Annotated in this window: 52 protein-coding genes, 1 pseudogene and 2 CRISPR repeat arrays (2 of these 55 running past the window's edge); of the genes and pseudogenes, 24 read left to right on the top strand and 29 right to left on the bottom strand. The window is 69.9% G+C overall.

All coding sequences use genetic code 11. The features are described from left to right. From UA75_RS13795 to UA75_RS13815, 4 genes are all read right to left on the bottom strand, one after another. Window positions 1-26 carry the start of an ABC transporter ATP-binding protein gene (locus UA75_RS13795; protein ID WP_083690692.1) on the bottom strand. Its footprint begins 1,549 nt before the window's first position, so 26 of the gene's 1,575 nt are visible here — the first part of the coding sequence; the start codon lies at window positions 24-26; the stop codon falls past the left edge of the window. A 7-nt stretch (window positions 27-33) separates the two neighbouring features. Further along, on the bottom strand, window positions 34-1,068 hold the full coding sequence (locus UA75_RS13800; protein WP_075740581.1) for a BMP family ABC transporter substrate-binding protein: 1,035 nt from the start codon (window positions 1,066-1,068) through the stop codon (window positions 34-36). A gap of 422 nt (window positions 1,069-1,490) precedes the next feature. Next, window positions 1,491-2,231 carry a hypothetical protein gene (locus UA75_RS13805; protein ID WP_075740582.1) on the bottom strand — a complete coding sequence of 247 codons (741 nt, stop codon included), beginning with the start codon at window positions 2,229-2,231 and terminating at the stop codon, window positions 1,491-1,493. Between the two features lie 647 nt (window positions 2,232-2,878). Then, the gene (locus UA75_RS13815) at window positions 2,879-3,604 is read right to left on the bottom strand and encodes an SDR family oxidoreductase (RefSeq protein ID WP_075740584.1); all 726 of its coding nucleotides are present in this window, start codon (window positions 3,602-3,604) and stop codon (window positions 2,879-2,881) included. A gap of 83 nt (window positions 3,605-3,687) precedes the next feature. Here UA75_RS13815 and UA75_RS13820 point away from each other — a divergent pair, with 83 nt between their 5' ends. Next, a complete protein-coding gene (locus UA75_RS13820) occupies window positions 3,688-4,581 on the top strand; it encodes a LysR family transcriptional regulator (protein WP_075740585.1) in 894 nt (297 codons plus the stop codon). 161 nt (window positions 4,582-4,742) lie between these two features. Here UA75_RS13820 and UA75_RS13825 read toward each other — a convergent pair whose 3' ends face one another. Then, window positions 4,743-5,315 (bottom strand): TetR/AcrR family transcriptional regulator, encoded by a 573-nt coding sequence (locus UA75_RS13825; RefSeq protein ID WP_075740586.1) that lies wholly within the window; start codon window positions 5,313-5,315, stop codon window positions 4,743-4,745. A gap of 155 nt (window positions 5,316-5,470) precedes the next feature. Here UA75_RS13825 and UA75_RS13830 point away from each other — a divergent pair, with 155 nt between their 5' ends. Beyond that, entirely contained in the window at window positions 5,471-7,357 is a 1,887-nt protein-coding gene (locus tag UA75_RS13830; protein WP_083690693.1) for an ABC transporter ATP-binding protein, read from the top strand. Between the two features lie 73 nt (window positions 7,358-7,430). Here UA75_RS13830 and UA75_RS13835 read toward each other — a convergent pair whose 3' ends face one another. From UA75_RS13835 to UA75_RS13855, 5 genes are all read right to left on the bottom strand, one after another. Next, window positions 7,431-8,672 (bottom strand): styrene monooxygenase/indole monooxygenase family protein, encoded by a 1,242-nt coding sequence (locus UA75_RS13835; RefSeq protein ID WP_075740587.1) that lies wholly within the window; start codon window positions 8,670-8,672, stop codon window positions 7,431-7,433. Window positions 8,673-8,851: 179 nt separating this feature from the next. After that, window positions 8,852-9,448 carry a GTP-binding protein gene (locus tag UA75_RS13840; protein ID WP_075740588.1) on the bottom strand — a complete coding sequence of 199 codons (597 nt, stop codon included), beginning with the start codon at window positions 9,446-9,448 and terminating at the stop codon, window positions 8,852-8,854. Next, window positions 9,423-9,779, bottom strand: coding sequence for a DUF742 domain-containing protein (locus UA75_RS13845; RefSeq protein ID WP_075740589.1), 357 nt, complete (start codon window positions 9,777-9,779; stop codon window positions 9,423-9,425). The genes UA75_RS13840 and UA75_RS13845 overlap by 26 nt, the downstream gene beginning before the upstream one ends. 25 nt (window positions 9,780-9,804) lie before the next feature. Beyond that, window positions 9,805-10,245: a roadblock/LC7 domain-containing protein gene (locus tag UA75_RS13850; protein ID WP_075740590.1), complete on the bottom strand. Its 441-nt coding sequence runs from the start codon at window positions 10,243-10,245 to the stop codon at window positions 9,805-9,807. After that, complete coding sequence (locus tag UA75_RS13855) at window positions 10,235-11,527, bottom strand: sensor histidine kinase (RefSeq protein ID WP_075740591.1); 1,293 nt, start codon at window positions 11,525-11,527, stop codon at window positions 10,235-10,237. The genes UA75_RS13850 and UA75_RS13855 overlap by 11 nt, the downstream gene beginning before the upstream one ends. A gap of 359 nt (window positions 11,528-11,886) precedes the next feature. Between UA75_RS13855 and UA75_RS32830 the strand changes: the two genes are divergently transcribed. The 3 genes from UA75_RS32830 (at window position 11,887) to UA75_RS13870 (ending at window position 13,665) form a co-directional block, all read left to right on the top strand. Continuing rightward, complete coding sequence (locus tag UA75_RS32830; protein ID WP_157434164.1) at window positions 11,887-12,408, top strand: hypothetical protein; 522 nt, start codon at window positions 11,887-11,889, stop codon at window positions 12,406-12,408. A gap of 134 nt (window positions 12,409-12,542) precedes the next feature. Continuing rightward, window positions 12,543-13,112 carry an RNA polymerase sigma factor gene (locus UA75_RS13865; protein WP_075740593.1) on the top strand — a complete coding sequence of 190 codons (570 nt, stop codon included), beginning with the start codon at window positions 12,543-12,545 and terminating at the stop codon, window positions 13,110-13,112. After that, window positions 13,105-13,665: a hypothetical protein gene (locus UA75_RS13870; RefSeq protein ID WP_075740594.1), complete on the top strand. Its 561-nt coding sequence runs from the start codon at window positions 13,105-13,107 to the stop codon at window positions 13,663-13,665. The genes UA75_RS13865 and UA75_RS13870 overlap by 8 nt, the downstream gene beginning before the upstream one ends. A 50-nt stretch (window positions 13,666-13,715) precedes the next feature. Here the strand turns inward: UA75_RS13870 and UA75_RS13875 are convergent, their stop codons facing one another. After that, entirely contained in the window at window positions 13,716-14,291 is a 576-nt protein-coding gene (locus UA75_RS13875) for a CGNR zinc finger domain-containing protein (protein ID WP_075740595.1), read from the bottom strand. 25 nt (window positions 14,292-14,316) lie between these two features. Here UA75_RS13875 and UA75_RS13880 point away from each other — a divergent pair, with 25 nt between their 5' ends. After that, on the top strand, window positions 14,317-14,604 hold the full coding sequence (locus UA75_RS13880) for a hypothetical protein (protein ID WP_075740596.1): 288 nt from the start codon (window positions 14,317-14,319) through the stop codon (window positions 14,602-14,604). Window positions 14,605-14,648: 44 nt separating this feature from the next. Continuing rightward, complete coding sequence (locus UA75_RS13885) at window positions 14,649-15,029, top strand: hypothetical protein (protein WP_157434165.1); 381 nt, start codon at window positions 14,649-14,651, stop codon at window positions 15,027-15,029. A gap of 327 nt (window positions 15,030-15,356) precedes the next feature. Here the strand turns inward: UA75_RS13885 and UA75_RS13890 are convergent, their stop codons facing one another. From UA75_RS13890 to UA75_RS13915, 6 genes are all read right to left on the bottom strand, one after another. Further along, window positions 15,357-16,262 carry a MarR family winged helix-turn-helix transcriptional regulator gene (locus UA75_RS13890; RefSeq protein ID WP_075740598.1) on the bottom strand — a complete coding sequence of 302 codons (906 nt, stop codon included), beginning with the start codon at window positions 16,260-16,262 and terminating at the stop codon, window positions 15,357-15,359. Window positions 16,263-16,378: 116 nt separating this feature from the next. Continuing rightward, window positions 16,379-16,774, bottom strand: a complete 396-nt coding sequence (locus tag UA75_RS13895) for a hypothetical protein (RefSeq protein WP_075740599.1) — start codon at window positions 16,772-16,774, stop codon at window positions 16,379-16,381. Beyond that, window positions 16,771-17,010 (bottom strand): hypothetical protein, encoded by a 240-nt coding sequence (locus UA75_RS13900; RefSeq protein ID WP_075740600.1) that lies wholly within the window; start codon window positions 17,008-17,010, stop codon window positions 16,771-16,773. The genes UA75_RS13895 and UA75_RS13900 overlap by 4 nt, the downstream gene beginning before the upstream one ends. Further along, entirely contained in the window at window positions 17,007-17,300 is a 294-nt protein-coding gene (locus tag UA75_RS13905; RefSeq protein ID WP_157434166.1) for a hypothetical protein, read from the bottom strand. The genes UA75_RS13900 and UA75_RS13905 overlap by 4 nt, the downstream gene beginning before the upstream one ends. Then, window positions 17,297-17,632 carry a hypothetical protein gene (locus UA75_RS13910; RefSeq protein ID WP_075740602.1) on the bottom strand — a complete coding sequence of 112 codons (336 nt, stop codon included), beginning with the start codon at window positions 17,630-17,632 and terminating at the stop codon, window positions 17,297-17,299. The genes UA75_RS13905 and UA75_RS13910 overlap by 4 nt, the downstream gene beginning before the upstream one ends. Before the next feature lie 288 nt (window positions 17,633-17,920). After that, on the bottom strand, window positions 17,921-19,144 hold the full coding sequence (locus tag UA75_RS13915) for a helix-turn-helix domain-containing protein (RefSeq protein ID WP_083683192.1): 1,224 nt from the start codon (window positions 19,142-19,144) through the stop codon (window positions 17,921-17,923). Window positions 19,145-19,454: 310 nt separating this feature from the next. Here UA75_RS13915 and UA75_RS13920 point away from each other — a divergent pair, with 310 nt between their 5' ends. Continuing rightward, window positions 19,455-20,081 carry a 2'-5' RNA ligase family protein gene (locus UA75_RS13920; RefSeq protein ID WP_075743794.1) on the top strand — a complete coding sequence of 209 codons (627 nt, stop codon included), beginning with the start codon at window positions 19,455-19,457 and terminating at the stop codon, window positions 20,079-20,081. A 282-nt stretch (window positions 20,082-20,363) separates the two neighbouring features. Further along, a CRISPR array of direct repeats spans window positions 20,364-21,213; the repeat unit is 37 nt; unit sequence GTGGCACCGGCCCTTCGGGGCCGGTGAGGATCGCAAC. Between the two features lie 288 nt (window positions 21,214-21,501). Then, entirely contained in the window at window positions 21,502-21,993 is a 492-nt protein-coding gene (locus tag UA75_RS13925) for an SRPBCC family protein (RefSeq protein WP_075740604.1), read from the top strand. A gap of 433 nt (window positions 21,994-22,426) precedes the next feature. Here UA75_RS13925 and UA75_RS34500 read toward each other — a convergent pair whose 3' ends face one another. After that, window positions 22,427-22,561 (bottom strand): NUDIX domain-containing protein, encoded by a 135-nt coding sequence (locus tag UA75_RS34500; protein ID WP_318533310.1) that lies wholly within the window; start codon window positions 22,559-22,561, stop codon window positions 22,427-22,429. Between the two features lie 429 nt (window positions 22,562-22,990). Between UA75_RS34500 and UA75_RS13935 the strand changes: the two genes are divergently transcribed. The 7 genes from UA75_RS13935 (at window position 22,991) to cas2 (ending at window position 30,545) form a co-directional block, all read left to right on the top strand. Beyond that, a complete protein-coding gene (locus UA75_RS13935; RefSeq protein ID WP_083683193.1) occupies window positions 22,991-25,207 on the top strand; it encodes a CRISPR-associated helicase/endonuclease Cas3 in 2,217 nt (738 codons plus the stop codon). Then, a complete protein-coding gene (gene cas5c, locus UA75_RS13940; protein ID WP_075740606.1) occupies window positions 25,204-25,872 on the top strand; it encodes a type I-C CRISPR-associated protein Cas5c in 669 nt (222 codons plus the stop codon). The genes UA75_RS13935 and cas5c overlap by 4 nt, the downstream gene beginning before the upstream one ends. Further along, window positions 25,869-27,626 (top strand): type I-C CRISPR-associated protein Cas8c/Csd1, encoded by a 1,758-nt coding sequence (gene cas8c / locus UA75_RS13945; RefSeq protein ID WP_232237750.1) that lies wholly within the window; start codon window positions 25,869-25,871, stop codon window positions 27,624-27,626. Before cas5c ends, cas8c begins: the two co-directional genes overlap by 4 nt. A gap of 75 nt (window positions 27,627-27,701) precedes the next feature. Beyond that, window positions 27,702-28,595 (top strand): type I-C CRISPR-associated protein Cas7/Csd2, encoded by an 894-nt coding sequence (cas7c, locus tag UA75_RS13950; RefSeq protein WP_075740608.1) that lies wholly within the window; start codon window positions 27,702-27,704, stop codon window positions 28,593-28,595. A 12-nt stretch (window positions 28,596-28,607) separates the two neighbouring features. After that, window positions 28,608-29,243: a CRISPR-associated protein Cas4 gene (gene cas4, locus UA75_RS13955; protein ID WP_075740609.1), complete on the top strand. Its 636-nt coding sequence runs from the start codon at window positions 28,608-28,610 to the stop codon at window positions 29,241-29,243. After that, a complete protein-coding gene (cas1, locus tag UA75_RS13960; RefSeq protein ID WP_075740610.1) occupies window positions 29,236-30,252 on the top strand; it encodes a CRISPR-associated endonuclease Cas1 in 1,017 nt (338 codons plus the stop codon). The genes cas4 and cas1 overlap by 8 nt, the downstream gene beginning before the upstream one ends. Then, window positions 30,237-30,545 carry a CRISPR-associated endonuclease Cas2 gene (cas2, locus tag UA75_RS13965; RefSeq protein ID WP_075740611.1) on the top strand — a complete coding sequence of 103 codons (309 nt, stop codon included), beginning with the start codon at window positions 30,237-30,239 and terminating at the stop codon, window positions 30,543-30,545. The genes cas1 and cas2 overlap by 16 nt, the downstream gene beginning before the upstream one ends. Before the next feature lie 128 nt (window positions 30,546-30,673). After that, a CRISPR array of direct repeats spans window positions 30,674-31,673; the repeat unit is 37 nt; unit sequence GTGGCACCGGCCCTTCGGGGCCGGTGAGGATCGCAAC. Between the two features lie 164 nt (window positions 31,674-31,837). On the opposite strand, the gene UA75_RS13970 is transcribed toward cas2, so the two are convergent. After that, window positions 31,838-32,593: a MerR family transcriptional regulator gene (locus tag UA75_RS13970; RefSeq protein WP_075740612.1), complete on the bottom strand. Its 756-nt coding sequence runs from the start codon at window positions 32,591-32,593 to the stop codon at window positions 31,838-31,840. Between the two features lie 316 nt (window positions 32,594-32,909). On the opposite strand from UA75_RS13970, the gene UA75_RS13975 reads away from it, so the two are divergent. From UA75_RS13975 to UA75_RS13985, 3 genes are all read left to right on the top strand, one after another. Further along, complete coding sequence (locus tag UA75_RS13975) at window positions 32,910-34,802, top strand: alpha/beta hydrolase family protein (protein WP_075740613.1); 1,893 nt, start codon at window positions 32,910-32,912, stop codon at window positions 34,800-34,802. A 309-nt stretch (window positions 34,803-35,111) separates the two neighbouring features. Then, window positions 35,112-35,963 carry a hypothetical protein gene (locus UA75_RS13980; RefSeq protein WP_157434167.1) on the top strand — a complete coding sequence of 284 codons (852 nt, stop codon included), beginning with the start codon at window positions 35,112-35,114 and terminating at the stop codon, window positions 35,961-35,963. 458 nt (window positions 35,964-36,421) lie between these two features. Next, on the top strand, window positions 36,422-36,949 hold the full coding sequence (locus UA75_RS13985; protein WP_198043019.1) for an avidin/streptavidin family protein: 528 nt from the start codon (window positions 36,422-36,424) through the stop codon (window positions 36,947-36,949). A 629-nt stretch (window positions 36,950-37,578) separates the two neighbouring features. On the opposite strand, the gene UA75_RS13995 is transcribed toward UA75_RS13985, so the two are convergent. Continuing rightward, the gene (locus UA75_RS13995; RefSeq protein ID WP_075743796.1) at window positions 37,579-37,983 is read right to left on the bottom strand and encodes a MerR family transcriptional regulator; all 405 of its coding nucleotides are present in this window, start codon (window positions 37,981-37,983) and stop codon (window positions 37,579-37,581) included. Between the two features lie 73 nt (window positions 37,984-38,056). On the opposite strand from UA75_RS13995, the pseudogene UA75_RS35160 reads away from it, so the two are divergent. Both UA75_RS35160 and UA75_RS33840 read left to right on the top strand, forming a co-directional pair. Then, window positions 38,057-38,956: pseudogene (locus UA75_RS35160) on the top strand (NAD(P)-dependent oxidoreductase); the annotation flags it as partial. A 108-nt stretch (window positions 38,957-39,064) separates the two neighbouring features. Next, complete coding sequence (locus tag UA75_RS33840) at window positions 39,065-39,466, top strand: PPOX class F420-dependent oxidoreductase (protein WP_232251229.1); 402 nt, start codon at window positions 39,065-39,067, stop codon at window positions 39,464-39,466. A 213-nt stretch (window positions 39,467-39,679) separates the two neighbouring features. Here the strand turns inward: UA75_RS33840 and UA75_RS14005 are convergent, their stop codons facing one another. From UA75_RS14005 to UA75_RS14040, 7 genes are all read right to left on the bottom strand, one after another. Continuing rightward, a complete protein-coding gene (locus tag UA75_RS14005; RefSeq protein WP_075740618.1) occupies window positions 39,680-40,546 on the bottom strand; it encodes a sugar phosphate isomerase/epimerase family protein in 867 nt (288 codons plus the stop codon). A 99-nt stretch (window positions 40,547-40,645) separates the two neighbouring features. Next, entirely contained in the window at window positions 40,646-44,128 is a 3,483-nt protein-coding gene (locus UA75_RS14010) for a ThuA domain-containing protein (protein WP_075740619.1), read from the bottom strand. A gap of 793 nt (window positions 44,129-44,921) precedes the next feature. Continuing rightward, window positions 44,922-46,112, bottom strand: coding sequence for a hypothetical protein (locus UA75_RS14020; RefSeq protein WP_157434168.1), 1,191 nt, complete (start codon window positions 46,110-46,112; stop codon window positions 44,922-44,924). A gap of 79 nt (window positions 46,113-46,191) precedes the next feature. After that, window positions 46,192-47,352, bottom strand: a complete 1,161-nt coding sequence (locus tag UA75_RS14025) for a Gfo/Idh/MocA family protein (RefSeq protein WP_075740622.1) — start codon at window positions 47,350-47,352, stop codon at window positions 46,192-46,194. A 567-nt stretch (window positions 47,353-47,919) separates the two neighbouring features. Beyond that, window positions 47,920-48,735 (bottom strand): ABC transporter ATP-binding protein, encoded by an 816-nt coding sequence (locus UA75_RS14030; RefSeq protein WP_075743797.1) that lies wholly within the window; start codon window positions 48,733-48,735, stop codon window positions 47,920-47,922. 28 nt (window positions 48,736-48,763) lie between these two features. Continuing rightward, window positions 48,764-49,786, bottom strand: a complete 1,023-nt coding sequence (locus tag UA75_RS14035; protein WP_075740623.1) for an ABC transporter substrate-binding protein — start codon at window positions 49,784-49,786, stop codon at window positions 48,764-48,766. Window positions 49,787-49,854: 68 nt separating this feature from the next. Then, window positions 49,855-50,733, bottom strand: coding sequence for an ABC transporter permease (locus UA75_RS14040; RefSeq protein ID WP_075740624.1), 879 nt, complete (start codon window positions 50,731-50,733; stop codon window positions 49,855-49,857). Between the two features lie 200 nt (window positions 50,734-50,933). Here UA75_RS14040 and UA75_RS14045 point away from each other — a divergent pair, with 200 nt between their 5' ends. Continuing rightward, window positions 50,934-52,202, top strand: a complete 1,269-nt coding sequence (locus UA75_RS14045; RefSeq protein ID WP_083690694.1) for a mandelate racemase/muconate lactonizing enzyme family protein — start codon at window positions 50,934-50,936, stop codon at window positions 52,200-52,202. Window positions 52,203-52,588: 386 nt separating this feature from the next. Then, on the top strand, window positions 52,589-54,013 hold the full coding sequence (locus UA75_RS14050; protein ID WP_075740625.1) for a helix-turn-helix transcriptional regulator: 1,425 nt from the start codon (window positions 52,589-52,591) through the stop codon (window positions 54,011-54,013). A 137-nt stretch (window positions 54,014-54,150) separates the two neighbouring features. Here the strand turns inward: UA75_RS14050 and UA75_RS14055 are convergent, their stop codons facing one another. Next, window positions 54,151-54,516 (bottom strand): hypothetical protein, encoded by a 366-nt coding sequence (locus UA75_RS14055; protein WP_075740626.1) that lies wholly within the window; start codon window positions 54,514-54,516, stop codon window positions 54,151-54,153. Window positions 54,517-54,929: 413 nt separating this feature from the next. Between UA75_RS14055 and UA75_RS14060 the strand changes: the two genes are divergently transcribed. Beyond that, window positions 54,930-55,286, top strand: coding sequence for a hypothetical protein (locus UA75_RS14060; RefSeq protein WP_075740627.1), 357 nt, complete (start codon window positions 54,930-54,932; stop codon window positions 55,284-55,286). Window positions 55,287-55,329: 43 nt separating this feature from the next. On the opposite strand, the gene UA75_RS14065 is transcribed toward UA75_RS14060, so the two are convergent. Continuing rightward, window positions 55,330-56,692, bottom strand: partial view of an AfsR/SARP family transcriptional regulator gene (locus UA75_RS14065; protein WP_157434169.1) — the end only. The gene runs 1,424 nt beyond the window's last position; 1,363 of the gene's 2,787 nt are visible here — the last part of the coding sequence; the start codon falls outside the window, past its right edge; it ends in the stop codon at window positions 55,330-55,332.

Consider the following 56,692-nt stretch of genomic DNA (forward strand, 5'->3'; position numbering starts at 1 on the left):
GGGTCGTCGGAGGTGCTGTCCGTCATCAGGTGGTCACGAGCCCGCCGGGTCGACGACGGTGATGTCGCCCGCGACGATCCGATCGCGCAGGGCGGCGACCTCCTCGATGACCTCGGGGTGCTCGGCGATGGTGCACTGCGACTCGCTCGCGTCATCGAGCAGCCCGCTCAACGACAGGCCGTCCTCGGCGAGGCCGTAAGAGCGGTCATCGCCGGGCGCACCGCCCAGGATCGCGTCGATGCCGTCGGCGATGACCACGTCGGTGCGCTTGACCACGTTGTCCACCACCTGGCCCGGGCTGGCCGGGCACTGGTTGGAGTCGACGCCGAAGGCGAAGAACCCGCCCTCCTCCGCCGCCTCGAAGACGCCGAGGTTGCCCGCCGCCGAGGCCGCGCCCATCACGTGGTCCACACCGCTGCCTGCCAGCGTGCCCGCCAACTCCTTGGCGCGGGCCGGGTCGTTGAACGGGTTCTGACCGCCGATGAAGAGCTGGGTGAACTCGACGTCCGGGTTGGTCTGTGCGGCGCCCTCGCCGAAGGGGTCGGAGAAGCGGTGGAACTGCGGGGAGTCCAGCACGACCACGGCGCCGACGTGGTCGGTCTCGGTGAGCAGGCCCGCCTGGGCGCCCGCGAGGTAGCTGGCCTCGTGCTCGCGGAAGGTCGCGCAGGTGACGTTCGGGAAGCTCTCCTCGGTGCAGGAGTCGATGAACAGGAACTGCTGTTCGGGGTTGCGCTCGGCCTCCTGGGCGAGGACGTCGGCGAAGTTGAAGCCCACCGCCACGACCACGTCGGGCGCCTCCCGGACGGCCGCGGCCATGTTCTGCTGGATCGAGGCGGGGTCGCTGCTCTCGTAGACGCTGGAGGTCCCGCCGTGCTCCTCGGCGGCGTTCTCGACGCCCTCCACGGAGAGCCGGAGGAAGTCGTTCACGCCGATCGGGTTGGGGGTCACCAGCACGAAGGACGGTCCGTCGGCCCCGTCGCCTCCGGTCTCGTTCGACGAGGCGTTGCAGCTCATGGCGGCCACGGCGGTGAGCGAGAGCACGGCGGCATATCGGAGGGAGCGCGGCATGACGGTCCTTCGAGGCTCGAACACGGTGGGTGACACCAAGGCTGCGCGACGCGGCCTGGCCTCACCCGAACGGTCCAGTGGATGGTATGCGGATAGCCACGATATGAGAACTCGACACCGATCTTCACCGCTGTGATCCCAGTATATGAAACTTCTCCAGCTTCCTCGCGTGGTCGGATGCGCTCCCGAGCGCAGACGATCCGAGGTCACCGCGACCGCTGACCAGCTCCCCGCAGGCCGGGACGACCCTGCGCCCGGTCGTCCCGTCGTGCGGGACCGCCGTGACCGACCGCCTGACCGACAGGCCGCGCCCCAGGCCGCCGCCGCTGCCCCGCCGTGGCCCGGCCGCCCGCTGCCGCCCGCCGCAGGCCACGGCGGGCCGGTTCCGATCGTGGCCCGGCCCGCCGAGGCGACCGTCGCGCTCAGCCTCCTGCGGGCACCGCCTCCGCCACCAGGATGTCCTCGCCCTCGCCCAGGTCGTAGACCGCGATCTGATTCCGCTGTGCGCCGACCCGCAGCGACTCCTCGCGATCGGTGTAGCGCTCGGAGACCCCGATCACCAGCTCCTCGGTGTCCGGGTTGATCCAGCCCCCCAGGTAGGAGCCGGTTCGCTCGGCGAAGAACTCGCGGTTGGTCAGCAGGAACTCGTCGACCTCCGCCTCCAGCGCGTCGGTGTCGGCGAGCAGTGTCCCCGCCAGCGTGAGGCCGGGCGCGTCGTCGAAGGACACCATGTAGCCGTCGGTCGGCACGTCGCCGCGCACGCCGATGCTGAAGCCGGTGTCGCCCGCCGCCGCGTCGAGGGCCGCGCGGCGGGCCTCGTGGTACTCCGGGTCGCAGATCGCGGCGAGGAACTCGTCGGCGGGATCGAGTTCGGCGGTGCAGGACACCTCGGCCGAGTCGGCTTCGTCGTCCGCCGCCGTGTCGGCCTCGACGGTCGTCTCGATCGCTGCGGTGCCGTCGCCCGAGGCACTGTCGGTGTCGTTCTCAGGACCGCCGAGCAGCGGCCAGGCGACGAACCCGATCAGCGCGAGCACCACCAGCACGGCCGCGCCCACGCCCCACCGCCACGCGCCGCCTGCGGCCGCACTGCTCGGCCGGGCGTCGTCCTGCCCGGCTCGCGTGCCGCCCGCGTCGCCGTCCGGGTCTCGGTCCGTCGTACTCATCTGTCGTCCCTTCGGCCGGGGCAGCCCGGCATGCCGTTCGTATCCGGGCAGATCACACCCGGATGGGCGCCCCGGCTGCCACCCGTTCGGGGGTATCGGCCGATTTCTCCCGCAGGGTGGGACATAGCGGGTCGGGTCGGCCTGCCGGGTCCGGCTTGGCGGAACACCGGTGCCGGGTCGCGCGCCGCATCCCGGTCGTCGTCCGCGACCCTGCCTCGACGGGGACGGAGCTGGTCACCAGCGCGCTCGAGCGCGCGCCGCCGCCGTCGGCAGGTCGCAGCGGGTGCCCGACCGCGTCCAGCCGAACACCGCGCCGCAGTACCGCGTCCGCGTGCACCGCGTGATTCCGGCAGACGGCCCGCCGTCGGACGGCCGCCCCGCAGTCGGCCCGCTCGGCAGACCCGAGCGGGCCGGCGACGGCGCCCGGCTTCGGCTGCCCCCGGTGCTGCGCGACCACGCGCGGCTGCCTGGCCGACGCCGACATCCCGCACCGACCTCCGACGCCCGGCGCCGTCGATCAGGCCCGCATGCTGTCGTCAGCGCAACGGCGGCGCCGCGCTCGAGCACGTCGATGCATCACCACTAGGCCGAGCGCCGAGTCTCGTCGTCCCGGTCCGACCGACCAGGTCGACGAGCATCCCACCGCCTCACCAGGGGATGACGCCCTCATCGTCGAAGAAGCCGCCGCGCGGCCCGTCATCGGGCAGGGTGGCGAGTCGGATCGCGATCGCGGCACCCTGCTCCGGCGTCCTCGGCGAGTTGAAACCGGTGAAGTCGGTCGCGACGTAGCCGGGGCAGCAGGCGTTCACGATGACGTTCGTGTCGGCGAGTCGGCGGGCGTACTGCGCTGTGATGCTGTTGAGCATCGACTTCGACGGTGCGTACGCGGCCAGGATCGGGCCGGTCTGCAGCGTCAGCGAGCCCATGTTGCTCGACACGTTGACGATGCGCGGCGAGCCTGCGCGGCGGAGCAGCGGGAGCAGCGCGTTCGTCACCCGGATCACCCCGAGCACGTTCGTGTCGAGAACGGTGCGGACGACGTCGAGGTCGAGCGTCGTCGGGTCCTGCGCGTCGCCGTCGGTCCGGCCTCCGATGCCCGCGTTGTTGACGAGTACGTCGAGCCGTCCCGCCGTCCGCTCGACGGTCGCCGCCGCCGAGGCGACGCTCTCGTCGGAGGTGACGTCGAGGGCGACCCCGAATGCGTCGACGCCTGCGGCCCGCAGCTTCTCCACAGCCTCCTGGCGCCTGACCTCGTCGCGCGCGCCCACCGCGACCGTGAAGCCGATCGCCCCGAGTCCTTGTGCGATGGCGAAGCCGATTCCCTTGTTCGCGCCGGTGACCAGCGCGGTCTTCGTGTCGTTCACGCGATCCATGCTCGCGGAGTCGCCTGCCTGCCGTCCAAGATCGATTCGGTCAGTGCTGATACTCCCCGGGTATCAGCCGGTAGGCTTCGTCGGTGGACGATCTCGAGACCCGCGAACTCCGGTACTTCGTCGCCGTCGCCGAGGAACTGCACTTCGGCCGCGCCGCCGATCGGCTCGGGATCGCCCAGCCGCCGCTCTCGCGCGCGATCCGGCTGCTGGAGCGGCGGCTCGGTGTCCGGCTCCTCGACCGTGACCGGCGTGGCGCGGCGCTCACCGACGCAGGCCGGGTGCTGCTCCGCGAGGCCCGCGAGGCCCTCGACGCGGTCGCGGCCGCGGCGCGTCGGACCCGGCGGGCAGGCGAGCCGTCGCGGCCGCTGGTGCTCGTGACGAAGGCCGGGGCTTCGCACGAGCTGCTGCAACGACTCCTCGACGCGGTGGCGAGCGAACCCGATGCGCCACCGATCGACGTCCTGCTGTGCGAGGTCGGCGAGCAGGCGCGGGCGCTGCGCGACGGGCGCGCCGACGTGGCGCTCATGCACCGGCCGGTCGACGACCTCGTCGGGTTCGACACCGAGGACCTCTGCGTCGAAGGCCAGATCGCGCTCCTGCCCGCGAACCATCCGCTCGCCTCCCGCGATCAGCTCACGCTGGCGGAGGTCAGCGACGTGCCGGACCTGCCGATTGCCCGATGGCCCCGGCTCGACGGGTCCTACCCGGACGGCCCTGGGCCGGAGGTGCGCACCCAGTCACAGCTCGCTCAGCTCGTGGCACTCGGCAGGACACTGCTCGTCATTCCCGCCTCCAGCCGTGCCTGGCAGTGGCCCGATCACGTGGCGGTGCCCGTCGTCGACGCGCCCCACATCACCACGGTGATCGCCTGGCCGTCGAGCCGTCACTCACCGGCGACGGCCTCGCTCGTCCGCGCAGCGGCCGCGCTCCGCAGCACCACGCCGCCTGCGCCCGAAGGCCCTGTGCCCGAGGGCTGAGCGCCTGGTGGTGGGGAGGTACGGGTCAGGATGCCTGCTCGACGGCTGCCGCAGCGGACGGCGCCATGATCCGGCGACACGTTGGCGCTGCTCAAGCGGTGCGAGTCGGAACGCCTCGAGCGAGCCGGTCACCCGGCGCGGCCCGCAGGCGGTTCGCCTGCTCAGGCGTCCCGCCCGAGGACGCCGTGTTCCAAGGTCCGAATGACGGACTCGATGGCGGAGTGTCGTGACATGGCCTTCTCGCCGACGGCGTCCCACGCCGCCGAGAGCAGGTACCACAGCATGCGCCGAACCCAGTCGGTGCTGAGGGCGTCGTCGAAGTCGCCAGCGGCCCGCCCGCGTTCCAACATCCGCTCGACCGGCCCCTCGGTCGCGGCCATCCTGGCGTAGAAGGCCTCATTGCAGTCGACGTGCAGCTCGTTGACGATGAACATGACGCGGGGTCCGATGTCGAAGTAGCCGTGCAGCAGGCGGCGCAGCGCCTCACGAGGCGTGCCGTGATCGAGTTCGGCCTCCGCGACCGCCCGGCCGAGCCGCTCGAGCAGGTCCTCCGACATCGCGACGATCAGCTCGGTGCGATCGGTGAAGTAGCGGTGCAGGGTGCTTCGGCCGACCTCGGCCGCCTCCGCGATCTCACTCATCGATGCATACGGGCGTTCCCCCAGCAGCGTGCCTGCTGCCTCGAGGATCGCCTGCCTCGTCCTGGTGCGGAAGCCTGCCTTCACGGTGGACACGGGGACATGGTCCCACCGTGGGCGGCTATCGTGTCAACATGACGCAGTCGTGTCTCGACGCGGCACAGCGGTGTCCCAAAATCGGGCCTTATGGGTCCATTCTGGTACCTTGAGTATTCATCGGGGAGTCGCCGGATCAATCGAGGAGCACAACCGTGACCGCGTCGGTCGAATCGCCCGCCCTGCGTTGGGCGAATCTGAGAGTCCTGTGGTCGTTCGTCCGGCCACATCGTCGAGTGCTGGTCTTAGGCACCGTGCTCGGCCTGGCGACCACCGGCGCCGGGCTGGCGACGCCGATGGTCACCAAGTGGCTGCTGGACGGCCTCGGCGCGCAGGCGCCCATCGGCCCCGCCGTCGGAGTGCTGGCGATCCTGCTCGTCGTCGGGGCGGTCGTGGGGCTGATCCAGGGGATCCTCCTGGGCACCCTGGCCGAACGGATCGTGTTCGACGCCCGAGGCTCCATGGTGCGTCGCCTGTTCCGGACCCGGATCGGCGAGCTGTCCGGCCGGTCCAGCGGGGAGCTGGTCACGCGGGTCACCTCCGACACGGTCCTGCTGCGGGAGGCCGCCGCCTCCAGCATCATCCAGCTCGTCAACGGCATCGTGGGACTGCTCGGTGCGCTGCTGTTAATGGCGATGCTCGACTGGGTCCTCTTCGCCACCACCATGGGCGCCCTGGCCATGGTCGGGATCGCCGTCGGCCTGCTCATGCCGAAGATCGCCGTCGCACAGCAGCAGGCCCAGGCGGCCGTCGGCAGGCTCGGCGGCGTGCTGGAGGGCGCGTTGCGTGCGTTGCGCACCGTCAAGGCGAGCCGCGCCGAGGGACGAGAGAGCGAGCGGGTCCTGCACGAGGCCCGCGAGGCCCGCCGGGAGAGCATCCGCGCCGTGCGCATCGACGCGATCGCCTGGACCATCGCGGGAGCGGGCATTCAGATCGCGATCATGCTGATCCTCGCGGTCGGCGCCTGGCGGGTCGGCATGGGCGCGCTGGCGGTCTCGAGCCTGGTCGCCTTCCTGCTCTACGCCTTCCAGCTCATGGACCCGGTGTCGACCCTCACCACCACCTTCAGCCAACTCCAGTCCGGCATCGCCGCCGCCGCACGGATTCGGGAGATCCAGGCCCTCGAGGTGGAGGAGCCCGGGGAGACGTCGAACGGCGCCGCCGAGGGGAGTGCCACGGGCACGGTCCCGCCAGCGCACACCGGCTCCTCGGCGGGACGTACCGACGCCGTGCTCTCGCTGCACGACGTCACCGCCCGCTACGCACCGGGCTCCGCCCCCGCACTCACCGGGGTGAGTCTGGACATCGTCCGCACCGGGCACACCGCCGTCGTCGGCCCCTCCGGAGCGGGCAAGACCAGCATGTTCTCGCTGATCTTGAAGTTCCTCCAGCCCGAGAGCGGCGAACTCCGACTGGACGGCGTCCCCTTCGCCGAGCTGTCCGCCGACGAGGTGCGGCGTCGCATCGTCTACGTCGAGCAGGACACCCCGCTGGTACCGGGAACCCTGCGCGAGAACGTGCTGTACACCCATCCCGACGCCGACGACGAGGCGGTCTGGGCCGCGCTGGCCGAGGTTCGTCTGGCGGACCGGGTGCGGGCGCTGCCCGACGGACTGGACACCTCCGTCGCCGACACGACGATCTCCGGGGGCGAGCGACAGCGCATCGCCCTCGCCAGGGCCCTCGTCTCCGACCCGGAGATCCTGCTGTTGGACGAGGCCACCGCCCAGCTCGACGGACTCACCGAGGCCGCCGTGCACGAGGTCATCTCGCGGGTCGCGGCACAAGGCGCGGTGGTCACCATCGCGCACCGACTCTCCACCGTGATCGACGCCGACCGGATCATCGTGGTGGAGGCGGGCCAGGTGCGAGCACAGGGCACCCATGCCGAGCTGCTGGTGGCCGATGAGCTGTACCGCGACCTGGTGGCGGCACTGCGGATCGCCACCACCGTCGGGCCGCTCCTGGCGGCCGGGACGGCGCCGATCGACGACCAGGCCGTGGCGGTCCCGGCCGTCCTCCCCGGCTCCGTCGTCGGCTAGGCCGGGCGGCGGGGTGGACCGGCCGGAGCTCCGGGGGCGGGCGGGAGCGGCAACTCCCGCCCGCCCCCGGCCCTCAGACGGACTGGCTCGCCGTCACCGAGGCCAGATAGCTCCTGGCCGTGTCGGCGTCGAAGAACCACTCCTGGAGGCTGGTCGGATCGGAGAACCCCGCGACGAACCGGGCCGCGACGGCCGGTGCCTGCGCCGCGGCGCCGAGGATCTCCGGGACGTGCTCGGGCGGGTGCAGCATGGTGTTGGTCCACGAGGTGGCGTGCCGGGCCTCGACCCAGTAACGGTCGAAGGTCTGCTGCATCCACTCCTGGTCGAACGGCTGGTCGCCGAGTTCCACGATGCTGTCCAGGTAGGACGCCGCGCACCGGCTCGCGTTGTTCGAGCCCTGCCCGGTGATCGGATCGTTGGCCACCACCACGTCGGCCATGCCCAGCACCCGGGCGCCGCCGGGCAGCTCACCGACCGGTCTGCGGACCACCGGGGTGTAGCCGCCCGCGAGGGTGGCCCGGTCGTCGGTCAGTTCCGCCCCCGCGCACCGTGCGTACTCCCACGGCACGTACTTCCTGATCAACTCGAGCATTCGACTCAGGTGATCCTGCGGCCCCGGCCGGTCCTGCCAGCAGTCCAGCGGCCCGCCCGGAATCCCCTCGAAGAACAGGATGTCGCAGGGCCCGCTGAGAGTGAGACCGGGGATCACGAACAGCTCGCCCACCCCCGGCATCGCGTTGAACCGCACCGCGGTCGTCTCGGGATGCTCCGGTCGAGGACCGAGGCCGTGCACGTAGGCGACCGACAGGGCACGCTGCGGGCTGGTGAACGGGGAGTGCGCGGGGTCGCGGTCGAAGAGCTGCACCAGCTCGCCCTTGCCCGCCGCGATCACCACCAGGTCGTAGAGCCGGGCCAGTGCGTCCAGATCCGAGGTCGTCACGCCGTGGAAGACGACCGTGCCGCCCCGGTCCTCGAACAGCTCCAGCCAGCCCGCCATCTTGAGCCGTTGATCCACCGACTGGGCGATTTCGCCGGTCGGCGCGACCCAGTCCAACACCCGGTCGCCTGCGGGCCCGGCCACCGACAGGCCTAGCCCGGTGATCTTCGGTGCGTCCTCCTCCCACAGGTTCAGCTCGTACTCCCGCTCCTTCTCCAAGGCCGGACCGAACATGCACTGGGTGGACATCACCCGCCCGCTCCGCAGCTCCTCCGGGGTGCGCGCCGACATGATCGTGACCGTGTACCCGTGTGCCAGCAGACTCAGGCCGAGCTGTAAACCGGCCTGGCCCGCCCCGACTATCAACACCTTCCGCATGTGCCACCCTTCGTAGCGCCGTGCTTCGACATGCAACCGGTCGAGTCGCGAGCGTCCGTTCGTCCGTCGTGGAGCCGCCCTCCTGGGGCGGAGCGCGGTCCACTGCGGACGGGCCGGAGACGATGACTCGGCGTCCTGGGATCTCGGCGGACCTCCGCCCGCACCGGCACCTCCCCGGCCTAGGACGGCCCGTAGGAGACGGTGAGGTCCATCGTGTAAGAGACCAGCTCCCGCAGCGCCTCGGCCGTCGAGCCGGGATCGCGCGCGTCACAGGTGGTCAGGGGAGTGTCCGGGGCGAGCGCCAGCGCGTCTCGCACCTCGTCCAGATCGTGGCCCAGCCTGCCGTCGAACTTGTTCACCGCGACGACGAAGGGGATGTCCGAGTCGTTCTCGAAGTAGTTGATCGCTGCGAAGGACTCCTGGATGCGTCGCGTGTCGACCAGCACGATCGCCCCTAACGCGCCGCGGGACAGGTCGTCCCAGAGAAACCAGAATCGGGCCTGGCCCGGCGTGCCGAACAGGTAGAGCACCAGGTCCGGGTGCAGGGTGATCCGGCCGAAGTCCATCGCGACCGTCGTGGTCGTCTTGTCTCCGCTCGGGTCGAGCGTGTCGACGCCCTCGCCCGCCTCCGTCATCCACGCCTCGGTGTTCAGCGGCGGCACCTCCGAGACCGAGGTCACGAAGGTGGTCTTCCCGACGCCGAAGCCACCCGCGATGACGATCTTCGCCGAGATCGTCAACGAGGAGAAGTCAGGCTGGAAGTCTCTTGAGTCCATCGAGAATCCTCTCCAGGATGTGCCGGTCGTACTGATAGGCGTGACCGGTCGGGTGGATGAACACCATCTCCTGGGCGGCAAGGTCGCTGATCAGGACGCGGATCACGCCCAGTGGAGTGGTGAGATGCGTGGAGAGTTCCGCGATCGACATCGTCATCCGCGCTCGTTCGTAGAGCGCTCGTGCCTCCGGCATCAGCGTCTCGCTGAACTCCGGGTCGTAGTGCGGCACCGAGATCAGCGTCTCCACCAGGAGGTGGTGGCGTGGTCTGGTACGTCCGCCGGTGATCGCATAGGGGCGCACCCTGGCGCTGCGCTTCGCGGTCGTGGCCATCCGTCGTCGGTCCTCCTCCGGCGGTTCAGTCGCTGGTGCGGCGGGCGGTGACCACGCGCCGCAGGTCGGAGCGGACCTGCGGGGTCAGCGCATGTCCTGCGTTGTCGACGAACTGCGTCATCTCGTAGGCGACGACCTTCATGTCGCAGCCCGGCGACGTGAGCACGGCGAGCCCGGCGTCCTCGCCGATCCCCATGAAGAGGAAGTACCCGCCGGTCAGTCGGATGATGATCTGCTCGCAGCTGCCCTTGCCGAAGAGCGTGGCGCTGTTGCGCGCGAGGCTGAGCAGTCCGCTGGAGATCGCCGCGAGCTGCTCGGCGTCGTCGCGGTCGACGGAGTCCGACGAGGTCAGCGGGAAGCCGTCCGAGGACATGATCAGGGCGTGCGTCACCCCGTGCACCCGGTCGACGAAGCCGTTGACCAGCCAGGCGAAGTCGCGCGGCCGCGTGTCGTTGTCAGTCGTCATGGACTGTCTCTCCATCTCGCTTCTGCTGGTCCTCCGCGTGCCTGCCCGCCCTGGCCGCCTGCTCGCCGTCGGCGAACGCGCCCAGGTCGGAGACGAGCTGTGCCCGACCTGCCCTCGCCTGCGCCTCGCCTCGGGAGGGCACGGCCGCCGGGGTTCTCGGCGCCGACTCCTCCGGCCGGACATCGGTGCGCAGGCTGCGTGAGATCCGTCGGGGCAGGCCGCTTGACGTGGTCGTCTCCACTTCTCGCAGGGCGGCCGCCGTCGGGGACGCGGCCGAGGAGTCGCCTCGCCTGCCCGCAGGCAGTCGTCGAGGCAGTCCGCTCGCCGTCACCTCGCTCGGCGGCGAATCCGCTGCCCTGGGGGCGGGCATCGAGGCCCGAGGCGTCGTCTTGCCCGGCGGCTCCGCGGGCTTCACCCAGGCGGCGGGCGCGGTCTCTCGAACCAGTTCGGTGCGCAGCAGCACCGAGGCGGTCGTGCCGTGCGGGGCCCGCCTGCCGAGCCACACCTTGATCTCGTGTTTGCGGGCGAGCGAGCGGACGACCGCGAGGCCCATGTGCTCGATCGAGTCGTTGTCCAGCCGAGGCGCGGAGACCAGCCGCTTGTTGAGCACGGCGATGCGTTCGGCCGGGAGTCCGATTCCGGCGTCCTCGACCCGCAGCAGCACACTGCCCTGCTCGGTGATGTGCGCGCTCACCGTGACGGTGGAGTTCGGCGGCGACTGCGCCGCCGCGTTGTCCAGCAGTTCGGCCACCAGCCTGCTCACGTCGTCGGCGGCGAACCCTGCCACCGCGAGTCCCGCCACCCGACCGATCTCGATGCGGGTGTACTGCTCGATGGAGGACATGGCCGCCCGGATCACGTCGATCAGCGAGGTGGTCTCCTCGGTGGTCGAGCCCGCCTCCTGCCCGGCCAGCACCCGCAGGTTCTCCGCGTTCCGCCGCAGCCTCGTGGCCAGGTGATCGAGGCGGTAGAGCCGCTTCAGGGTGTCGGGGTCGTCCTCGTCGACCTCCATCTGCTCCAGCATCGCCAGCAGGGAGTCGACCAGGTTGAGATCGCGGACCGCGATGCCCGCGCACATGCCTGCCAACACGTCGTCGCCCACTCGCGGCGTGACGGGACGGGCCTGCGGCGGGTCCTGGAACGGGGACGGCGGCGCCTTCGCCACGGGCGAGGCAGGCACGGGCGTCAACAGCTGCGCCGCTGCCGTTCGTGCCTGTGCCAGCAATGCCTTGGCACCATGCCGTCGGTACCGGTCGAGCAGGGATCGAGCACGGCTCACCATTCGGACTCGCAATCGTCGGCGCTGCTCCGCACGGCGGCGATCATAAGGGCTTTGAGTACGCGCCCAGGTACTGAGGGTGACGTCCGGCGTGGCTCGGGGTACTTCGACGGCATCGGCGCAGCGTATCCGAACGGTTGCTCTGAGTGGATACGTGCCTGCGTGTGCGGGGTGTCCGACGAGGCGAGCCGCTGTGTGTGCGCGGCCTCTGCCGAGGTGCGGGCGGCGCGGGCCGCTCGGCGCGTTCGTTTCTCGGCGGGGCCGCCGGAAGTGATCGGCGTCACGGCGGCCCCGGCAACCTTGTCGGTCCCCGGTCGCGTGCTTCGAAGTGAAGTGTCGTCGATCTTGTCGACACCGAGCCAATGAGAAGAGGTCACCTCGTGCGCATCAACCGCAAGGCGCTGACGGGTGCGATCGCGGCAGCCGGGCTCGCGCTGATCGTCGTGGCGGCTCCGGCCGTCGGGGAGGTCGTGGCCGGGTCCTCGGACGAGTCCGTTCAGGAGTCGACAACGGCGCAGGCACCGTCGGACGAGACGGGGGACCGGCAAATCGCCGGGCCGCCCGCGCCGCCGGTGGCGGACCCGCCTGCGCCGCCGTCGGGGGAGGTGCCGGTTCCGCCGCCGTCGAACCAGGTGCCGCCCACACCGTCGGAGGCGCCTGCTCCTCCGGTGGCCGAGCCGCCGGTGGCGGTCCCTCCGTCGGTGGAGGCGCCGGTGCCGCCCTCGGAGGAGGTGCCGCCTACGCCGTCGGAGGTACCCGCTCGTCCGGTGGCCGAGCCGCCCGTGGCGGTCCCGCCGCCGTCGGACCAGGCTCCGCCCACGCCGTCTGAGGTACCCGCTCCTCCGGTGGCCGAGTCGCCTGCGCCTCGAGCGTCCGAGTCGTAGGACGCTGAGGAACCACGATCGGTCGACGGACGGTCGGTTCATCATTCATCGCAGGCTGCGAGTCGGCAGGCGGGGGCGCTGTCACGCAGGCGGCGCCCCCGTGGCGGGCCCGTGGAACAGGAGACGACTTCGAAGTGAGTGCTTCGCACACACATTCGTCCCCGGCAGCGACCTCCGACGATGAGGCGTTTCGCCGTTGCTTCGACGAGTACGTCGAGGGTGTGCGGTTCACCGCGCGGCTGTTGTGCGGCGACTGGCACCGGGCCGAGGATCTGACTCAGAGCGCCTTCCTGAAGGTTTATCTCGCGTGGCCTCGGCTGTACCAGCGCGATCGTCTCGGGGGTTACCTTCGCCAGGTGGTGGTGCGGACCTTCGTGTCCGAGCATCGCAGGCTGTGGCGCAGGCGGGAGTGGCTGACGGACTCGACCCCGGAGCGCCCCGCCGAGGCGGCTCCCGACGACGATCGGATCGTGCTGTTGGACGCGCTGGCGACCCTGCCCGCACGACAACGGGCGGTCCTCGTCCTGCGGTACTGGCACGATCTCGGGATCAGCGAGGCTGCCGCGGCACTGGGCTGCACGGCGGGGACTGTCAAGAGCCAGACGTTCAAGGCCCTGGCGACTCTTCGTACACGACTGGGTGATCAGTTCGCCGAACGTGTCGCGGCATCGTCATCGACGGATGGAGTGAGAGGCGATGCCTGAGGAGGATCTCCGGGCGGACTTCGCCCGTCTCGCGCAGCAGGAGCCGCCGCCGACCGGGCTGCATGCCGACAAGATCATCCGACTCGCGCGCCGACGACGTCGAGTGCGGCGGACGGTGGGGATGCTGATCAGCGGCGGGTTGACGGCAGCGGTGATCATCCTGGCCGCGGTCGTACTGCCGGGCGGCCCCGACGACGCGCCGCCCGCGATTCCCGCCGGTCCGACACCCTCGTCACGCGACAGCGCCCCGAGCGTCCACCCGGAGGTCGAGGTGGTCCCGGACGATGAGAGGGCGGGCGAAGCCCCTCCGGAGCCCGACGAACCGGCCTCGCCGACAATGCCGCCTCCGCCAGAGGAACCCGTCCTGCCTGCGAGCCCGCCTCCGCCGGAGCAACGGAACTCTCCGTCGCACGAGAGCGACCTGACTGCCGGGATGGATCCCCCGGACGTGGACGGTCAGCCCGGCGTCGCAGAGCCGGATATGCGCGGACCCGACCTTCCGCCGGAGGAGGAGGCGGGCCTGGCCCCGCCTGCCCCGCAGAACTCCGGGTGAGGACCGTGCCGCTGCGCAGGCGCGGTGCTCGGTGACCCTGGTCGACGAGGTCAGGTGACCTGTTCGGTCGTCCTACCCTCGTGTCGGGTTCCGCCGTCCCGCCCCTCGGCCGCGTGCCGCCTGCGATGGTCGGCGACGTACACGCGGTTGGCGCATCGAGTCGAGCAGAACCGCCGTCGTCCATTGCGTGAGCTGTCCACGTACACGACCTCGCAGCCGTCCCGCGCGCACGAGCCGAGGCGCGTCGCGTCCTGGCAGATCGCCGTCGCCAACCCGGCTGCGGTGTAGGCCCGGAGCCGTTCCTCCAGCGGGCGTTGTTCGTCGGCGAAGTGCAGGTGTGGCGTGCGTCCGTGGTGTTGAGAGACGTAGGGCCGGGCGGCCGACTCGGCGAGCAGTTCGTTGACGCGGTCGACCTGCCGGTCCAGGTCGGTCTCGTCGAACATCGGCCGAAGCCGGGCAGCCCAGTCGAGAAGCCGCCCGGTCTGCTGCGGGGTCGGCCGCTGCCTGGGCAGATAGTCGTGGGTCACGAGGAGTTCGTACAGGTCGTCAGGGGAGGCGTCCGGCCCGAGGTTGACCAGCGCCGCCGCCATCTCGGCAGCCAGCCCGCCGTAAGGGTTGAAATACACTGAACCATGACACCACGCTGGGCGGATGAGTGTCGACCGGCGATCGAAACCGCGCTGCCCCTCCTGCGGTCGGGAGGATCTCGTCGAGGCCTCCCGGCACCGCACGTCGGAGGGCATGCTGAGCTACCTGCGCTGCTCCTGCGGTCGATGGCTGGTCGTGCGGTCGGCGACCCTGCTGGCCACGGCCATGCCGGGCTGGTGGGAGCCTGCCTCCGCTCGCGAGCGCGCGCCCTGGCGCAGGCGGGCCCGGGCGCAGTCCGTGCTCGACGACGGATCGGAGTCGCAGGCGCGGGAGACGCGCGGGCGGCTCTGACCGTCGACCCGTTCGGAGATCACCCGGGCGGGTAACCTGACGCCGTGAGCGAGCCGGCCGGACAGTCGCGAGCAGTCCCGAGCGACTTCTTCCCGCTGGATGCCCGCGTCCTCTCTCGGGATAGCCCGCCGAGATGGGGCGTCGTCGTCGACGACGGGCCGATGCCCGCAGGCCTGGTGCCCGTCCTGTGGGACGGCGACTTCTCCCCGATGACCGAGCACGTCACCGCGCTGCTGCTCGTCCCGCCGCCCGACATCGCGACGACGTCACCGCACCTCGCCATGGCGGGCACGTCCGGCCGCAGATGGCGCCGCTCGCCCGGCGTGGTGTTCCTCGCCCTCGGCGACGGCGGCACCGAGTACGGCAGCACCGAGCATGGCGCCGCAGCGGACGGTGGCCTGGAGTACGGCGACGCGGGCGGCTGAGCCTGCGTGCAGACGGCTGCTACAGGTAGATGTCGCCGCTGGTCACCGTTCCACGCCGAGGCGGCATCCACGGTGGTCGAGAACCGCGGGTTCAGCGCAACCCCCGGCGTGGCGCGAAGGTATCCGGAGTACGTGATCTCCGCGTGTGCCACGAAATGCCGGTTCCCGTCGCCGGATCGGGCCGCCGCATCGACGTTCCGCTCCATGGCAGACACCCGCTGCCGAGCGGCCGCGCTCTCCTGACGTCGCGCGGCGGGCAGGCGAGCCTTCTCCCTGCGGTACCGAGCGTCGACGCCTTCTCGTGCCCCCCTCGTCGGGATCTCCGGCTCACGTCCGCAGCCTGCCCAGCAGCGCGACCAGCACCGCCCGTTCCGTCGGCCGCAGGGCGGTGTCGGTGAGGCCGGCGGTCGTGACCGCGCGCAGCGTCTCCACCACCTCGATCAGGAACTCCGCACCCGAGGGCGTCAGCGCCAGCCGCCGGGCGGCGCGGGTTCCCTGCACCACCAGATATCCGCGTTCCGAGAGGCGGGTGACGCTGTGATCGAGGCTGCGGGGCGGCAGATCCAGCGCCGTGTTCGCGATGGCCTTGCGCATCGGACGCGGGGCCCGTGCGAGCAGCCGCAGCAGGCGATAGTCGTAGACGGTGATCCCGTGCGCGTGCCGGAGGGCCTCGGCGGGCTGCACCGTCCACCGCTGCACGGCGGCCAGCAGCGCCTCCCACACCAGCCAGGGCTCGGCGGTGTCGGCGTTGCCCGCCTGCGGGCCGGGCGTCGTGCCGCCGTTCGCCGCGAGCGGGTAGGGCCGGGTGATCGGAGAGGAGCCTGCCGCTGACCCGGTCGGTGCGGTTGCGGGTGACGGCGACACGGCTGCGGGCAGTCGTGTGGGAACCGACGGGTGAATGCGCGGAATCACCTGAAGCGGCAGCTTCGTCGTGCCGCCGGACTGACCGGTTCGGCCGGCAGGAGCGGCGGCGGCCTGCGATGTCGCGGCCTGCCCGGCGGAGTCGTGCGTGACGTCCGTGTGCCTGCCTGCGGGTCCGACGTCGGTGCCGCCTGCCTGTGCCGAGCAGGCTCCCGCCTCGCGGGCGGCCTGCGGCGGTGTCCGGGAAGTTGTGCCGCTCGGGGCCTGCCCGGCAGTGTCCGGCTTGACGGCGTTCTGTCGAGTGGCGGCCTGTTCGGTGGCGGCCTGTGCGGCGAAGGCCTGCGGCGGCCTGGGCGTCTGTTCGTCGGGCATGGGCCCGGTCTCTCCTTGTCGTCGAAAGAGGTGCCTCGACCTGCCGCGGCTGTCCGATCGCGCAGGCGAAGCGGGGTTCGATGGTTGTTCGAGGGCGATGGGCGGCGGTCGGGGAGTCAGGGCGCGAGACGCGGGGCGGCAGCGGGCAGCGCACGGCGCGTGCTCCCCGCGAGCGGCGGTCGCTCCGGAGCCGACGTTCGAAGACCCGTGCCGTCGCCGCCTGCGGCGCGAGGCGGTGGCGGGGCAGGCCCGGCGGCGCCGAAGTTCTGCGTCGGCCCAGGCACGCCAGTCGCCTGCTCGACGCAGTACCAACACGGCCGAACGCCGATCAGCCGAAGATCGCCGTCCACGTCGCAGGCAGGCGACGGACTCACGATCACCGGGGCCCCGCAGGCGGCGACCACCGCCGTCCCCTCGGCCGGGCGGCGTCCCCACACCAGATGTCGGTCCAGGCACAGCCCGGCCTGCGGCAGGGCGTCCTGAGTGAACCAGCACGCCGAGTCCGCGCTCATCGGACGACCGCCAGAGTCCTCGGCGCGGGAACCCGATCATCGTCGGTATGCGGCAGGCACAGCGGGCATCGCTGCTCGTCGTAGAAGCAGACGGTCAGGGGACGACGATTCATCGCCCGGAACTCGACCTCCGGGGCACACAACGGTCGGACGGGGCCGTAGCCGTTCCACTGCGCCGAGGCCAGATGCGTGTCCCCCGACCGCACCGTCCGCACGAACCACGCCACACTGGTCACGAGTCCACCGCCGGAAAGCACGTCGCGCAGCGCAGCAGCCGCACCCACTCGTCCACCGGCACGAGGACCGCCCCACAGACGGCGACGGTCACCGAGCGGTAGCCGTCGTCCCGCCGATGCTCCAACCGCCGGAACCGGCCTGCCCAACGTTGGTTGTCGGGCGCCTCGACAGTACCGACCGCCCGATCGACGGCGGCGGCATCACAGTCACGAGGCCCGTCGGCGGTCTCGGCCCGTTGTCCCCACTGCCGACGGCGGGGCGGTGTCGGGGCGAGGACCGTCGGCGTCACGTCAGGCTCCCGGAGAAGGCCCGCACCCACCCGTCCGGAGTCGCGGCGGACCGTCGGCGAGCCGCCACCACCGCACCCGCCCGACACTGAGCAGCGACGACGTCGAGCCGTCGGCGCACGGCTGCCCGCCGCTGGATTGCCTGTTCCTCGGCCTCGTCCCGCGCCGCCACCGTGCGCAGGTTCGCGGCGCGCAACCGAGCCCACTCCCGCCGCGACGGGGACCGCCGCACCGGGTGCGCTCGCCGCCACCGCCGCCACGCGAGTTCCACCGAGGGCAGCCCGACACACAGCACGACCAGAACCAGGAACAACGGGTCTTCGGTGAGGGTCATGACGCCACCGACCCCGGTGCCTGCTCCGCGCGCGAACGCCAGCCCGGCTTTGTCTCCGTGTTCTCACGCGGCTTGTCAGCTGGAACGGCAGACGCCACCTGTTCGCAACATCGTGTCATTCGCTGCCAACGCCTGAGCACGTCGCCACGACGCTTCGGGCTCGAACTCAGCCGGGTGAGCCGACTTCGACAACCTGTGCCCACTTCATCACCTCCGGTAATCATCGGTGACGTTAGGCGCGCAAGCAGGGATGAAAGGGGACAGATCGTCCCCCTTGACACCCTGTCCCTAGGCGAGGATGTCGAGCCGCTCGGCGAGTCTGGTCGCTTCGGAGCGAATCGTGGATCGGCCGGTCGTGGCCAGGCTGATGACGACGTCCCGTGCAGAAACACTGAACCGCAACGCCTCGGAGGAGTAGCGCTCCGCTTGGAGCAGCGGGATCAGTGCGCCGCTGTCACGCTGTTGGTGCAGGGCACGGGACACGTTGACCAGGTGCGAGGCCTGCCAACTCCGCGAGGGGATGGCATCGACGTCGACATCGTCGGCGTGCCGCAGTGCCTCAGTGGCGTCGCCGAGAGACTGGGCTATCCAGGTCTTGTGGAGATCGACGTGTTGCCGACTGAACCCATGGTGATGATGTCCATAGTGGGGTGACAGCGTGTCGACGACAGTTGCCGCTCGCTCCCAGTGCACCCACGCGGACGGGTCCTTGAGCTGGCGAGCCGTGGTCGAGGCTCGTGCCAGCTGTACCGCACCCCAGAGGGCACGGGTCTCATCGTCACCGTCGGCAAGTCGGGGATCGAGAGTGCGAGTCGCCGTCTCCAACATCTCCAAGGCCTGTTCAGCACGATCGGTGACACGGAGAGCGAACGACGAGTACAGCAGCGATGCCGCCCGGGCGGCAGGGTCGTCGGCATCTTCACCGGTCTGCTGCCCTCGGTCGACCGACAGCCAGTACCAGTGCCTGCCGTTCTCCTGCCAGGCAAGATATGCCTGACACAAGTGGTAGACATCCGCCAGCGCACCGCGCGCCCGCTTGCGTGCATCCCCTTCGGACTCACGCACCGCAGCCCGGCCGGCTCGGATCAGACCGGGAAGCTCTCCTGCGGCATAGGTCCGCTGGGTAGGGGAGGAGTGCCAGTCACGCCAGGCCCGCGCCACCGCCGCTGTGTAATGGTCGACGGAAGGCGCGGCCTCGGTGTCGGGCAGATACTCCGTCAGCGCGTGTCCGACCATCTCCGCAGCCGGATGAGCGGGACATTCCGCGATCTGCACCGGGGCAGAGAGATCACCGCCGTACAGTGCGGCGAGATCCCGTATTCCCAGTTCACGTGCCACCTGCGCCGCCATGCCCAACGGCAGACCACGCTCACCACGTTCGATCTTCTTCAGCCAGTCTTCGGACTTCCCGACCAAGCCTGCCAACACGGCGCGAGACTTCCCGCTACGTTCCCGGTGTCTGCGCAACCGGCTGCCGACGTCACGACGATGGTCTGCATTGCTCACAGGCATGGGAGATCACGTCCACTCGTCTCGGCGAAGCCGCAGCCTCGCGCTGCCGTTTTGCCTCCATGACGAGTCTAGGCAGAGAGAACGACGATGCGTCGTCGCCTGATAGCTGTCGGTATATTGACGGCAGTGGGACGGCGAACCGGAAGAGGCTATGCCGGATCTGCAGATGTGGTTGGCCGCTGCGCGCTTGTCCGACACTCCCTCCACCTTGTTTGGCGGGGCGGAGCTTTGTGAGACTGATTGACCAGGCTGCGGCGGTCCATAAATGCTTGGAGCTGTGTCTGCGTAGGAGGAGCCCCGCGTGGAATCGATGGCGGATCACTGGTGGTGGCGGCCGGGATGGCGAGTCGGCCGGTCGTTCTGGACCTGGCATGTCACGTTCGCCGCCCAACCGGGCGTGCAAGCCCTCGTCGACGCCTATGCACCCTGCTTCGACGGCCTGGGCGGGCTCGACCCGGTTCCCGTCGAGTGGCTGCACTTGACCATGCAGGGTCTCGGGTTCACGGATGAGGTGGAGCACACCGACGTCGACGCCATCGTGCTCGCCGCGCGCCGTCGCTTCGCGGAGGTAGCACCGTTCGCCGTGACGGTCGGTCCGGCCGGACTCGATCCGGAGACGGTCCACCTGCCCGTGCGCCCGGCCGAGCCGCTGATCGAGACCCGCAGTGTTCTGCGCTCGGCGATCAACGACGTCTGGGATCACGTACCAGAACGCGCCGATGGCTGGCGACCTCACGTCACCCTCGCCTACTCCAACGTGAGCGGCCCCGCCGAACCGATCGCAGACCGTCTCGCCGCGCACGGTGCGCACATCGCGGAAGTCACCGTCTCGGCCCTGAGCCTCATCGAACTAAACCGTGATCACCGACAGTACGAATGGACCGACGTCGCGACCGTGGGTCTCACCGGATCACGCAGCGACATGGCCACTGAGTGACTGATGGGACTGAAAGACCCCGTCCGGTCCACTCTGGAGACTGACGCGACCTGCCGAGCTTGCCCGTTCGATGCTGCCGCTCTCGGTACTGTCCGATGACTTCCTACGTTCGCCAGCAGCGAGGGATGAAGGGCTGCTGATCCACTGGCCTTGTCGCTGGCCGCTTAGGGAGGGCAAGCGTCGGGCGACACGCCGTGTCACTCCGAACCGTCTGCCGGGCGTGTCGGTCAACATCCGATAACCTCACGACGTCTCGAACTGCAATGCCCCTGTACAAGCAGGGTGGCACCGGCCCTTCGGGGCCGGTGAGGATCGCAACATCCGGGTGGCGCCCTCCTCCTGGTCCTCGTCGACGGGGTGGCACCGGCCCTTCGGGGCCGGTGAGGATCGCAACCCCCACAGGTACACCCCCCCCCTGCACGGGTACGGGTGGCACCGGCCCTTCGGGGCCGGTGAGGATCGCAACCACTCCTGGAAGGCGCGGCCGGCCTCTCGCTGGCCCGGTGGCACCGGCCCTTCGGGGCCGGTGAGGATCGCAACTCCTTTCGTCGTGCCCCGGCCGGTCCGGCCGGGGCGGTGGCACCGGCCCTTCGGGGCCGGTGAGGATCGCAACCGCTGCGACCACCAGCGCCGCCGGTGACGCTGGCCGGTGGCACCGGCCCTTCGGGGCCGGTGAGGATCGCAACCAGCGGCTGTGACCGATCACCCCACCGGTGACCACACGTGGCACCGGCCCTTCGGGGCCGGTGAGGATCGCAACCTGGAGCACTGCCGCCACGTGGCTGGCGTAGAACTCGGGGGTGGCACCGGCCCTTCGGGGCCGGTGAGGATCGCAACGAGATCCGCGCCGCCTCATCGAGGAGTAGGCCGACGGGTGGCACCGGCCCTTCGGGGCCGGTGAGGATCGCAACTCGAGGATGCGGGGGTTGTACTCCCCCGGGTAGGGGGTGGCACCGGCCCTTCGGGGCCGGTGAGGATCGCAACCCGACCTCGTGAAGGGCGGTGTCCCCGGAGTCCGTCAGTGGCACCGGCCCTTCGGGGCCGGTGAGGATCGCAACCATCGCGTCCGTGCAGTTGCCGGATCTCGGAGTGCGGGTGGCACCGGCCCTTCGGGGTCGGTGAGGATCGCAACACCTACTTCGACACCGCCACCGAACCCGTGCCCTGGGCCGATCAGAACAAGCCACGCTGTCGGCGTACGAGTCGCAATGCAGCGCCGCGCACGCCACCGAGTACACGACGACCATCGACATCCGTAAGCTCAGCGACGAGCCAGCGGTCGAGTCGGCGTCGGCACATCGAGATGATCGACTACACAGGGTGATGCATGTCAACCCGGCGGCGCCCTGATTTGCCGAGCTCAGCGCGCCCGGCGCTGTTAACGTGCGCTCGCACATCTGAGAATTCGGAGCGCGCCGCCATGAAGTACACCGTCTCGATCGAGATCGCTCTGCCGAGGGAGCGAGTGGTCCAGCTGCTGGCAGACCCGGCGCATCTGCCGGAGTGGCTGCGGGGCTTGGTGCTGCACGAGCCGCTCAGTGGCACACACGGGCAGGTCGGCACCACGTCGCGAGTCGTGATGCAGATGGGCAAGCAGAAGATGGAGTGCACCGAGACCATCACACGTCGGGAACCGGTGGACCTGCACGCGATACCGAGGGACATTGTTGTTCATTTCGACCGCGAGATCGTCGGCGAGGGCATGTGGAGCGCCGTGCGCGACCGGCTGACCGAGGCCGGTCCGCAGTCGACGCTCTGGCAGAGCGAGAACGAGTATCGGTTCAGCGGCTTGCTGATGCGGCTGGTCGGGCTCTTGATGCCCGGCGCCTTCCGCAAGCAGTCGCAACAGCACATGCAGGACTTCAAGGCATTCGCCGAGCAGGGACAAGATGTCCGCGACGCAGAGGGCTGATCAGCGGTCTTCGATAGGTGACTTCTTCTCAACCCTCTCCCCGAAGGACAGCCGGGTGGGTGGGGGCAGTCCCCGCTAAACCGATCGCCGACCGTCTTGCCGCGCACGAACGCGCCCATCGCGATTCGGGAGAGCGGGCCGTCGCAGGCTCAGAGCCACGGTTCCTGCCGCCCAACCGGGGCCATCGCGTCGGGGTGTGCAGCCGCGCCGCCCGGGTGGAGATCGACAGCTGGTAGCCCTCGGCCATTCGCACGCCGCCGACTTCGGCGACCGGTATCAGAGCGATCTCGTTGTGCTCGTGCGAGAGCACCGGGTCGGCCTCGGTGTCGTCGGGATGACAGCCGTAGGTCACGAACAGCACTGTCTTGCGGGCGAGCGCGATGTAGTAGGGCCAGGCATCCAGAATTGGACCCGTCGTGACGGGCCACGAGGATCACTCGACGATTTCCCGCGTCACGCCTTTCTCGGGTGTCTTACCGAGTTTGAGACGGCCGCCGGGCCGCTCCCACTCGTCGCGCTCGTTGCGCAGCAGGAGAACGGCACCGTCGCGGATGACGACGCCGTTGATTGAGACGGGTTACCCGCCGGGGATCGTCATCGGGTCCCCACTGTGCGTAGGCGACAAGCAGAACCTAGCTGCTGACGGCCGCACCGACCAGAAATTCTGAGCAGGTCGACAGACACCGCGACCTTGTCCACCGCTGGCACGTGACGATGGACGTTGCGATCCTCACAGGGGCTGACCTGCGGAGCCGGCGCTGATGTGCGCCGATCGCCGTCGCAGGGACGCGATCAGGCTACCGCCCGGATCTAGAGCCGTCGTCCCTGGTTGCTGCCGCGCGAAGCTTGGCGCTCGATCGCTGGGCGAGCGGCGTGGCCGAGTGCGGTCAACGACGACTATCGCGCCGCCCACCGAAGTCAATCAGTCACCCTGTGTATCGTCTCGCCCGTCGGTGACGGTCGTCGGGACACCCACAGTGTGACAGGAGCGCGGGGGATGTGGGCTCACAGTTCCAATGAGCGGGGGGAGTGGCATGTCCTCTCCGATCATGCCCTGTCCACTGCCGAACTCGCTCAGCGCTTCGCTGCGGAGTTCCGCGCAGGCGATCTCGGCTACGCGCTCGGGCTTTTCCATGATGCAGGCAAGGCCTGTTCGTCCTGGCAGGACGGTCTGCGCAAGGCCGACGTGCACAAGGGTGCGGTCGGGGTCCCGCACAAGCAGCTGGGCGCGCACCTCTTGAGTTCCGTTGCCGGCCCGGCGGCGTTGGCGATTCTTGGGCACCACGGCGGTCTCACCGAACTCGGCGCCTTGCACGACCTCTTGGAGACGCAACCGGATCAGGTGACCGTGCGTGCCTTTCTCGCCGAGGTCGAGGACGCCGAGCGCGTGCTGGATCTTCCACCGGGCTCCCTGCTTCCACAGCACTGGCGACGGTCCGAATCGATCCTCGACTTGGGCATCCGGTTGGCGTTCTCGGCCTTGGTGGACGCAGACCATCTCGACACGGCGGCGCATTTCGCAGGTCGTTCCGCACCCGAGGTCCGACCGGACACCGACCTGGCCGTGTTGCGCGACCGGTTCGAGGCCGGGCGTGCGGCGCACCTGGCGCATCGTGATCAGTCTCCACTGGACGACGTCCGTCGACAGGTGTATCGACGTGCGATCGAACATGCCGCCGAGAAGCCGGGGATCTTTCGCATGCCTGCCCCCACCGGAGTGGGGAAGACGCTGGCCGCAGGCGGATTCGCACTGCATCACGCGGCGGAGCACGGAATGCGGCGGGTGATCGTCGCGGTCCCCTTCATCACGGTGACCGAGCAGAACGCCGGGGTCTACCGATCGCTGCTGGGGCCTGATGCGGTGCTGGAACATCACTCGGCAGTGCGGCCTGCTGAGCATTCGACCGATGCCGGGGCGCAGGAACAGCGGCTTCGGGCCGCGGTGGAGAACTGGGACAGCCCGTTCGTCGTGACCACCACCGTGCAGCTCTTCGACTCGTTGTTCGGCCGTAAGTCGTCGCAGATGCGCAAGCTGCACCGGCTGGCCAACGCGGTGGTCGTCTTGGACGAGGTACAGGCGCTTCCCCTGCGAGTGCTCACGCCGATCCTCGATGCACTGCGAATCCTGTCCGAGGAGTTCGGCACGACGGTGTTGTTGACCTCGGCGACGCAGCCGTCGTTTCAGGCTCTCGACGTCTGGAGCGAACTGCGCGTGCACGACGTGGTGGACGAGCCCCGTGAGCTGTTCCGGCAGATGCGTCGGGTGGTGTACCGCTGGTGGCTGGATCCTAGGCCGACCCTCGTCGAGGTGGCCGAGGCGGCGGTCGAACACGATCAGGTGTTGGTCGTGGTGAACACGATCGCCGACGCCCGCGAGATCTATCAATCCTGGGCGGGCCGGGGCTTCGGCGACGTCTTCCATCTGTCGACTCGGATGTATCCGGGTCACCGCAGGCGGGTGCTGGCGACGGTGCAGCGCCTTCTCTCCGAGAAAGAGCCGGTACGGCTGGTGTCGACGCAGCTCATCGAGGCCGGTGTCGACGTCGACTTTCCGGTGGTGTTCCGGGCGTTCGCCCCGGCGGAGGCGTTGCAGCAGGCGGCGGGCCGCGCGAACCGGGAGGGGCGTGCCGAGACGGGCCTGGTGGTGGTCTTCGACGCGGAGGACATGTCCGCTCCGTCGGGCTATCGGATCGGGACGAAGGTGACCGGGGAGGTGTTCGGCCAGCAGGATGCAGGCGTGGTCGACCCGGACGACCTCGACGCGCTGGACGTCTATTACCGCGCGTTGTATCAGCGGTCGAACGCCGAGAACGGCGCTCGGGCGAGGGCGATCCAGGACAACCGGCGCAGGCTCGACTTTCTCTCGGTCGCCGAGGGGCCGCCGCACGCGGGCGGAACGGGTCAGGTTCGGGATTCGACGCTGGCCTTTCGGATGCTCGACGACGACACCGTCCCGGTCGTGGTGACCGAGGACGACGGGACGACGCCCGCCGCCGAACTGGTGGAGCGGCTCGCGCGACATCCCGAGGAGGCGGGGCGGCTGCTGCGCAGACTCCAGCCCTTCGTGGTGTCGCTGCCTCGTCGAGTCGTAGACGACCCGGCCGTGGTGGCGTTGTGTCGGCCGCTCCTCGGTGATCTCTATGAATGGCGCGGTTCCTACGACCGGGCCTACGGCCTTGACACGACAGGTTCGACTGAGCAGGAGGTCTGGTGAGGGAGGAACTATCGCCGTCGGCGTCGGGGGAGCCGCCGGTGAGTGTGCAGGTCTGGGGGCCGGGCGCGTTGTTCACCCGCCCTGAGCTGAAGGCCGAACGGGTGAGCTATCCGGTGATGACGCCGACGGCGGCGATCGGGGTGCTGGAGGCGATCTTCTGGAAGCCGGAGTTCCGGTGGCGGCCGGTGGCGATCGACGTGCTCAACCCGATTCGGCAGTTCACTCAGCGCCGCAACGAGACCACGGATCTGGTGTCGCCGTCGGATGCCTTGCTGCGCCGCCGGACCGTCGACACCGCAGAGAATCGGACGCAACGTCATGCGGTGTGTCTGCGGGACGTGGCCTATCGCATCCATGCGCATGTTGAACTGGAGCCGCATGCCACGAAGAACGAGGCTGCCTACCGCGACCAGTTCCGCAGGCGCGTCGAGCGCGGCCAGTGCTTCCACCAGCCGTATCTGGGAACTCGGGAGTTCAGCGCCTATTTCGGAAAGATCGACGAGCGGGAGCGGATCACCGGCCACTCCGATCTCGGGGTGATGCTGCACAGCGTGCGGCGCAGGGGAGAGGACGTCGCCTTCTCCTGGTTCACCGCGCGACTGGAGAACGGTCGGATGCACATCCCCCGCACCGGAATCACCGCAGCTCAACCAGTGGGGGCATGATGTTGCTGCAGCGCTTGGTGCAGTACGCCGAGGAGACCACCGACAGCGCGCCGTTCCACCGGGAACGGGAGTTCGTCTGGCGGATCGATCTCTTCAGCGACGGCCGCCCGGCCCGTCTGACCGACATCCGAGAACCCGATGCCAAGGGACGGCTCCGGGGATTTCGGGAGTCGACGCCCGCGATGACGCGCTCGATCCAGGTCGCCGCGCAGTTGGGCGCCGACGACGTCCAGTACGTGCTCGGATGGGGGGACGACACCACCAAGCCGGACCGTGTCGCGCAGTGCCATCAGCAGTTCATCGAGCTGGTCTCGGCGTGGGCCGACACCGCCGGGCACGAGCCCGCCGCCGAGACGGTGCGGGCCTTCTATCGGGACGGCGACTACACCCACTGGGAGCGCCCGGAGGGGTACGGGGCAAAACAGGGCGTGCTACTCGCGGTGGACGGGCAGCTGCTCAGCAAGGCCCACTCGGCGATCCGGTTCTGGACCGACGAGGTCACCCGGCGCAAGAGCGGCAAGGACGCCGCCGCCGGGTTGTGCCTGGTCTGCGGGCGGCACGGTGCGCTGGTCAAGACGATCCCCACCAAGATCGCCGCGCGTCTGGTGCCGGGAGCGGGTAATGACGTCGCGCTGGTCAGCGTCAACGAGAACGTCTTCGGCTACGGCCTGACCACGAGCCTCGCGCACACTCCGATCTGCTTCACCTGCGGCAATGCCTTCAGCACCGGCCTGACCCACCTGCTGGGCTCGGAGCACGCCTATCGGCTGCCCGGCCAGGACAGCGTCATGGCCTGGTGGGTCGTCGGGGCCCCTCCGCGTGACGTCTACGACGTGATGCCCCGCACCGCGGACCCCGGCGCGGTCCGGCGGCTCCTCTCGCGGCTCCGCTCCGGTGATCTGGATCGGGCTGCCGCGCTGGCCGACCAACAGGAGAGTTCGGAGCGCTTCTGCTCGGTCACTCTCGGCGGAAACAACTCTCGGATCATGGTCCGGGACTGGATCGACATGCCGCTGACCTCGGCGCTGCGCAACCTCGCGCTCTGGCACGAGCACTCGCACATGGTCTCCGAATGGGAGGACGAGCCGCAGCGTCACGGACTCGCCATCCTGCTGATGGCGACCGGCCGGTGGGAAGGCAGCCGCTACGCCGACCACAGCTCCCGCTCCGCCCGCCGCCCGGAACACATCCAGCGTGACCTGCTCGCCCGCGCCCTGCGGGGCGTCGCTCTACCGCCGTCGGTGCCGCACCACGTACTGCGCCGCATCGGCGCCGACGGACACATCGACTCTGCCCGCGCCGCGCTCCTGCGTCTGGCGCTATGCGATCCGAAAAAAAAGGAGCCCTCCGTGACCGCCGGTCTCGACGAGAAGAATCAGGACACCGCGTATCTGTTCGGCCGCATCTTCTCGGTGTTGGAACAGATCCAGTATGCCGCCAGCGAGGGCAAGCTCAACGCGACCTTCGGCGATCGACATCTCGCAGGTGCCGTCGCCAATCCCACGCCCGCCGTGGCCGCAGGACGCAAGCTCGCCTCGGCCTGGCTGGCCAAGCTCCGGCGGCGCCCGAATACCCGGGCCAAGGCCGTGGCATTCGCCGAGACGCTGGACCTGATCGCCGATCTGGCCGACGCGAGCAAGCCGCTCCCGACGTATCTGCCTGCCCGCAGGCAGATGCAGTTCGTCCTCGGTTACCACCAGCAACGCGCCCACGACAGGGAACAGGCCCGGGCCCGCAAGGCCGCGCAGTCCTGACCGACGTACCCCCGTCATCCCGCTCTCGCTGCTCCGCCCGGCTTAGGGCGATTCTCACGAAAGGCACGCTCTCGCATGAGCACTCCGGCGCACCTCGACCCCACCGTCCGCCACGACATGGTGTTCCTGTTCGACGTCACGGACGGAAACCCCAACGGCGATCCGGACTTCGGCAACCGGCCTCGGATGGACGAGGAGTCGGGCCACGGTCTGGTCACCGATGTCGCGATCAAGCGCAAGATCCGCAACACCCTCCCGCTGGCCGCCGACGGCGACTCCCGGTACGGGATCTTCGTGGAGGCGGGTCACGCGCTGAACACCCGCGCGGCGGAGACGATGACCGCCAACAACCTCGACTCGAACAAGAAGCGCCTTACTGAGGAGGAGTTGCAGGCCGGGCGATCCTGGCTCACCGAGCGCTACGCCGACATCCGGCTCTTCGGTGCGGTGCTGAGCACCGGAGACACGAAGGCCCTCGGCCAGATCTACGGTCCGCTGCAGGTCACCAACGCCCGCAGCTTCGATCCGGTGGCGCCGCAGCAGCACACGATCACCCGCGTCACCCAGACGACCCAGCCAGACATCGACAAGGGCGAGTCCACCGAGATGGGCAGCAAGTGGACCGTCCCCTACGGGCTCTACAAGGCCGAGCTCTACTACTCCGCCTCCCGAGGCGCTCAGACCGGCGTGGACAGTCGCGACTTCGAACTGCTCTATCGCAGCCTGGAGATGATGTTCGACCACGACCGCTCGTCGGCGCGCGGCACGATGACGGCCCGAGGACTGTACGTGTTCAGCCATGACAACGCCTTCGGCAACGCCCCCGCGCATAAGCTCGCCGGGCGCGTCTCCGTGAACAAGGTCGACCCGGATGCGGACCTGCCGCCTCGGTCCTTCGGCGATTACGTCGTCTCCGTCGCCGCCGACGACCTGCCTGCCGGGATCACCGTCACCAAGCTCATCGCCTGAGCCGGGGTCGAGGTGGACGAGTCACCCACCGAGCAGGAGTGGACCAGCATCCCGATCTCGGCGATCGAGCACTTCGGCTACTGCCCTCGGCAGGCCGCCCTGATCCATCTGGACCGTTACTTCGCCGACAACGTCGACACGCAGCGGGGACACTTCGCCCACGAGGTCGTCGACGCGGGCGGTCCCGGCGTCTCCCGGACGGGAGTACGGACCTGGACCGCCCTGGAGGTCAGCGACACCACGCTCGGGGTCCACGGCATCTGCGATGTCGTGGAGTTCCCGGACGGACAGCCGATTCCGGTCGAGCACAAGTCCGGAAGCTATCGGCCTGGCAGCGCCGCTGATCTTCAGGTGGCCGCGCAGGTGATCTGCCTGCGCGGCATGTTCTCCGCCGACGTGCCACACGGGGTGATCTTCGCCGGCCGGCAGCGCCGACGTCACGAGGTCGTGGTCGACGACGCGCTGCAGGCCCGACTTCGTGACGTCGTGGCACGGCTGCGTGCGGTGTTACGCGCTGGATCGCTGCCGCCACCGGTCAACGACCGGCGGTGTGATCGCTGCTCTCTGAAGGAAGGCTGTATGCCCGACGCCCGCATCGACGCCTCTTCGCTGTTCGTGCCACTGCCGTTAGGACGGTGGGATGACTGAGCTGCTGCGCACGCTGTTCGTCTCCACACCGGGCACCAGCCTGCATCTGGAGGGCGACACGATTCGGATCCATCACCCGGAGCGCCCCGGACGGCACATCCAGCCGCTGATCCGGATCGATCAGCTCGTGGTGTGGCGGGGAGTCGACGTCAGCGACGAACTCATGCTGCGTTGTCTCGCCGACGATCGAGGCATCACGTGGTTGACGCGCAACGGCCGCTTCCTCGGCCGGGCCGGGGGAGCGCAGCTGGGTAATCCGCTGCTTCGGCTGGAACAGGTCCGCGCGTACGACGACGCGGCACGACGCCTGACGATCGCGAAGTCCGTGGTCGCGGGGAAGCTGCAGAACTATCGGCAGCTGCTGTTACGAATCGCGCGGGACGCCGACGGCGCACGGCAGAGCGGCATCCGCGCGATCGCCGAACGCCATGCCGAGGCGCTGGTCGCGGTGGCCTCCTGCGGGTCATTGACGGAACTGCTCGGCATCGAGGGCAATGCCGCTCGCGCCTACTTCGAGGCCATGCCGCTGTTGGCCAAAGGCGTTCCACCGGGACGTAGCAGGCGCCCACCGGAGAATCCGTTCAACTGCGTGCTGTCGTTCTGCTACGGCATGTTGAGGGTGGCGGTGATCGGCGCTCTCGAGCAACGGGGGCTCGATCCCTATATCGGTTACCTGCACGGGGTCCGCCCTGGAAAACCGTCGCTCGCGCTGGATCTCATGGAGGAGCTGCGTCCGCTGCTGGTCGATCGACTGGTGCTCACGCTGTTCAACCGGCGGCGTATCACCGCCGCGCACACTCGATCCGATCCGGCGGGCGGCGTCGCGTTGACCGATGAGGGCCGTGCCCTCGTGCTGACCGAGTGGTCCCAGGCGAGGGAACGAGCGTGGCGGCACAGCGGGCTGAACCGCGACGTTCCTGCTGCGCTACTGCCCATCGTGCAGACCCGGCTGTTCGCTCGTCATCTGCGAGGCGACGAGCCCGCCTATACCCCGTGGATCGCGAGCTGACGATGGAACTGCTGGTCACCTACGACGTCGACACCACCACGCCGGACGGCGCTCGGCGCCTACGGCGCGTCGCGAAGGTGTGCGAGGCCTACGGGCTGCGGGTGCAGAAGTCGGTGTTCGAGATCGTGTGCTCCGACGTCGACTGGATGATCATGAAGAAGCGCCTGCTCGACGTGATCGACGGCGACCAGGACAGCATCCGGGTCTACCAGATGAACGTGGGGGCACTCGGCAAGGCTCAACACCTCGGCCGCTCGCCCGAGGCGCCGCATGGCGCACCGCTGATCTACTGAGTCCTGGCGCTTGAGGAAGATGAGCGTCGGGCGACACGCCGTGTCAGTCCGAAGTGCCTTTCGGGCGTGTCGGTCACCACTCGATAACCTCGAGGCGTTTGAGAAGGCAATACCCCTGTACAAGCAGGGTGGCACCGGCCCTTCGGGGCCGGTGAGGATCGCAACCGAACACCCTGTCTAGTCCGCCGATCGGGTGAACCGAGTGGCACCGGCCCTTCGGGGCCGGTGAGGATCGCAACGGCGTAGAGCGGGTGGCCTTTGTAGTGCCGGGCCACGGTGGCACCGGCCCTTCGGGGCCGGTGAGGATCGCAACGGCGACGAGATCCGGGCGGTCCGCCAGATGCCCGGCGTGGCACCGGCCCTTCGGGGCCGGTGAGGATCGCAACCCGATGCGTCCGCAGAACGTCTCCGTCCACCCTGTACCGGTGGCACCGGCCCTTCGGGGCCGGTGAGGATCGCAACGGATGCGCGTCGCGGGGATCTCCACCCCAACAGCGCGGGTGGCACCGGCCCTTCGGGGCCGGTGAGGATCGCAACCCCTCGAAGGGGCGATGAGGCCGTAGATCAGTGGCGGTGGCACCGGCCCTTCGGGGCCGGTGAGGATCGCAACAAAATCTCCAGCATCTCGTAGTACTCGGTGCGTTTGGTGGCACCGGCCCTTCGGGGCCGGTGAGGATCGCAACCGGGGAATGGCTCGACGAAACCGGCGAGCCACTCCCAGGTGGCACCGGCCCTTCGGGGCCGGTGAGGATCGCAACGTCGGGCACAGGTGCTCCCTGGTTGGTGCTCGCCCCCGGTGGCACCGGCCCTTCGGGGCCGGTGAGGATCGCAACTGGTCGACACCTGCGATCGGTCGAGTAACAGAGAAGTGTGGCACCGGCCCTTCGGAGCCGGTGAGGATCGCAACAATCCCGGCCGGGGTGAGCTGTGGAGGCGGAGCCCCGGTGGCACCGGCCCTTCAGGGCCGGTGAGGATCGCAACGGGGTGAAATCGCAGGGCCTGCCGCTCTACGGCCGCCTGTGGCACCGGCCCTTCGGGGCCGGTGGGGATCGCAACGCGAGGAGCGGCCGGAAAACGGCGGCCGGGGCGACGTGACACGGGCCCTTCCGGGCCGGTGCGGATCACCACTGCCGCACCTATGTCGGGTGAACGCAGGGGAGTCGTTGTGGCACCGACCCGCCGCCACCCGACCCCGGACCGGCACTCTCCCGGTCCAAAGACGGCAGGCGGTCGCGCACCCGCCACCTCCGCCTGTTCCGCAGGCAAGCCGGACGCCCGCCGGGAAGTCCGCTTCAGCCCCCGTCGCCGTCCCCATCGGGCTCCTCGGAAGCCCTCAGTATCTTGCTCATGCGCTGCATGACGTCGATCTGCGCCGGGTTGTAGAGATCGGTGATGGCCACGCCGAGCGTCTGTGCTGTGACGTACTTGCCGAGCGGCGTGTCCTGACTCACGTCCAGGAGTCCGGGATGCCGGGCGTCGAGGTCGCTGACGTGGGCGGCCAGTCGCTTGGCCAGCTCGTGGCGGGTCTGGTCGTCGGCATCGGGCGGCAGGTCGGTGAGGTCGTTGTCAGCGGGGTGCGGCTCGGTGGTTCTCAGCAGCTGAGCGTAGGTGTTGAGAGCCTCCCGGCCGAGCACCCTGGACAGGACCACGATGAATGCTCGGTCGGCCTCGCTGAGGCTCATGTCGGAGGTGGACAGGCCCAGCTCGGTCGGCAGATCGGTCGGTGCGGTCTGCTCCAGGGTGACCGCGAGTTCGGCGCGCACCCGTTGCAGGCGTTCGATGGTCTCGGCGAGCTCGGCGTCCAGTGCGCGCAGCTCCTGCTCCGGGTGTTCGTCGGCGTCGCCCATGTCGGCGATCTGCGTCAACGAGAAGCCGAGTTCGGCCAGCCGCTTGATGCGCAGCAGGCGGACGAGGTGCGCCACGCCGTAGCGCTTGTAGCCGTTGGAGCCTCGTTCGGGTTCGGTGAGCAGGCCGACGGCGTGATAGTGCCGCACGGCCCGCAGACTCGTCCCGGCAAGCTCCGCGAGCTGGCGGGTGCTCCACGCCACGACTGTCCACCCTCCGCGCAACCGAGCCGTCGGCGCGGATTCGCCGACTTGCACAACGACGGAGACCATACCGTTACGAGACCGGCCCATCGACGTGTGCGACGCCCCGCGGCGACGACGCAGTCCAGTGCCAAGTGACGTGGATCACCATCGTCGGGCTTGAGTGTGCCGTAGCGGCAGGGCTTCTCCTGAACCGGCGCAGTGCGCCGATGGACACCCGAAGGTCTGCTCCGCCGGGGCGGAACTCCATACAGACGGCCCGGCGCGTGTCGTCACCGAGCACGCGTGTCGTCACCGAGCAAGCGAAAGGATCGACATGGCGTTGCCGAGATTCATCACCGTGGAGGAGTTCTTCACCTCTCCTTCCCACAGCCGGGCGTCGATCTCGCCGGACGGGACCAGGATCGCCTACCTGGCGCCGTGGCGGAACCGCCTGAACGTGTGGGTGCAGCGCATCGACGTCGACGAGGCCGCGCGGTGTGTGACCGCCGAGGAGGCTCGCGACGTGCGGGACTACCGCTGGACCGATGATCCTCGGTGGCTGCTCTACACCCACAGCGGCGGCGGTGACGACCTCGGCCACCTCCACCGGGTGGATCTCGCGGACCCGGCCGCGCCGATCGTCGACCTCACGCCCTCTCCCGGCGCGGTGGTCGCCCAGTTCGAGCTTCCCGCCTGCCGACCAGGGAAGGCGATCCTCACGCTGAGCAGTGAGCGGCTCGATGCGCTGGATCTCTACGAGGTCGACATCGCCAGCGGTGAGCTCGTGATGCTGGCGCAGAGCCCCGGCGACGTCGGCGGCTGGCTGTGCGGTCCCGAGGGGGACGTGTTCGCCTTCGTCCTGACGATCGACGGCGACATCGAACTGTCGCGGTGGGACGGTGCCACGAAGATGTTGACGCCGGTCATGCTGTGTGAGGGCGCCGACTACCCGATGTCCGTCTACCCGACCCAGATCACCCCGGACGGGACCGGGCTGTGGATCGGCTCCAACCGGGGCAGCGATCGGACCCGGCTGGTCCGAGTCGACCTGGCCACCGGGGCGGAGTCCGAGGTCGACAGCCATTCGACGTTCGACCTGGACACCCGCTCCGCCGTGGCTCCCGCGCTTCCGCCGCCGCTCATCCTCCGCCGGGGGACGGGAGAACTGATCGGGGCTCGTTATCTGGGCGAGCGGCAGGTGATCCACGCCCTGGACCCCCGGTTCGCCGAAGTGCTGGCGAACCTGGAGAAGCTCTCCGACGGCGATCTCGCCGCGGTGTCCTCGGACGAGAGCGAGCGGAGGTGGCTCGTCTCCTTCGGTCATGATCGTGATCCAGGGGCCACCTTCCTCTACGACCATGCGACGGGGGAGAGCAGACTGCTCTTCCGCGCGTATCCGGCGCTGGACGCCGAGGCGCTGGCGCCGATGACGCCGGTCACGATCCCCGCCCGCGACGGGGTCGCGCTGCCCTCGTATCTGACGCTGCCGGTCGGGGTGGAGCCTGCCGGGCTGCCGTTGGTCCTGGTAGTCCACGGCGGTCCGTGGTTCCGGGACGGCTGGGGCTACCACCCGGTCGTCCAGCAGTTGGCCAATCGCGGCTACGCGGTGCTCCAGGTGAACTTCCGCGGGTCGACCGGCTTCGGCAAGGCCTTCGTCAAGGCCGCCATCGGGGAGTTCGCCGGGAAGATGCACCACGACCTCGTCGACGCCGCCACCTGGGCCGTGCGGCAGGGCTACGCCGATCCCGATCGGATCGCGATCTTCGGCGGCGCCTACGGCGGCTACGCGGCGCTGGTCGGCGCCACCTTCACCCCCGGCTTCTTCGCGGCCGCCGTCGACTACGTCGGCATGTCGAACCTCGTCAGCTTCATGCGGACGCTGCCCGAGGCGCTCCGGCCCTTCCTGGCCAACAACTGGCACCTGTTCGTCGGCGATCCCGACGAGCCCGCGCAGCGGACCGACATGCTGGCCCGCTCGCCGATCAGCAGGCTGGATCAGCTCCGCGCGCCCCTGCTGATGGTCCGGCGGGCCTCGGACGCCCGAGCGGGCCGGTCCGAGGCCGAGGAGATCGTGGCGGCACTGCGCGCCCGCGACGTCGACGCCGAGTGTCTGGTCGAGGACGAGGGGGACCTCTTCCGCAGTCCGGACAACGTGATCGCCACGCAGCGCGCGGTCGACCGCTTCCTGGCCCGGCACCTGGGCGGGCGGCAGGACGACGCGTGGTGACCGGCGGCGCCGAGCGCGCCCCGTCTCGTCGCCGAGCCCGAGCAGGCAGCGCGGGTGGGCGTCCGGCCTCGTCGCGGGTGTCTTTAGAGACTCGAACCCGCCGGGGTGGCGGACGCGACGGCCAGGTCGTCAGTACCGGACGAGGTGCCTCCGATGTCACGATCCGCGTCGATCTCGTGACTCTGAGCGCTATGCTCGGGGTGGCGTGAGGGGGCGAACATGGGACGCAGATCGAGGCGACGTAGGGCATCCCGTCGACGCGAGGCTCCCGCGAAACCGGAATGGCGTCGATGGTGGACCTGGGCCAGCGTGGCCATGATCCCGGCGGTGCTCACGGTCGGCGGAGTCTGGTTGGGGGCAGGCATCAGTCTGAATCAGGCAGGCGAGCAGGAGGCCCGCGCCCAGCAGGGCGCGAACCGGTTCGAAGACGCGAGGCTGGCCGCCGAGCCCGCAGTGACCGCCCGCGTCCGCCCGGTCGGCGTCTCACCGCAGACCTGGGTGTTCCCCGACGTGATCGACCAGGCGACCCTGGAGCGCACCTACGGCAGGCCGCAGGACGACCTGGTGCGCGAGTTCGGCGCGCGGGGCGCGGTCCTGAGCGACTCGGATCTGGTGCCGGTCGGGAACATCTACAAGACCCGGAGCAGTTTTCGCGTCACGCTGGTGGGCAATCGGCGCGAGCCCGTCCGGGTCGTCGCCGCGCGGGCGCTGGTCGTCGAGCAGGCACCGCCGCTGGACGGGACCGTGCTGCACGAGACTCCGCAGGGCATGGGCGACGTGGAGAACGTCTTCGTGGATCTGGACACTCCCGGCGGCACGTTGATGTACGACGATGCCACCGGCGGGAGCCCGCGTCCGTGGCTCGACGTTCGTTCGGTGGCCGTGGAGCAGGGTGAGGCCGTCGACCTGGAGATCTCCTCCCTGACCTCGGAACACCGCTATCTGTGGCGGCTCGAACTGACCGTCGACTACGGCTCCACCCGAGGCGAGACGATCGTCGTCGGTGCGGACGGCACCCCCGACGGGGAGCCGTTCGAATCCAACGCCTGGTCGCCGGGAAAACCCGGCCTGGACGGGATGCTGGCCAAGGAGATGTTCCACTACCGAGGGGGGATCCACCACGTCTACGGGGACGACTGGTCCTGGTCTGCTCCCGGTTGATCAGCGCCCGGCCCGCCGCCGGTCCACCCGGGTCGACGTGGCGCGCGGCTCGCGTGAGTGGGGGACCTGAGGTGCCCATGGGGGGACGGGCCGTCGAGTGTCGCTGGCTACTGTCGTTCGGCTGTACCGTCCCCGGCACCGACGCACTTCCGGCGTCGGCGTCGGACCGCCGAGCGGATGCCGCCGGGCGCGCGAGAGACCGGGCCCCGCCGCAGCGCCGGCACTGCGGACTAGGTGCGTGCGGACGCATCATTCTATTCCGGCAATCCCGTCCTATTACCACTCGAACGGGTCATGTTCGATTTCTTCTCCTCCATTAAGGTCGGTGACGCCGAGGCGGGAAGTAGAATCTCGTCGACTTCTCCGGCTCTCGCTGGGCGGGCTTCTTCTCGCGATGCTCTGGGGTTGATCGCGAAGCCTGCCGACGTGAACACTCACATCTCATCGAGGAGATCTCCGTGTTTGGAAAAAGAAGGACGTTCGCCGTCATCTTCGCCGCGTTGTTCACCTTGTTCGCCAGCACCGCAGGTGCTGCCGAGGCCCCGGAATCCGGGGGGCCGCCGAGCACGGTCGGCATCACCGGGACGTGGTACAACCAGCTCGGCTCCACCATGGTCATCACCGCCGGGACGGACGGGTCGCTCAGCGGAACCTACGAGTCTGCGGTCGGCAACGCGGAGAACACCTACGTCCTGACCGGACGCTACGACACCGATTCGCCCACCGGCCAGGGCATCCCGCTGGGCTGGGTGGTGGCCTACGAGAACACCTTCCGCAACGCTCACTCCGTCGCGACCTGGAGCGGACAGTACTTCGACGAGGCCGAGGATCGGATCAACACCCAGTGGATCCTGACCTCGTCGAGCACGCCCGCGAACGAGTGGAGCTCCGCCCGGCTCGGCCACGACGAGTTCAGCCGGGTCGAGCCGTCCCCTGCGGACATCGAGCGGGCGCGCGCGGCCGGCGTGACGGCCCCGACGGGCTGATCCCCGGCGAGTCGACGGTCGGCGCCGACCACATCGCTGCGGGGCCGTATGGTCCTCTCGGCAGCAGGCAGGTCGGTCGCCGTCGGCGCTGATCGCCTGCCGAGGTCGCGGCGCTCGAATCGGGAATTCGATCGGAGCTGATCGGTCGCCATTCCCCGCGAGTGTTGATGTCGACAATGATTCGTCGACAGTGAATTCGTGAAACAGTTCCGCGAAAAGTCGACATCAGGTGTGAAAGAAACGGATCAACCGGTGTCGTCGAAGTCCGCCGATGGTCCCGGTGTGAATCGGCGGCGGGCCGACGACAGCCGCAGTCGACGATCCGCCTGCGCGAGTGTGTCGATTCGAGGTCGACGCAGTCGGATCGATGCCGGCCGGGCGGGTCGCCGTGGTCGACGGCGACCCGCTTTCGGAGGAGGCGACCTCGACGGCGGTCATCCCACCCGGCGGCGGTGACCCGCCGCCGGGTGGGGCGGTGCGACACCGACTCTGTGGGCAATGCGGCACCGTCCGCAAGGCGTCCACCGGCTGCACCGCCGCCGACCCGTTCGGTCTTCGGCGCGCTGGCCCGAGTCCGTCGCGCCCCTGCCGGGCCTCCGAGCAACAGGCCGATCACCGACCTCCCGAGATCACCCCGAGGATCCGACCGCGCTGGGTTCGCACTCCCGGCTGCGGTCGGGCATCCGTCGCTCCGTGGCCTCGATGTGCTCCTGAAGCGCTCGGCGGGAACGGCCGAGCGTCTCGATCTGGGCGTCGAGACCGCCGAGCCGTGCGCGCAGCGTGGTCAGAGCCTCCGGACAGGGCTCCAGATCGGGCGCCGCGCCGGTGACGCACGGCTGCAGGAAGCGGATCTCCTGCGTCGACAGCCCGGCCGCGAGCAACTGCCTGATCTGCGTGACGATCAGCACGGCATCCTCGGTGTACTCGCGGTAGCCGCCCGCGCTGCGCCGGGGCGCAAGGAGGCCCTGGGACTCGTAGTACCGCAGTTGATGGGGGTGGACGTCGGTACGCCTGCTCAGCTCTCCGATCAGCACGGTGACTCCTTTCGCATGCATTGCGGGCCGCGCGCTTGACCTTCATACCGATGTGAAGGTTGATGATCGTGTCATGACCATCGACTCTTCTTCCGGGCAGCTCCCGACCCGCGACCACGATGCCGAGCAGGCTCCGGTGACGGTGATCGGCCTCGGCCTGATGGGCCGGGCACTCGCCGAGGCGTTCCTGCGAGCAGGCCACCCCACCACCGTGTGGAACCGCACGGCGGCGAAGGCCGACCCGCTCGTCGCCCAGGGCGCGACGCTCGCCGCCTCCGTGGGCGAGGCCGTCGCGGCGGCGCCGCTCGTCGTCGTCTGCGTCGCGGACTACGACGCCGTGCTGGGACTCCTCGATCCGGTGGGCGAGGTCCTCGACGGCCGAGTCCTGGTGAACCTGACCTCGGGCTCCTCGGCGCAGGCGCGCCAGACCGCGCGGTGGGCGGATGAGCGGAGCGTCGGCTACCTCGACGGCGCGATCATGACGGACCCGCAGGCCGTCGGCGGCGCGGACACCGTCATCCTCTACAGCGGGTCGGGGGAGTCCTTCGCGCGGCACGCGCCGACCCTGCGCGTCCTCGGTGGGAAGACCACGCACCTCGGCGAGGACCACGGGCTGGCGTCGTTGCACGACGTGGCCCTGCTCAGCCTGATGTGGAGCGTGCTCAACAGCTTCCTCCACGGTGCCGCGCTGGTGGGCACCGCGGGCGTGGGCGCTGCGGCGTTGCACCCGCTGGCGGTCTCGATCATCGAGACCACGACCGGGTGGCTGTCCCGATACGCGCGTCAGGTCGACGACGGCGCGTACCCGGCCGACGACGCGACCATCGACACGCACCGTGGCGCGATGGCGCACCTCGTGCACGAGAGCGCGGCCCTCGGGATCGACGTCGACCTCCCCAGGTTCCTCACGGCGCTGGCCGACCGGGCCGTGGCCGACGGGCGCGGCGGCGAGGGCTATTCGGCGATGATCGAGCAGTTCCGCAGGCCCTCGGCCACGCAGGCGGCGTCGGCTGCCGAGGCGCAGCCGACCGATGTCGAGCAGGCCCCGGACGCGAGCGCAACCCCGTTCGACCCGCACACCCTGCTCGCCGAGGCCCGCCTCGGCGTCCTCGCGACGATCAGATCCGACGGCCGCCCCCAGCTCTCGCCGGTCACGCCCTTCTACGACCGGGCGGCCGGTGTCCTCTACGTCTCGATGACCGAGGGCCGGGCCAAGACGGTGAATCTGCGCCGGGACCCGCGCGCCACCCTGGAGGTCACCAGCGCCGACGGCTGGGCATGGGCCACCGCCGAGGGCACGGCGACGCTCATCGGTCCGGGCACCGACCCGCACGGCCCCGAGGTCGAGGCGCTGGTGGACTACTACCGCAGCGCTGCGGGCGAGCACCCCGACTGGGACGAGTATCGGTCGGTGATGGTGTCCGACCGCCGGGTGCTCATGGTGATGACCGTCGACCACGTCTACGGCGCCGACATCGGCTGATCGCGCTGTCGACCACGGCGCCGGACGGACGGTACGGGCGACGATGTCGGCCCGCCGCCGTTCACCCGGCCGCCGCCCGATCGGTCCGCGCCAGGACGGGCGGCGAGGCGCGCCTCGCCGCCGCCGCGAGCTGGCTGCCCGCCAGGACCGTCGTGGCGGTCGCCCGAGAAGGGGACCGCCACGACGGGCCGGCGAGCAGCTTGCGGCCGGTCTTTAGAACCGCATCGTCGACAGGTACTCGTAGCTGCGCAGCGCGCTGTTCAGCGGATCGGCGGGCGCGTCGTGCTCCACGACGTACTCCCGCACCCCCGACCGCCGCTCGGCGAACATCCGAGGGAAGTCCAGCGTGCCGTGGCCGACGTCCTCGAAGGAGCCGTCGGCGGCCATGTCCTTGACGTGGAACACCGGGAACCGTCCCGGATACCGGCGGAAGTAGTCCACCGGGTCGTAGCCGCCGTCCACCGCCCAGTAGAGGTCGAGTTCGAAGTTCACCAGTCGACGGTCGGTCTCCTCCACCAGGATGTCGTAGAGCACCTCGCCGTCGACGGTGGCGAAGTCGAAACCGTGGTTGTGATACAGGAAGCGCAGCCCGGCCTTGCGTGCCGCCAGGCCTGCCACGTTGAACTCCCCGGCCACCTGACGGTAGCCCGCCGGGTTCTGCAGTTCGCCGGGCAGTGACGGCACCACGACCGACTGCACCCCCAGCACGTGGGCGTCGGCCAGCGCCTGCTGCCAGTCGCCTCGGATGGCGTCCAGGCTCAGGTGGGTGAGCACGGCCCGCAGCCCGGCCGTGTCGAGCATGGCGCGGAACTCCTGCGGACGGTGGCCGTAGAGCCCGCTCACGCCCACCGTCGCGTAGCCGATCTCGCCGAGCCGGTTCAAGGTGCCCTGGGGGTCGGACTCCATCAGGCTCCGCACCGTGTAGAGCTGAATGCCGATGTGCTCCCTCGGCACCCGGCGGTGCCTGCCCGGCGTCGCCGCCGCGTTCGCCGTGATCAGTCCTGAGGCGCCGACGGCGACGGCCGCGCCGCCCGCCAGACGAAGGAATCCCCGGCGGGACTCCGGTTGCACGATGCCCATCTCACTCAAGCCCTTCTCGCTGAATGACGCTGCTCGTCCGTGGGGTGGCAGGCGCGGCCCGGCCGGGGAGGAGGACCCCGACCGGGGCCGCGCCAGGCTCTAGTCGACCGAGACGTCGACCGTCGCCGAGGTCCGCACCCCGGTGTCGTCGGTCACCGTCAGTCGGGCGGTGAACGGCCCGCTGCGGGTGTACTCGTGGCTCACCGACTCGCCGTCGGCGTACTGGTTGTCGCCGAACTCCCAGTGGTGCTCGACGATCTCCCGGCCCTCGGGCGCGGTCACCTCGGCGCTGAACTCCACGGTCAGCGGCGCGGTGCCGGTGCCGGGCGTCGCCGTCGGCTCGACCTTGGCGGAGATCTCCTCCTTGGTGACGCCCTGGCCGTTGAAGTGCAGCCAGTCGACCGACATCAGGTCGGTGCCCTCGGGCGTCCACTCGGGATTGTCGAAGACCGCGTAGAGCGTGATCGGCCCGCCTGGGTCGGTCAGCGGCACGGTCGGCGAGATCACCGCTCCCCAGTCCCCGGTGTCGCCGACGTCCACCGAGCCCAGCAGTTCGCCGTCCGGCGCGTCGGCCCGGAACTCCAGCGTGCCGCCGATGCCCGCCGAGCCGACGCCGACCGTCACCGAGTCGATGCCTGTCAGGTTGATCGGGTCGTAGGCCACCCAGTCGCCGTGCTCGATCTCGCCGATTCGACTGCCTGCGGAGGAGTCGTCGCGGGCGAGGACCTCCACGCCGCCGTTCTCACCGCCGGTCTGCTCGAAGTGCTCCGCCTCCTTGCGCTTGGGCTCCAGGGTGGCGTGCGCGGAGCCGACGAGCGGGGGAGTGCCGTCGACGCCGCCGTCGTCCTGATACTGGGCGCTCAGCGCCGCGAACAGGTTCTGTCCCGGCCCGTGGCTGTCGCCCTGGTCGGTGGTGATGTCGCCCTGACAGCCGGTCACGTTGTCCATCGGGTGCAGGTGATCGTCATGGCCCAGCTGCGACTGCACGATCACCTTGGAGCAGTCGATCTCGGCGTCCTCGGCGTCGGTCACCTCCACGGTGAAGGGGATCGTGTCGCCGAAGTCGAACAGACCGCCGTGCGAGGGCAGCGTGATCGACACCTCGGGTCGGGTGTTGCCTACTGTGATCGTGGTGACGGCCACGCCCGCCAGCTCGGTGTCGGTGTTGGTGACGGTCAGCCGCGCGGAGTACTGCCCGTTCTCGGTGTAGACGTGGGTGGGGTTCTCCTCGGTCGAGTCGGTCGTGCCGTCGCCGTCGAAGTCCCATTCGTAGGTCACCGACTCGTCCTCGCCCGCGCCGGAGCCCTCGCTGGAGAAGGAGACCTCCAACGGTCCCTGACCCGAGTCGGGAGCGGCCGCGACGCGCGCGGTGGGCACCCGGCCCTCGGCGACGTAGTCGATCCGGTAGATGCCGGAGCCCTCGTTGCTGCCGCCCCGGCCGGTGCCGCTGCCCTCGCCGAAGTCGATCACGTACATCGAGCCGTCCGGTCCGAACTCCGCCTCGAAGGGCTGAATCCAGTCCATGTCCTCGAAGATGCCGTTGATCGAGAGCAGATCGCCCGCCTGCGTCGGCTCGAAGCGCGGGTCGGTGAACTCCTGGTCGGTCTCGTGTACCGACATCGTCTTGAACCACTGGCGGGTCAGCTCGTAGGTGAACCACTTGCCGTCGAAGTACTCGGGGAACTTCGTGATCAGCGGGTTGTCCTCGTCGTAGGAGTAGACCGGCCCGCCCATCGGGCCGCCGCCGCCGGTGCCCAGCTCCGGGAACTCGGCGGACTCGGAGTAGGCGTAGTGCACCCACGCGGGCTCGGCGGGCGGCAACTCGGTCAGCCCGGTGTTGTTCGGCGAGTCGTTCACCAGGGCACCGCAGTCGAAGAGCTCGCCCGAGGTGCCGGTGGCGAAGTCGTAGTCGTTGAACGGGGTGTTGTCGCCGGTGCAGTACGGCCAGCCCCGGTTGCTCGCCTCGGTGATGCGGTCGAACTCCACCGTGCCTTCCGGACCCCGGTTCGGGTTCGCGGCACGGGCGTCGGGGCCGTAGTCGCCCACCAGCAGCGCGCCGGAGGTCGAGTCGACCGTGATGCGGAACGGGTTGCGCATGCCCATCACGTAGATCTCCGGCCGGGTCAGCTCGGTGCCCTCGGCGAACAGGTTGCCCTCGGGGATCGTGTAACTGCCGTCGGCCTGCGGGGTGATGCGCAGGATCTTGCCGCGCAGGTCGTTGGTGTTGCTCGCGGTGGCCTGGGCGTCCCAGGCGCGGCGGCCGTCCCGCTCGTCGATCGGTGCGAACCCGTCGGAGGCGAAGGGGTCGGTGTTGTCGCCGGTGGCGATGTAGAGGTCACCGCCGTCGTCGATGGCCAGCGAGCCCGCCATGTGCGAGTTCGCCCGGCCCTCGCCCCGGAAGGTGGGGATCTCCAGCAGGCGTGCCTCGGTGGCCTCGTCGACGGTGTCGCCCTCCACGGTGAAGCGGGAGACGTTGAGTCTGGCCTCGTCCTTGTCGGAGTAGAGCAGGTACAGGAAGCCGTTCTCCTCGAAGGCCGGGTCCAGGGTCAGCCCGAGCAGGCCGTCGGACTGGCTGGTCATGTCGGAGGTGTACTCGAAGTCCAGGGCGGTGCTCACGGCCAGCGTCTCCTGGTCGACGATCTTCAGCGCCCCGGTGCGCTCGATGTAGAACACCCTGCGGTCGGGTGCGACCGCGAGCTCGAACGGGTCGGCGAGGTTCTCGGTGACCAGCGGGATGCGCTGGAAGTTGCCGGTCTGGGTCGCCGAGCAGTCGCCCTCGGCGGCCCCGGCAGCCCACTCGATCCCGCCGAGGAGGTGGTCGAGGAACAGCTCGTCGGAGAAGTCTTCGCTGGCGTGGCCGCCCGCGGTGAACCAGGAGCGGCCGCCGTCATAGTTCTGGCACCACGAGAAGGGGTGGTCGACGCCCTCGTCGAGACCCTCGATGCCGTCCCGCACCTTGATCTGGGCGAGGGTGTGCACGTTGCCCGTCGGGTTGGCGATCCAGTTGTACCACTCCTCCTCGCGCTCCCAGAGCTCCGGAAGTCCTGCGGTGGAGGGGTGCGCGCGGTCCAGCACCTTCACCCGTCCCGGCTGGATCGCGGGATGCTGGTCGAAGATCGCGCCGACCAGGCCCTCGTACCAGTCCCAGTCCCGCTCGCTGGCCGAGGCCGCATGCAGGCCCGTCCAGCCGCCGCCGCCCTGCACGTACCGCTGGAAGGCGGCCCGCTGATCGGCGTCCAGCAGGTCGCCGGACTCCGGGGTCGAATTGGTGTTGTTGAAGATGATCGCGTCGAAACGGGCGAGATTCTCGTCGGTGAAGGCGGCCGCATCGTCGGTCGCCTCGACCTCGAAATCATTCGCGGCGCCCAGTTCCTCGATCGCCGCGATACCAGCCGGAATGGATTCGTGGTAGAAGTTCGTCCATTTCGAGAACACCAGCACGGAGTATCTGGCCTCGGCCGCGCCTGCTGTCGGGGCCGCCGCGAGGCCTGCCGTGACGGCCAGCAGCATGGTGAGGAGGCCGCCGAGTGCGGCGGCGAATCGATTTCTTCGGACCTGCGGCGGACGGGTCTGATATCTCATGGCGCTCCCAGTCGGACGAGCGAGTGCGGATGCGAGATCGGTCGTCGTTCGGCGGGCTCGTCGAGTCCGTCGGCGGCGATCGGAGGTGGCCTGCGGTCATCGGCCTGCGGCGGAGCCGGTGTGACGGGTACGGCGGAGCCGGAGCCGCCGCGCCGTCCAGTCCTCGGTGGGCCGTCGAGTCCGAGCACGTCAACGCCTCGGTGACGGCGGTGACGTCGGAGCGCTCGCGGTGTTCTACGCCCGGCGCGATCTCGTTCTCCTCGCGGTGGTGCGGTCGCACTGGCCGTCATCGGCGCTCTCCTCGTCGACGTCCGTGCACGGTCGCCGTCCGAGTGCGATGAACGGCGCCGATGCCGGTTCGATGCGGCCGAGTCCCGACCTCGGGCACTCGCCGCCATGGTGTCGCGGTCCGGCCCGAGACAGCGTCGACGGGCCGGCCATTAATTCACCGGGGTGACTAATTAACCGATTTCCGCGATTGTTCGTCACTTCGATGGAAGCACGGTGAATAGTGCGTCGTCAATGGTTTGCCCGGGGCGCTGCACTGCGGCCGAGAAATCCTATTGACGATCCCATTATCGGGCCGGTCGACACGGCGCCGTTCGGCGCGATGACCAGCGCACACCACGGCGGCCGAAGCCGCGTAGGCAGGCTCGGCTCAGTCGTCGATCACACGGATCTCGATGGCCTCCCTCGGTCGTGCTCAGTCGGTCGATTCACGCGGTATGCGGGGGCGGGACGGGTCCTCGCCCGGCGGCCGGGCTCCTCGACGACACCGGACCCGTGGGCGGCGTCATCGCGCGGGGGCCCTCGGCCGCCACTGCGCCAGCAGTGCCGCCAGGACGGACAGGACCAGGCCGACGAGCGCGGACTCCGGATACCCGGCGACCGTGCCCGCCACCGCGATCGCCGAGGGCGGCAGCCAGGTCCACGTCGAGATCAGCCGAGGCGGCCTGCCGCGTCGTCGCCTCGCCGCCTCCACCACCATCGGGACGACCAGCGCGGGCACGGCCGCCGCCAGCAGCACCAGCCAGTCGGCCATCAGCCGATCCACCCGCAGGATCGCCAGGACCAGTCCGGGCACCGCCACGAGCCAGGGCAGCAGTCGGGCGGGCAGCGGGGCGAGCCTGCCCAACGCCAACGATCCGGAGTGGACGCACGCCAGCGTCGGCGCCACCACCGCCACCGCGAGGAAGAGATTCGCCGCCGCCATGCCCTGCGGCCCCGCCAGCGTCGCCACCACGTCACTGGAACCGGTGGCCGCGCTCAGGCCGGCTCCCACCACGGCGGCCAGCAGCGCGGGCACCACCAGCAGCCCCACACACCAGGCCAGGTCCCGGCGTCGGCGCAGACCCACGGTGAAGTCCGGTGCGCGCATCGCGAAAACCGACACGTACCCGAGGAACCCGGCGAGGTCCACGGCGGTGGAGCGCGGCCCGGCGGGCTGCACGGTCACGGGCAGGCCCTCGGGCAGCGTGCGCAGTGCGACCAGGCCGATCAACACGATCGCACTGCCGGTCGCCACGATCGCCAGCCCGTTCCACCGGCCGCCGCCCACCACGATCACGCCGAGCAGCGGCGCGGCCAACGCCACCGCCGCCGCCCAGTCCGGCAGGCCGGTCAGTGCGCCGAGCGCCGCGCCGCCGAGCCCCACGTTGAACCCGAACCAGCCGATCATCGCGAGCGTCATCGACAGCGCCACGGCCCGGTCGGCCACCGGGGGCAGGTACCGGGCCGAGGCGACCGACAGCGTCGAGTTCTCCCCGAGGGGCGGCAGCAGTCCCAGCAGCCCCTGTCCTGCCAGCAGCGCGGCCATCAGGACGCCGCCCGCCAGCAGGACCAGCAGCGGCAGAACGCCGTCGTGTCGCTCGGCGACCTGCGCGCCCAACACCAGCGCGCCGGGTGCGGCGCCGATGCCCAGCCAGGCGCCCGCCGCCGACGGCCAGCGCCGGCCCGCCACGGCGCCGCCCGGCACGGCCGTCACCGCACGGCCCCCGCAGCCCACCGCGGCCTTGAGCGCCGCGCCGTCGGGTGCCCGCCGTGCACCGGTTCCGTCGGGGCGCTCACAGGGTCAGCTCGGGAACCGCGAGACGTCGACCGTCCGCCCAGGACCGCAGACCGAGCTCGGCCAGCTGCACGCCCCGCGCCCCGGCCAGCAGGTCCCACCGGAACGGCTCGTCGTCGACGACGTGCCGGAGGAACAGCTCCCACTGCACCTTGAACCCGTTGTCCATCTCGGCGTTGTCCGGCACCTCCTGCCACTGCGACCGGAAGTCCTCGGTGGCGGGGATGTCCGGATTCCACACCGGCTTCGGCGTCATCGAACGGTGCTGCACACGGCAGCGACGCAGACCGGCCACCGCGCTGCCCTCGGTGCCGTCCACCTGGAACTCCACCAGTTCGTCGCGGAACACCCGCGTCGCCCAGGAGGAGCTGATCTGTGCGACGATCCCGCCGTCGAGTTCGAACGTCCCGTACGCGGCGTCGTCGGCCGTGCAGTCGTAGGGCTTGCCGTTCTCGTCGAATCGCTGCGGAATATGTGTCGCACCCAGGCATTGCACGGAACGGACCGGCGCGAAGATCTCCTCCAGCACATACCGCCAATGGCAGAACATGTCGGTGATGATTCCGCCGCCGTCCTCGGCCCGATAATTCCAGGACGGGCGTTGGGCCTCCTGCCAGTCGCCCTCGAACACCCAGTAGCCGAATTCGCCGCGCACCGAGAGGATTCGGCCGAAGAAGCCGCCCGCCACCAGCCGGTGCAGTTTGCGCAGTCCCGGCAGGAACAGCTTGTCCTGCACCACGCCCGCCTTGACCCCCGCGTCACGCGCCGCCCTGGCCAGCTCCAGCGCCCCGGCCACGTCGCCCGCCACCGGCTTCTCGGTGTAGACGTGCAGTCCGGCGGCGATCGCCGAGGCGATGGCGGCGGCCCGACCGCTGGTGACCTGGGCGTCGAAGTAGATCTCAGCGTCGGGCTCGGCCAGCGCGGCATCCAGGTCCGTCGTCCAGCGTTCCAGGCCGTGTGCCTCGGCCAACGCCTCCAGCTTCGCCGCATTCCGTCCCACCAGCACCGGATCGGGCCAGAGCCTGGTGCCGTCGGCGAGCCGCAGCCCGCCCTCGGCCCGGATGGCCAGGATCGACCGCACCAGGTGTTGTCGATACCCCATGCGTCCGGTGACGCCGTTCATCACGATGCCGATGCGCCGATCGCCCGTGCCCGCCATGCCTCGTCCTCTCCGCAGCTCCTCGTCGATGACCGTGTGCTCGTGAACTCGTGCCTCGCCGCTTCGTCGCCGCCCGGCCGCCGTCGACGGCGCGGACCTGGGCAGGAAGCGGACGTGTGGTCGGGGTGTGTCCTGTCGGCGCGATCCGCCCCGGCCGCCTCGGCGGCGTCGAGTGCACGGCGACGGCAGGCCGAAGAAGCCTGCGCCTCGGCAGGCTGGTCCGGTCCGGTGCTGATCTCGCCGCGTTCGGGCTGCGTCTGCGGTAGGTCGCGTCTGCGGTGGGGTCGGCCGGTCCCGGTTCGCTCGCCGAACTCCGGGCCCGGACGTCTGATGCGGCGCCGGTTCGAGCCCGATGCCCACGACCGCCGTGGGCCGCCGAACACCCGGAGCGCGCCGCCCGAGTCGACACGCCCACGGCGCCCGCCCGGTGCCGACCCCGCGACGGCACCGGTTCGACACGCCGCCGGACCCGGCTCGACCGAGCCGGGCACCGCAGACGACGTCATCGCCGACGGTGCGAACCGGCCCTGGACCGCTCCGGGGCCCGCCTGGGACTGGTGCCCCGAGTTATTCCGCCGAGGTCGCCGCGCCCAGCAGCTCGCGGATATGCCCGCTGGCTCTGGCAAACTCGGGATGCACCAGCGTCTCGGAGTAGTCCCGCTCCTCCGGCAGGTTCACGTCGATGATCTCGGCCACCGTGCCCGGCCGGGCGGTCATGACCACCACGCGATCCGCGAGGTAGACGGCCTCGGAGATCGAGTGCGTCACCAGCAGCACCGTCGTGCGGGTCTCCTGCCGAATCCGCCGCAGCTCGACGTTCATGTGCTCCCTGGTCAGGGCGTCCAGAGCGCCGAACGGCTCGTCCATCAGCAGCACCGGTGGTCGGTGCAGCAGCGCCCGACACAGCGAGACCCGCTGCTGCATGCCGCCGGAGAGCTCGTGCGGATAGGCGTCCTCGAAACCGCGCAGCCCGGTCATCGCGATCAGCTCGTCGACCCTGGCCGCCGCCTGCGCCGACGGCATTCGCCGCATCTCCGCCTGCAGGGCGATGTTGCGTCGCACCGAGCGCCACTCCAGCAGGGCCGCCCGCTGGAACACGTAGCCGACGTCGCGGCGCGGCGACGTCACGGCCTCGTCCAGCAGCCGGACGTCCCCTGAGGAGGGACGCAGCAGGCCGGAGACGAGCTTGAGCAGCGTCGACTTGCCGCAGCCGGACGGCCCGACGATCGCCACGAACTCCTCGGCGTCGACCTGCAGCGACACGTTCTCCAACGCGGTGACATCGCGCTTCTTCGTCCGGAAGCGCACCGCCACGTCGGAGATGTCCACGGCGGGTGTTCTGACGCCCGAGTGGTCTGCGGGCCGCTCGGCCTCACTGGTCATGCTGCCGCCCGTCATGCGAGTCATGTGGTCATCCCTCCGGTGCGAACGAGGCGTCCCAGTACGCGGAGGCCTCCTCGGCGTTGTCGATCACCCCGGCATCGGCGAAGATCTCGATGGTGGCGTCCCAGTCGGCCTCGTCGTTCACACCGGGCGGCATGCCCTCGGTCGCCTCGGTATGCAGCAGCTCCAACGTCGCCAGGAACTGTTCGGTGAGGACCTCCGGCGAGGGCAGCTGCTCACTCGCCCCGCTCATCGCCTCGATCACCTCGGCGGTGTCGGCCTCGCCCGCCCGCGCCCAGGACTCGCTGGAGGCGGCGACCATCCGACGCACCAGGTCCTCGCGCTCGGTCAGGTTCTCCGAGGCGGTGATCAGTCCGTTGCTGAAGAAGTTGAGGCCGTGGTCGGCGAAGCGCAGGTAGGACACCTCGCGGTCCGCGCTCTCCTGCATCGTCGGGCCCTGGTCGGTGGCGAAGCCGAGCAGGGCGTCGGTCTGGCCGGAGATGACCGCGGCCATCTTGCCCGCCGGGTCGGTGTTCTGGAGGGTGACGTCGTCCTCGGTGAGGCCGTTGATCTCCAGGAACGTCGGGAAGGTCGCGCTCAGCGCGTCGCCCGCAGTGCTGGCGATCGTCTTGCCCCGCAGGTCGTCCGGGGTCTCGATCTCCTGATCGCTGAAGAACTGGGCGGAGGACGGCGTGGTCTGGAGGAACACGCCGACGCTGGTGACGTCCAGGCCCTCCGAGACCCCGGCCAGCACCGCCGGGGTGTCCGCCCAGCCGAAGTCGGTCTGGTTCGCGGTGGCCGCCTGCACGGTGCGCTGCGAGCCCTGGCCCGCCTGAATGGTCAGGTCGATGCCGTGTTCCTCGAAGATGCCCTGATCCACGCCGTAGTAGAACGGCGCGTGCTCTCCGTAGGGGTACCAGTTCAGCGTCAGGGTGACCACGTCCAGCTCGACGCCGTCGGCGTTGGTGGTCGTGTCACCCCCGGCGCCGCCGCAGCCTGCGGCGGCGAACGACACCGCGACGGCGCCGACCACGAGCCTGCTGACCTTCATGAGGAGCCTCCTTGATCCTGGCGGAAGGTGCGGGAAGGTTGTGAGGTGTCTTTCAGGTGAGGCTCGGTCTAGAACGTGGTGGCCGAGGCGTTCGAGCGCCTGCTGGCGTGCCACGGAAGCAGGAAGTACTCGGCCACCTCGACGAGCACGAAGAGGGCCACTCCCAGCAGCGACATCACGATCAGGCCCGCGAACAGCACCGGGGTGTCGAGGTTGCCGTTCGCCTGCAGGATCACGAAGCCGAGACCCTCGTTGGCGCCGACGAACTCGCCGACGACCGCGCCGGTGACGGCCATCGTCGCCGCGATCTTGAGGCCGGCGAAGAGGTGGGGGAGCGAGGCGGGGAAGCGGATCTTCCAGAAGGTCTGGGCCGGGCTCGCGCCCATCGTCGCCGACAGCTCCAGCATCTCCGGGTCGATGGACTTCAGACCGGTGACCATCGAGATCACCACCGGGAAGAAGGCCATCAGCACCGCGACGACCACCTTGGGCTCCAGGCCGAAGCCGAGCCACACCACGAACAGCGGCGCGATGGCGATCTTCGGGATGACCTGCGCGAACAGCAGCAGCGGGTACAGCGTCTTCTCGATCGTGCTGGAGTAGACCATCACCACGGCGGCCAACACGCCGACGGCGGCGGCGATCACGAAGCCCAGCACCGTCTCGTAGGTGGTGACCAGGGTGTTGTCCAGGAAGTACTCCGGCCGCTCCGTGATCGCGCGCAGCGTGTCGCCGGGGGACGGGACGAGATAGGGCTCGACGAGCTCGGCTGCGGTCACCGCCCACCAGCCCGCGAAGAGCACCGCCAGCAGGGCGACCGGGCGCCAGGCCTGATCTAAGAACCCGGCCAGTCGTTCGGTAGCGCCGGGCCTGCCGCGGTCGGCGACTCCGCTCACCGTGGGCGAGGCGGCGCCGTCGGCATCGTCGATGGTGCTTCGCGCGGTCATGACCCTCCGTTCGATTCGATCATGTCCTTCGCCAATCCCGATCGGTGCCCGAGAGCGCGTTCAATGATCTTCATGAAACTGCCGAAAACGAGTGGGGAAAAGGTGCTGTCACCGTGCGGAAACCTTTTTGGAAAGCGCTTACTGCCGTAGGGTAGGCAGCCGGGCAGGACGTGGTCAAGACGTTTCGAATAGGAGAACGGATGAACAAATTCGACTCCCCCGTGCCCTCGAACGGTCCTGCCCGGCAGCGGCCGTTTCCGTCGGACGGCCGCCCGTCGATCGGGCGTTCGACGCCGTCGAACGGCGTCGCCTGCCTCGCGGAGGTGGTGATCGATCGCGTCGAGACCTTCGTCGTCGCACTGCCGACGCGACGCTCCTTCGGCGTCGCGGGCGGCTCGGTGGCGGTCGCCGGAACGCCGAGCCTGCGCGTGCTGGTCAAGGTGAGCGCCGACGGCCTCGCGGGCTGGGGCGAGGCGACCCCGATCCCGGCCTGGACCTACGAGACCGTCGAGTCCATCGTCAGCACCATCGACCGCTACCTCGCCCCCTCGGTCCTCGGCCGACCCTGCTGGGATCTGGACGGCCTGACCTCGACCTTCGATCGCGTCATCAACCGAGGCGTCACCATCGGCGCCCCGCTGGCCAAGTGCGCCGTCGACGTCGCCGTGCACGACCTGCTGGGCCGGGCCTGCGGCGTCCCGCTCGGCGTCCTCTGGGGACAGCGGCGCACCGAGGAGATCACCCTCGGCTGGATCGTCTCCGGACAGAGCGCCGCCGAGGTCGCCGAGTGCGTGGCCGAGGGCCGGGAACTCGGCTACGGGGCGTTCAAGGTGAAGATCGGCGTGCACACCGAGGCCGAGGACCTGGCGGTGGTCCGCGCCGTCCGCGCGGCGGCGCCCGATGCTCCGCTGTGGGTGGACGCCAACCAGGCCTACCCGATCGACGTGGCGCTGCGGACGGCTCGACTGCTGGCGGAACTGGACGTGGCCGTCTTCGAACAGCCGCTGCCCGCCAACGACATCGCGGGCCTGCGCAGACTCCGCGACGCCTCCCCGATCCCCGTCGCACTCGACGAGAGCATCCGACACCCCGGCGACCTGGCCACCTTCGTCCGGCTCGCGGCCGTGGACGTCGCCGTGGCGAAGGTCCAGCGCAGCGGCGGCCTGACGCTCTCCAAACGGCTCTGCGCCCTCGCCGAGGACAGCGGCGTCCGGCTGATCGGCTCCGGTCTGACCGACTCCGACGTCGGACTGGCCGCCTCGCTGCACCTGTTCGCCGCGTTCGGCATCGACACCCCGGTGGACCTCAACGGCCGACAGTTCATCGACTCCGTCTACGCCACCGGCGAGACCGTCGTCGTGCGCGACGGCCGCGCGAGCGTCCCGACCGGGCCCGGCCTGGGCATCGCGGTCGACGAGGACGTGGTCCGCGAGATCGCCGTCGACGTGTTCGAGGGTCTGCGGCGCTGAGTCGCACTGCGGGGCGGCGGGCTCGGCTTCTCGCGGCTCCCGACCGCCGTCATCACCTCGGCCCGGCGTTGTCCCGCGCTGCGGCTCGGGTGTCGAGACGGTCGGCGCCGGGCTTGGGGGAAGCCTGTCGTCAGCTCGCACGGACCTGCCCTCATCGACCACGGCACGAGCCTGCCGGGGATTCGGCGCTTCGCCGGTCCGGATCGGACGATGCTCGCCTGACCTCCTCGACTATCGTCCTCCGCGTATTCACCGCGTCACGTACCTGCGACCGGCGGTAGTGAAGGAGTGCCACGGCCGGGATGCGGCACAGCGGCACAGCGACGACGCAGCGACCGTGGTCACCAGCGTTGACGGCGGTCGGATCGAGTTCCTCCGGAGGTCGAGTGCAGGCGACCAGGCGCCGCCGTCTCGCGCGCCGACGGAAGAGCCTCGGCTTGACGCAGGAGGACCTGGCCGCCCGACTGCGGGTCGAGCGCTCCACCGTGGTGCGCTGGGAAGGCGGCGAGCGGGAGCCGCAGCCGTGGATTCGCCCGCGCCTCGCGGCGGCACTGAACCTCTCTTCGGAGGAACTGGAGGAACTGCTCACCGAGGCCGACGGCGTTGACGGCGACGCTGGTACACGGCCGTACGAGGCACTGGCGCCAGGCGACAGGAACCCGGCGTTCGGCCCTGAGATCGCCGAGCAGGTGCGGCGGAGCCAGGAGGAGTGGCCGCGGGTGCGCCGGGCAGTCGGCGCGCGTGGACGCGAACTCGCGGAGTTGGCCGCCTGGTTGTACCCGGCAGCCTGCCGGGCGCCCGGTGGACATGCCCTGACCGGCCCCGGCTGGCTGTTGGACGAACCGGTGGAGCTCGACTCGGTGCGGTTGAGCTTCGCTGATGCCGAGAGTCCGCTCCCGAGGCTCGAGCCGCTGGATCACGTGCTGCCGCTGACCACTCGCGGCGAGCGCTACGCAGGCTACAGCCGAGCCGTGCGGGACCTGGTGCGCCCTCGGCTCCTGGAGAACCGCCTCAGTTACCGACTGCTCGGGGTGTCGCAGCGCCACGGAGTGGCGATGACGTTCGGGACCACGACGTTCTTCGAGGTGTTCGACCTCAAGGAGTCCCTTGCCCACGAGTTCAAGGCGGCGTGGTTGGCCTCGGGAGGGTCCGTACCGGACTGGAGTGCGCTACCGCTGCGGTCGGCGATCGGGGTCCCGTTCGATCCGGCCCGGCTGTTGATGTCACCCGGTATCAGCACCTTGACCATCCGAAGGGGTGCGCGCGGCGATGACCGGTTCATGATGCATCAGCGTGACGGTCGTGCCGTGGCCGACGGCGGCGGGATGTGCACGGTCATGCCCTCCGGAGAGTTCCAGCCCTCGTCACTGGCCGCAGTCGACGTGCGCAACGACTTCTCCTTGTGGCGCAACATCATGCGCGAATACTCGGAGGAGTTCCTCGGCAACCCCGAGCACGACGGAGCCGGAGCCTGCTCGATCGACTATGTCAGGCAGGAGCCCTTCCGCTCCTTCGAGCAGGCGCGTGCCGAGGGCCGCTTGCGGCTCTGGCACTACGGCCTGGTGATGGACCCGCTGACCCTGGCTGCGAGTCAACGTACCGTCGCCGTGATCGACGACGAGACCTTCGATCGACTGTTCACCGGCTTGGTGTCGACCAACGATGAGGGACACCTCGTCGGCGAGGGCGGCAGGCTGGACATGCCGTTCACGGGTGAGGCGATCGATCGCCTCGAACCTCGCCTCTCGGCCTGCTCCTTGACGCTGCTTCGACTCGCGTGGCGCGATCGGAGTCGCCTTCTGGGCCGGTGAACAGCTGCGCCGGGCCTTACGAGGCGTGGAAAAGGACCGTCGTGCGACCACGGGGTGTGCGCGCGGAGAAGGTGTCCGAGGAACTGGACGCGGCGAGATCCGCAGGTTCGCTTCTCCGTCAGCGGTCGCTGCCGTCCTCATCTGGGCACGGCACGTCCCGCGCTGCGGCTCGGGCGTCGAGACGATCGAGGGCGGTCGGCGCCGCTCCGCCTCGAATTCTCCGGCGCGGCCGAGGCATCGGCCTCGACTTCGGCACCCGACCCGCGTTCGGCCTCGACCTCGGCCGCCAGTCTCGTGCGGAACTGCGACACACAGGCGTCGAGGCAGGCGCGGAGATCCTCGTCCCAGTCCCACCCCGCGACATGCGTCGGCTCGTGGGCGGGGGCTGCCGCCGCCGCTGCCTGATAGCCCTCGTAGTAGGCGAGCAGGACGCGGGTGTCGGTCTCCCACCACGGGGTGTGGCCGAGGAAGTGCTCCACCACCTCGCACAGACTCGCCGTCACCGGCCAGGGCGGTACGAACCGATGTCCGGGCCTGCCGGGTGTCGCACTCCCTTGGTTCGAGTGGTCGTCGCCGGCATGAGGGCCTCCGATATGGTCGGGCATGGATGCAGTGAGTTACGTGCAGGCAACCGGAAGTAGCGAAGGAGGGCTACAGCCAGAATGCGGCAGAGAGGTGGCAGCGAGGACGCACCGACGGTGGTCACCAGCATCGACGGCCGCCGAGCGAATGTGTCGGGCCACCGCGCCGACCCTGGCTCGTGACACGAGGTCGAATGTGATCATGCGCAAGCTGCAGGGGCTGCAATCACATCTGGCCTCCCTGCTTGCAGACCAACACATCCACGCGATTGACGCCGATATCAGCGCCCTCGCGGCTCGGCGCACCACTACCGGCTGACGACAGGGAGTTCACCATGCACGAACCAGGCAGGCTGTTCCGCGAGGCATGGATCGCCGGGGTCACCAGGCACTATCCTGGCCGGCCCAAGCCCGGCTACATCACTCCGTGGGAGACGACGCCGGACTGGGAGCGCGCCGCAGCGGCCGCCGTCTGCGAACTGGTCCTTGCCTTCGTCCGCGCCGCCGACGGTGCCACTGCGAGACTGACCCGCAGCCAGAAGGGCCGCTTCGTCGCCCTGTGCTGGATCGGCCAGATCTACCGGCAGTTTCCCGACCCCAAGCCGTCCTACGTCGCGGACTGGGACGAGCTGCCCGGCTGGCAGCAGGAGACCGACGCCGACATCTTCGAGCGCATCGAAGCCGAACGATAAGGCGGGGCGGGACGGCGCCACCGGGGCTCCCGCCACCGAGCGCTCATCCTCCCGCCAGCCGCCGCCGGACCTCCTCGGCTCGCGCGTCGCCCAGCTCCTCGAAGATGCTCGCCGCCTGCCGCCAGTGTTCGCGGGCGGTCTCGATGCGGCCGAGGTCGGACATCGTGCGGGCGATGCCGTCCAGTGCCCAGGCCTCGCCCCAGCGGTTTCCGTTGCGCCCGTTGACCGACGCGGCCGCGCGGTGGCTGCGCAGGGCGGCCTCGTGGTCGCCGAGTTCCCGGTGGACGTCGCCGAGGTCGTTCAAAGTGGTCCCCTCGCCGTGATGGTCCCCGATGCGCGTCCACAGCGCCCTGGCCTGTTCGGTGACGTCCAGAGCCTCGGACAGCCTGCGGTGATCGCGATAGGCCACGCCGAGACTGGTCAGCGTCCAGGCCTCGCCCCACCGGTTCTCGATCCGGCGATGCGCCGTCAACGCCCGGCGGTAGTGCTCGATGCTCTCCGCGGGCCTGCCCGTGCCCCGCAGCGCTCCCGCCACGATGTGCAGGGCCATGCCCTCGCCCCAGCCGTCCGCCTCGGCCCGCCACACGGCGAGGCCCTCGCCCGCGAGACGCAGCGCCTCCTCGTAGGCGCCCAGCTCCCAGTGCACATGCCCCAGACTGGTGAGCAGACCCGCCTCGCCGATCCGATCGCCTGCCCGACGGGCCGCCGTCAGGCCGAGGCGGTGCGTCGTCAGCCAGTCGGCCCAGTGGCTGCGCAGGTAGTAGAAGTCCCACATCGCCTGGGCCAGCGTCCAGGCCAGGGCGAAGCGCCCGGTGTCGAAGGCCTGTCGGACGGCGGTGCTCAGATTGACCCGTTCGGTCTGGCACCACGCCAGAGCCTCGGCACGGTCGGCGAAATGCGGCGGAGACGGGGTGCCGACGAGCCGGGTGATCTCGGCCCGGCGACGATGCGGGCTCAGTGTGCTGCTCGACTCGTGGGCGCCGCGCAGATACCAGCCGAGCAGCCGATCACGGGCGGCCTCCTGCTCGTCCGGCGGCTCCTCGGCGAGGACCTGCTCGGCGGCGTAGAGCCGGACCAGGTCATGGAAGCGGTAGCGGCCGTGTCCTGCCTCGGCCAGGAGATGCCCGCCGGTCAGCGTGGCGAGCAGCGGCTGCGCCGAGGAGGGCGGCTGCCCGCCCAGCGCGGCGGCGGCCTCCGTGCCGAACTCGGGACCGGGATGCAGGCTCAGCAGCCGGAACAGCCGTGCCGACGGTGCGTCCAGGCCTCGGTAGGACCAGGAGATCACCGCGCGGACCTCGGCGAGTTCGTCGCCATCGGCCGAGAGCACGTCGAGGCGGGCGCTCTCCTCGGTCAGTTCCGCGACCAGCTCGCCGAGGGTGAGCGTGCGATCGGCTGCGATGCGCTCA

This window comes from Actinoalloteichus sp. GBA129-24 (genome assembly GCF_001941645.1).
Lineage (GTDB): Bacteria > Actinomycetota > Actinomycetes > Mycobacteriales > Pseudonocardiaceae > Actinoalloteichus_A > Actinoalloteichus_A fjordicus.

What these genes read in the sequence shown, in the direction of transcription:
- UA75_RS13805 (WP_075740582.1), bottom strand. Translation starts at nt 2,231, where the DNA reads ATGAGTACGACGGACCGAGACCCGGACGGCGACGCGGGCGGCACGCGA.
- UA75_RS13880 (WP_075740596.1), top strand. Translation starts at nt 14,317, where the DNA reads ATGAGTGTCGACCGGCGATCGAAACCGCGCTGCCCCTCCTGCGGTCGG.
- UA75_RS32830 (WP_157434164.1), top strand. Translation starts at nt 11,887, where the DNA reads ATGAGAAGAGGTCACCTCGTGCGCATCAACCGCAAGGCGCTGACGGGT.
- UA75_RS14010 (WP_075740619.1), bottom strand. Translation starts at nt 44,128, where the DNA reads ATGAGATATCAGACCCGTCCGCCGCAGGTCCGAAGAAATCGATTCGCC.
- UA75_RS14045 (WP_083690694.1), top strand. Translation starts at nt 50,934, where the DNA reads ATGAACAAATTCGACTCCCCCGTGCCCTCGAACGGTCCTGCCCGGCAG.
- UA75_RS13835 (WP_075740587.1), bottom strand. Translation starts at nt 8,672, where the DNA reads ATGCGGAAGGTGTTGATAGTCGGGGCGGGCCAGGCCGGTTTACAGCTC.
- cas7c (WP_075740608.1), top strand. Translation starts at nt 27,702, where the DNA reads ATGAGCACTCCGGCGCACCTCGACCCCACCGTCCGCCACGACATGGTG.
- UA75_RS14060 (WP_075740627.1), top strand. Translation starts at nt 54,930, where the DNA reads ATGCACGAACCAGGCAGGCTGTTCCGCGAGGCATGGATCGCCGGGGTC.
- UA75_RS13920 (WP_075743794.1), top strand. Translation starts at nt 19,455, where the DNA reads ATGGCGGATCACTGGTGGTGGCGGCCGGGATGGCGAGTCGGCCGGTCG.
- UA75_RS13895 (WP_075740599.1), bottom strand. Translation starts at nt 16,774, where the DNA reads ATGAGCGCGGACTCGGCGTGCTGGTTCACTCAGGACGCCCTGCCGCAG.
- UA75_RS13915 (WP_083683192.1), bottom strand. Translation starts at nt 19,144, where the DNA reads ATGCCTGTGAGCAATGCAGACCATCGTCGTGACGTCGGCAGCCGGTTG.
- UA75_RS13870 (WP_075740594.1), top strand. Translation starts at nt 13,105, where the DNA reads ATGCCTGAGGAGGATCTCCGGGCGGACTTCGCCCGTCTCGCGCAGCAG.
- UA75_RS13890 (WP_075740598.1), bottom strand. Translation starts at nt 16,262, where the DNA reads ATGCCCGACGAACAGACGCCCAGGCCGCCGCAGGCCTTCGCCGCACAG.
- UA75_RS13845 (WP_075740589.1), bottom strand. Translation starts at nt 9,779, where the DNA reads ATGGCCACGACCGCGAAGCGCAGCGCCAGGGTGCGCCCCTATGCGATC.
- UA75_RS13815 (WP_075740584.1), bottom strand. Translation starts at nt 3,604, where the DNA reads ATGGATCGCGTGAACGACACGAAGACCGCGCTGGTCACCGGCGCGAAC.
- UA75_RS14035 (WP_075740623.1), bottom strand. Translation starts at nt 49,786, where the DNA reads ATGAAGGTCAGCAGGCTCGTGGTCGGCGCCGTCGCGGTGTCGTTCGCC.
- UA75_RS14025 (WP_075740622.1), bottom strand. Translation starts at nt 47,352, where the DNA reads ATGGCGGGCACGGGCGATCGGCGCATCGGCATCGTGATGAACGGCGTC.
- UA75_RS13850 (WP_075740590.1), bottom strand. Translation starts at nt 10,245, where the DNA reads ATGACGACTGACAACGACACGCGGCCGCGCGACTTCGCCTGGCTGGTC.
- UA75_RS13800 (WP_075740581.1), bottom strand. Translation starts at nt 1,068, where the DNA reads ATGCCGCGCTCCCTCCGATATGCCGCCGTGCTCTCGCTCACCGCCGTG.
- UA75_RS13855 (WP_075740591.1), bottom strand. Translation starts at nt 11,527, where the DNA reads ATGGTGAGCCGTGCTCGATCCCTGCTCGACCGGTACCGACGGCATGGT.
- UA75_RS14030 (WP_075743797.1), bottom strand. Translation starts at nt 48,735, where the DNA reads ATGACCAGTGAGGCCGAGCGGCCCGCAGACCACTCGGGCGTCAGAACA.
- UA75_RS14005 (WP_075740618.1), bottom strand. Translation starts at nt 40,546, where the DNA reads ATGGGCATCGTGCAACCGGAGTCCCGCCGGGGATTCCTTCGTCTGGCG.
- UA75_RS13935 (WP_083683193.1), top strand. Translation starts at nt 22,991, where the DNA reads ATGTGGGCTCACAGTTCCAATGAGCGGGGGGAGTGGCATGTCCTCTCC.
- UA75_RS13975 (WP_075740613.1), top strand. Translation starts at nt 32,910, where the DNA reads ATGGCGTTGCCGAGATTCATCACCGTGGAGGAGTTCTTCACCTCTCCT.
- UA75_RS13925 (WP_075740604.1), top strand. Translation starts at nt 21,502, where the DNA reads ATGAAGTACACCGTCTCGATCGAGATCGCTCTGCCGAGGGAGCGAGTG.
- cas1 (WP_075740610.1), top strand. Translation starts at nt 29,236, where the DNA reads ATGACTGAGCTGCTGCGCACGCTGTTCGTCTCCACACCGGGCACCAGC.
- UA75_RS13840 (WP_075740588.1), bottom strand. Translation starts at nt 9,448, where the DNA reads ATGGACTCAAGAGACTTCCAGCCTGACTTCTCCTCGTTGACGATCTCG.
- UA75_RS13910 (WP_075740602.1), bottom strand. Translation starts at nt 17,632, where the DNA reads ATGACCCTCACCGAAGACCCGTTGTTCCTGGTTCTGGTCGTGCTGTGT.
- cas8c (WP_232237750.1), top strand. Translation starts at nt 25,869, where the DNA reads ATGATGTTGCTGCAGCGCTTGGTGCAGTACGCCGAGGAGACCACCGAC.
- UA75_RS14040 (WP_075740624.1), bottom strand. Translation starts at nt 50,733, where the DNA reads ATGACCGCGCGAAGCACCATCGACGATGCCGACGGCGCCGCCTCGCCC.